This window comes from Sphingobacterium sp. 40-24 (genome assembly GCF_001899705.1).
GTDB lineage: Bacteria > Bacteroidota > Bacteroidia > Sphingobacteriales > Sphingobacteriaceae > Sphingobacterium > Sphingobacterium multivorum.
The window spans coordinates 230687-288357 of the sequence record NZ_MKWH01000034.1 but is presented as its reverse complement, the minus strand read 5'-3'; the positions used below and the strand labels follow the sequence as shown (position 1 = coordinate 288357).

At 41.5% G+C, this 57671-nt stretch carries 56 protein-coding genes (2 of these 56 running past the window's edge); 34 read left to right on the top strand and 22 right to left on the bottom strand.

The genetic code is table 11. The features are described from left to right. The 5 genes from BGP15_RS13130 to BGP15_RS13110 form a co-directional block, all read left to right on the top strand. Positions 1-658: the end of a RagB/SusD family nutrient uptake outer membrane protein gene (locus tag BGP15_RS13130; RefSeq protein WP_046675762.1), read on the top strand. Its footprint begins 1175 nt before the window's first position; 658 of the gene's 1833 nt are visible here — the last part of the coding sequence; its start codon lies off the left edge, out of view; the stop codon is at positions 656-658. Positions 659-683: 25 nt separating this feature from the next. Further along, entirely contained in the window at positions 684-1079 is a 396-nt protein-coding gene (locus tag BGP15_RS13125; RefSeq protein WP_046676362.1) for an SGBP N-terminal domain-containing protein, read from the top strand. Positions 1080-1087: 8 nt separating this feature from the next. Further along, the gene (locus tag BGP15_RS13120) at positions 1088-2080 is read left to right on the top strand and encodes a DUF4466 family protein (RefSeq protein WP_286769761.1); all 993 of its coding nucleotides are present in this window, start codon (positions 1088-1090) and stop codon (positions 2078-2080) included. Positions 2081-2084: 4 nt separating this feature from the next. Continuing rightward, the gene (locus BGP15_RS13115; protein ID WP_286769760.1) at positions 2085-4733 is read left to right on the top strand and encodes a hypothetical protein; all 2649 of its coding nucleotides are present in this window, start codon (positions 2085-2087) and stop codon (positions 4731-4733) included. Between the two features lie 66 nt (positions 4734-4799). Beyond that, on the top strand, positions 4800-5438 hold the full coding sequence (locus tag BGP15_RS13110; protein ID WP_046675764.1) for a GntR family transcriptional regulator: 639 nt from the start codon (positions 4800-4802) through the stop codon (positions 5436-5438). Between the two features lie 32 nt (positions 5439-5470). On the opposite strand, the gene BGP15_RS13105 is transcribed toward BGP15_RS13110, so the two are convergent. Then, complete coding sequence (locus BGP15_RS13105) at positions 5471-6268, bottom strand: SMP-30/gluconolactonase/LRE family protein (RefSeq protein ID WP_286769759.1); 798 nt, start codon at positions 6266-6268, stop codon at positions 5471-5473. A gap of 160 nt (positions 6269-6428) precedes the next feature. Here BGP15_RS13105 and BGP15_RS13100 point away from each other — a divergent pair, with 160 nt between their 5' ends. From BGP15_RS13100 to BGP15_RS13070, 7 genes are read left to right on the top strand one after another with little or no spacing between them, the layout of a single operon-like run. Further along, positions 6429-7751: an aspartate aminotransferase family protein gene (locus BGP15_RS13100; RefSeq protein ID WP_046675766.1), complete on the top strand. Its 1323-nt coding sequence runs from the start codon at positions 6429-6431 to the stop codon at positions 7749-7751. Positions 7752-7760: 9 nt separating this feature from the next. Next, entirely contained in the window at positions 7761-8939 is a 1179-nt protein-coding gene (dgoD, locus tag BGP15_RS13095) for a galactonate dehydratase (RefSeq protein ID WP_286769758.1), read from the top strand. A gap of 16 nt (positions 8940-8955) precedes the next feature. After that, positions 8956-9723 (top strand): SDR family NAD(P)-dependent oxidoreductase, encoded by a 768-nt coding sequence (locus tag BGP15_RS13090; protein ID WP_286754378.1) that lies wholly within the window; start codon positions 8956-8958, stop codon positions 9721-9723. 3 nt (positions 9724-9726) lie between these two features. Further along, positions 9727-11118, top strand: coding sequence for a hypothetical protein (locus tag BGP15_RS13085; RefSeq protein ID WP_286769757.1), 1392 nt, complete (start codon positions 9727-9729; stop codon positions 11116-11118). Further along, positions 11099-12664, top strand: coding sequence for an SLC5 family protein (locus tag BGP15_RS13080; RefSeq protein ID WP_286754380.1), 1566 nt, complete (start codon positions 11099-11101; stop codon positions 12662-12664). Before BGP15_RS13085 ends, BGP15_RS13080 begins: the two co-directional genes overlap by 20 nt. 40 nt (positions 12665-12704) lie before the next feature. Further along, on the top strand, positions 12705-13916 hold the full coding sequence (locus BGP15_RS13075) for a M20 metallopeptidase family protein (RefSeq protein ID WP_286769756.1): 1212 nt from the start codon (positions 12705-12707) through the stop codon (positions 13914-13916). Next, positions 13909-14880, top strand: a complete 972-nt coding sequence (locus BGP15_RS13070; RefSeq protein ID WP_286769755.1) for a Gfo/Idh/MocA family protein — start codon at positions 13909-13911, stop codon at positions 14878-14880. Before BGP15_RS13075 ends, BGP15_RS13070 begins: the two co-directional genes overlap by 8 nt. Positions 14881-14898: 18 nt before the next feature. On the opposite strand, the gene BGP15_RS13065 is transcribed toward BGP15_RS13070, so the two are convergent. From BGP15_RS13065 to BGP15_RS13055, 3 genes are read right to left on the bottom strand one after another with little or no spacing between them, the layout of a single operon-like run. Then, positions 14899-15576, bottom strand: a complete 678-nt coding sequence (locus BGP15_RS13065) for a YiiX family permuted papain-like enzyme (protein ID WP_070569578.1) — start codon at positions 15574-15576, stop codon at positions 14899-14901. Positions 15577-15591: 15 nt separating this feature from the next. Continuing rightward, entirely contained in the window at positions 15592-16497 is a 906-nt protein-coding gene (locus tag BGP15_RS13060) for a hypothetical protein (RefSeq protein ID WP_286769754.1), read from the bottom strand. 53 nt (positions 16498-16550) lie between these two features. Next, positions 16551-17042 (bottom strand): hypothetical protein, encoded by a 492-nt coding sequence (locus BGP15_RS13055; protein WP_112374175.1) that lies wholly within the window; start codon positions 17040-17042, stop codon positions 16551-16553. Between the two features lie 678 nt (positions 17043-17720). Between BGP15_RS13055 and BGP15_RS13050 the strand changes: the two genes are divergently transcribed. From BGP15_RS13050 to BGP15_RS13030, 5 genes are all read left to right on the top strand, one after another. Continuing rightward, on the top strand, positions 17721-18533 hold the full coding sequence (locus BGP15_RS13050; protein WP_115048038.1) for a phosphoribosyltransferase family protein: 813 nt from the start codon (positions 17721-17723) through the stop codon (positions 18531-18533). Positions 18534-18537: 4 nt separating this feature from the next. Then, positions 18538-20034 carry a nicotinate phosphoribosyltransferase gene (locus BGP15_RS13045; protein WP_201649465.1) on the top strand — a complete coding sequence of 499 codons (1497 nt, stop codon included), beginning with the start codon at positions 18538-18540 and terminating at the stop codon, positions 20032-20034. Beyond that, positions 20024-20806 carry an NAD(+) synthase gene (gene nadE, locus BGP15_RS13040; protein ID WP_286769753.1) on the top strand — a complete coding sequence of 261 codons (783 nt, stop codon included), beginning with the start codon at positions 20024-20026 and terminating at the stop codon, positions 20804-20806. Before BGP15_RS13045 ends, nadE begins: the two co-directional genes overlap by 11 nt. Positions 20807-20960: 154 nt before the next feature. Then, positions 20961-21887, top strand: coding sequence for a cysteine hydrolase family protein (locus BGP15_RS13035; RefSeq protein ID WP_286769752.1), 927 nt, complete (start codon positions 20961-20963; stop codon positions 21885-21887). Between the two features lie 3 nt (positions 21888-21890). After that, positions 21891-22595, top strand: coding sequence for an NUDIX hydrolase (locus tag BGP15_RS13030; protein ID WP_201639418.1), 705 nt, complete (start codon positions 21891-21893; stop codon positions 22593-22595). A 136-nt stretch (positions 22596-22731) separates the two neighbouring features. On the opposite strand, the gene BGP15_RS13025 is transcribed toward BGP15_RS13030, so the two are convergent. Then, positions 22732-23292 carry a hypothetical protein gene (locus BGP15_RS13025; RefSeq protein ID WP_201639417.1) on the bottom strand — a complete coding sequence of 187 codons (561 nt, stop codon included), beginning with the start codon at positions 23290-23292 and terminating at the stop codon, positions 22732-22734. A gap of 60 nt (positions 23293-23352) precedes the next feature. Then, positions 23353-23910, bottom strand: a complete 558-nt coding sequence (locus BGP15_RS13020; protein ID WP_112374427.1) for a hypothetical protein — start codon at positions 23908-23910, stop codon at positions 23353-23355. A gap of 174 nt (positions 23911-24084) precedes the next feature. Between BGP15_RS13020 and BGP15_RS13015 the strand changes: the two genes are divergently transcribed. From BGP15_RS13015 to BGP15_RS13000, 4 genes are read left to right on the top strand one after another with little or no spacing between them, the layout of a single operon-like run. Further along, entirely contained in the window at positions 24085-25785 is a 1701-nt protein-coding gene (locus BGP15_RS13015; RefSeq protein ID WP_286769751.1) for a WG repeat-containing protein, read from the top strand. Continuing rightward, entirely contained in the window at positions 25709-26551 is an 843-nt protein-coding gene (locus tag BGP15_RS13010) for a tetratricopeptide repeat protein (protein WP_286769750.1), read from the top strand. The genes BGP15_RS13015 and BGP15_RS13010 overlap by 77 nt, the downstream gene beginning before the upstream one ends. A gap of 19 nt (positions 26552-26570) precedes the next feature. After that, positions 26571-29120 (top strand): SEL1-like repeat protein, encoded by a 2550-nt coding sequence (locus BGP15_RS13005; protein ID WP_286769749.1) that lies wholly within the window; start codon positions 26571-26573, stop codon positions 29118-29120. Between the two features lie 3 nt (positions 29121-29123). Next, positions 29124-29351, top strand: a complete 228-nt coding sequence (locus tag BGP15_RS13000; RefSeq protein WP_286754391.1) for a hypothetical protein — start codon at positions 29124-29126, stop codon at positions 29349-29351. A 78-nt stretch (positions 29352-29429) separates the two neighbouring features. Here BGP15_RS13000 and BGP15_RS12995 read toward each other — a convergent pair whose 3' ends face one another. After that, positions 29430-29960, bottom strand: a complete 531-nt coding sequence (locus BGP15_RS12995) for a YfiT family bacillithiol transferase (RefSeq protein WP_112374430.1) — start codon at positions 29958-29960, stop codon at positions 29430-29432. Positions 29961-30161: 201 nt separating this feature from the next. Here BGP15_RS12995 and BGP15_RS12990 point away from each other — a divergent pair, with 201 nt between their 5' ends. Then, positions 30162-30827: a DUF2625 domain-containing protein gene (locus tag BGP15_RS12990; protein WP_286769748.1), complete on the top strand. Its 666-nt coding sequence runs from the start codon at positions 30162-30164 to the stop codon at positions 30825-30827. 110 nt (positions 30828-30937) lie between these two features. Here BGP15_RS12990 and BGP15_RS12985 read toward each other — a convergent pair whose 3' ends face one another. The 3 genes from BGP15_RS12985 to BGP15_RS12975 all read right to left on the bottom strand — a co-directional run bounded on the left by BGP15_RS12985 (position 30938) and on the right by BGP15_RS12975 (position 33473). After that, entirely contained in the window at positions 30938-32260 is a 1323-nt protein-coding gene (locus BGP15_RS12985) for an NYN domain-containing protein (RefSeq protein WP_070569629.1), read from the bottom strand. Between the two features lie 418 nt (positions 32261-32678). Beyond that, a complete protein-coding gene (locus BGP15_RS12980; protein WP_286769822.1) occupies positions 32679-33005 on the bottom strand; it encodes a helix-turn-helix domain-containing protein in 327 nt (108 codons plus the stop codon). Positions 33006-33071: 66 nt separating this feature from the next. Next, positions 33072-33473, bottom strand: a complete 402-nt coding sequence (locus tag BGP15_RS12975) for an AraC family ligand binding domain-containing protein (protein WP_286769747.1) — start codon at positions 33471-33473, stop codon at positions 33072-33074. Positions 33474-33577: 104 nt separating this feature from the next. Between BGP15_RS12975 and BGP15_RS12970 the strand changes: the two genes are divergently transcribed. Then, positions 33578-34789, top strand: a complete 1212-nt coding sequence (locus BGP15_RS12970; RefSeq protein WP_286769746.1) for a CynX/NimT family MFS transporter — start codon at positions 33578-33580, stop codon at positions 34787-34789. 84 nt (positions 34790-34873) lie between these two features. Here BGP15_RS12970 and BGP15_RS12965 read toward each other — a convergent pair whose 3' ends face one another. After that, positions 34874-36733: a CocE/NonD family hydrolase gene (locus tag BGP15_RS12965; protein WP_286769745.1), complete on the bottom strand. Its 1860-nt coding sequence runs from the start codon at positions 36731-36733 to the stop codon at positions 34874-34876. A 637-nt stretch (positions 36734-37370) separates the two neighbouring features. On the opposite strand from BGP15_RS12965, the gene BGP15_RS12960 reads away from it, so the two are divergent. The 6 genes from BGP15_RS12960 to BGP15_RS12935 all read left to right on the top strand — a co-directional run bounded on the left by BGP15_RS12960 (position 37371) and on the right by BGP15_RS12935 (position 43112). After that, positions 37371-38699: an inositol-3-phosphate synthase gene (locus BGP15_RS12960; protein ID WP_070569637.1), complete on the top strand. Its 1329-nt coding sequence runs from the start codon at positions 37371-37373 to the stop codon at positions 38697-38699. 167 nt (positions 38700-38866) lie between these two features. Continuing rightward, the gene (locus BGP15_RS12955; RefSeq protein WP_286769744.1) at positions 38867-39592 is read left to right on the top strand and encodes a nucleotidyltransferase family protein; all 726 of its coding nucleotides are present in this window, start codon (positions 38867-38869) and stop codon (positions 39590-39592) included. A gap of 13 nt (positions 39593-39605) precedes the next feature. After that, a complete protein-coding gene (locus tag BGP15_RS12950; protein WP_231585333.1) occupies positions 39606-40490 on the top strand; it encodes an ATP-grasp domain-containing protein in 885 nt (294 codons plus the stop codon). Next, a complete protein-coding gene (locus BGP15_RS12945; RefSeq protein WP_286769743.1) occupies positions 40471-41421 on the top strand; it encodes a CDP-alcohol phosphatidyltransferase family protein in 951 nt (316 codons plus the stop codon). The genes BGP15_RS12950 and BGP15_RS12945 overlap by 20 nt, the downstream gene beginning before the upstream one ends. After that, a complete protein-coding gene (locus BGP15_RS12940) occupies positions 41414-42403 on the top strand; it encodes a lysylphosphatidylglycerol synthase transmembrane domain-containing protein (RefSeq protein ID WP_204990742.1) in 990 nt (329 codons plus the stop codon). Before BGP15_RS12945 ends, BGP15_RS12940 begins: the two co-directional genes overlap by 8 nt. Before the next feature lies 1 nt (position 42404). Then, positions 42405-43112: an HAD family hydrolase gene (locus BGP15_RS12935; protein ID WP_070569646.1), complete on the top strand. Its 708-nt coding sequence runs from the start codon at positions 42405-42407 to the stop codon at positions 43110-43112. Here the strand turns inward: BGP15_RS12935 and BGP15_RS12930 are convergent. The 7 genes from BGP15_RS12930 to BGP15_RS12900 all read right to left on the bottom strand — a co-directional run bounded on the left by BGP15_RS12930 (position 43095) and on the right by BGP15_RS12900 (position 49850). Continuing rightward, entirely contained in the window at positions 43095-43985 is an 891-nt protein-coding gene (locus BGP15_RS12930; protein WP_286769741.1) for a helix-turn-helix domain-containing protein, read from the bottom strand. The genes BGP15_RS12935 and BGP15_RS12930 overlap by 18 nt on opposite strands. A gap of 2 nt (positions 43986-43987) precedes the next feature. Then, complete coding sequence (locus BGP15_RS12925; protein ID WP_286754395.1) at positions 43988-44668, bottom strand: M15 family metallopeptidase; 681 nt, start codon at positions 44666-44668, stop codon at positions 43988-43990. 124 nt (positions 44669-44792) lie between these two features. After that, complete coding sequence (gene ppk1, locus BGP15_RS12920; protein ID WP_046675796.1) at positions 44793-46862, bottom strand: polyphosphate kinase 1; 2070 nt, start codon at positions 46860-46862, stop codon at positions 44793-44795. A 243-nt stretch (positions 46863-47105) separates the two neighbouring features. Beyond that, entirely contained in the window at positions 47106-47483 is a 378-nt protein-coding gene (locus tag BGP15_RS12915) for a hypothetical protein (RefSeq protein WP_046675797.1), read from the bottom strand. A gap of 10 nt (positions 47484-47493) precedes the next feature. After that, entirely contained in the window at positions 47494-48072 is a 579-nt protein-coding gene (locus tag BGP15_RS12910) for a DJ-1/PfpI family protein (protein WP_070569652.1), read from the bottom strand. Positions 48073-48150: 78 nt separating this feature from the next. Next, positions 48151-48714, bottom strand: a complete 564-nt coding sequence (locus tag BGP15_RS12905) for an NADPH-dependent FMN reductase (RefSeq protein ID WP_046675799.1) — start codon at positions 48712-48714, stop codon at positions 48151-48153. 188 nt (positions 48715-48902) lie between these two features. After that, positions 48903-49850 carry a 1-aminocyclopropane-1-carboxylate deaminase/D-cysteine desulfhydrase gene (locus BGP15_RS12900; protein WP_239468705.1) on the bottom strand — a complete coding sequence of 316 codons (948 nt, stop codon included), beginning with the start codon at positions 49848-49850 and terminating at the stop codon, positions 48903-48905. A gap of 18 nt (positions 49851-49868) precedes the next feature. Here BGP15_RS12900 and BGP15_RS12895 point away from each other — a divergent pair, with 18 nt between their 5' ends. Next, positions 49869-50915: an RluA family pseudouridine synthase gene (locus BGP15_RS12895; protein ID WP_046675800.1), complete on the top strand. Its 1047-nt coding sequence runs from the start codon at positions 49869-49871 to the stop codon at positions 50913-50915. A 19-nt stretch (positions 50916-50934) separates the two neighbouring features. After that, a complete protein-coding gene (locus BGP15_RS12890; RefSeq protein ID WP_046675801.1) occupies positions 50935-51801 on the top strand; it encodes an aminotransferase class IV in 867 nt (288 codons plus the stop codon). A gap of 33 nt (positions 51802-51834) precedes the next feature. Here BGP15_RS12890 and BGP15_RS12885 read toward each other — a convergent pair whose 3' ends face one another. Then, entirely contained in the window at positions 51835-52410 is a 576-nt protein-coding gene (locus tag BGP15_RS12885; protein ID WP_286769740.1) for an NADPH-dependent FMN reductase, read from the bottom strand. Positions 52411-52619: 209 nt separating this feature from the next. Here BGP15_RS12885 and BGP15_RS12880 point away from each other — a divergent pair, with 209 nt between their 5' ends. Next, positions 52620-53183 carry a hypothetical protein gene (locus BGP15_RS12880; RefSeq protein ID WP_115048048.1) on the top strand — a complete coding sequence of 188 codons (564 nt, stop codon included), beginning with the start codon at positions 52620-52622 and terminating at the stop codon, positions 53181-53183. 268 nt (positions 53184-53451) lie between these two features. Continuing rightward, positions 53452-54378 carry a polysaccharide deacetylase family protein gene (locus BGP15_RS12875; protein WP_070569659.1) on the top strand — a complete coding sequence of 309 codons (927 nt, stop codon included), beginning with the start codon at positions 53452-53454 and terminating at the stop codon, positions 54376-54378. Between the two features lie 85 nt (positions 54379-54463). Here the strand turns inward: BGP15_RS12875 and BGP15_RS12870 are convergent, their stop codons facing one another. After that, positions 54464-55045, bottom strand: a complete 582-nt coding sequence (locus BGP15_RS12870) for a PhnA domain-containing protein (RefSeq protein ID WP_046675805.1) — start codon at positions 55043-55045, stop codon at positions 54464-54466. A 279-nt stretch (positions 55046-55324) separates the two neighbouring features. On the opposite strand from BGP15_RS12870, the gene ypfJ reads away from it, so the two are divergent. Further along, on the top strand, positions 55325-56194 hold the full coding sequence (gene ypfJ / locus BGP15_RS12865; protein WP_070569662.1) for a KPN_02809 family neutral zinc metallopeptidase: 870 nt from the start codon (positions 55325-55327) through the stop codon (positions 56192-56194). 149 nt (positions 56195-56343) lie between these two features. Here ypfJ and BGP15_RS12860 read toward each other — a convergent pair whose 3' ends face one another. Both BGP15_RS12860 and fabG read right to left on the bottom strand, forming a co-directional pair. After that, entirely contained in the window at positions 56344-57324 is a 981-nt protein-coding gene (locus tag BGP15_RS12860) for a LuxE/PaaK family acyltransferase (protein WP_201639401.1), read from the bottom strand. A gap of 274 nt (positions 57325-57598) precedes the next feature. Further along, positions 57599-57671, bottom strand: the 3' portion of a protein-coding gene (gene fabG / locus BGP15_RS12855) for a 3-oxoacyl-[acyl-carrier-protein] reductase (protein ID WP_046675808.1). It continues 671 nt past the right edge of the window; 73 of the gene's 744 nt are visible here — the last part of the coding sequence; the start codon falls outside the window, past its right edge; it ends in the stop codon at positions 57599-57601.

The following is a 57671-nucleotide window of genomic DNA, read 5'->3' as shown; positions in this document are numbered from 1 at the left end:
CATGAAAGCGACTTTGTTGTGGGATTATGAACTGATTATGGGTATGAGCCCTACGGAGACGACAGGTTATATTCCTTTTGTCTACAAAACTTGGGGTGCTGCGGTGACGGTTAACGGTGTCTCTTACAAAACTTCCTTCACCGATAATACCACAAATCTCTCGGGATTACAATCGCGTAAATTTGTGCGCAATTATGGTGGTGTGGCACGTAGTGACGGAAATTACAATTGGCCTTTGATGCGCATTGCAGACGTGTATCTGATGTATGCTGAAGCGACCAATGAGATTGGTGGTCCACAGGCGGATGCGATTGATTTGGTTAATAAGGTCAGGCGCCGTGGTAACTTGCCCGCGCTTGCTGGTGCTAAAACCGCTTCTCGTGATGCTTTTTTTGATGCTATAGAACAGGAAAGGATTGTAGAGTTGTTTGGTGAAGGACAGCGTGCCTTTGATCTGCGGAGATGGCGTAAACTGGAAACCGTATTTGGTAAGCCTTATGGTGATGGGAAATGGTTCCAGGATAGTTTTGGGAATAATTGGGAGCGCTTTTTCTTCAATGAGTCTGAGTTGACTTATCAAAAGTGTTATATCTATCAAATCCCGGAAACAGAACGTTCGCGGAATCCGAATTTAACACAAAATATACCTTGGAAATAAGATGGTAACACTTGACTGTAATAAGATGAAATATACATTATTTTTAATCGGCATGCTGTTCGTTAGCTTGTCCGGTTGTAAGGATGATTATCCAATGGATGAGGATGGTTTGTTGATCACGACCAGGTCGGAATGTTATGTCAGTAGTTTTGAACTGTTGGGCGCCGATTTTCAGACGGTACGGACCAAAGCTGCCTTGGTAGATACCGTTGAGCAAACCATAAAAGTGGAGGTGCTCTTTGGTACGGATTTGAAAAATCTATACCCACAGTTTTCACTGGTCACCGATGCGGTATTAGATCCTAAGATTTTAGGAAAACAAGATTTTTCTAATTTGGATACGCCACGTGAATGGACTGTCGTGTCTGGAAATAGAAAGGTTCGTAAGACGTATAAAGTTTATTTGACAGTACAAAAATAAGTAAGCTGATGAAAACAAATTATTTAAAAATAGAGCTACTGTCCATTGGATTTGGGCTCTTGCTGTTAGGTTCTTGTAAAGAAGAAGCTTATGAAATTCCAAAAGCAAAAGATGGTTTGCAAAACGATATCATTAAGCGCTCTTTAGGGCCAAATGTGGTTGGTGCTACCATAGACTTTGCTTATGCGGCGGCGATATTACCAGATCAGGGGAAGCTCACATCGATAGCTGTGGAAGCTAGCATTGCGGGTGATGAGGGTACTGTGCTTGAAAACAAATCGTACTACACCAGTAGTACGGGGGCAGATGTAGGTGTGGTCGTTGGCGACCCCGCGACAGTAAATGGGAATAGCACGGAGGTGAAATTTACAAAAGACACCTCGGCTTCAACGCTGCGTTATAGCTACAAAATACCGGCAGCAGCAAAAGGCAAATCGGTTACGTTTACATTCAGGGCGAGGTCCAGTAATGGGCAGGAAATTGCGTTGAAGACCGAAGCGTATGCGATTCGTAATATGGATATGGCCTTAGATTTGATCGGGAAAGATGGGGCAGCCTGCTTTTTTTCTGTAGCAGATCTAAAATGGTATACAGCAACGGAAGCTGCAGCAAACCCGGATAAAATTGATTTGATCTATTTGTACCGGCCATTGCCAACGGTGACTTATGCACATTCATTGGTTGCTCCCACGACGGATGCCAGTTATTTGCCGAGCTTCACCTTACCTGTCGGGCTGACAAATAAAACGAAGATCGTGAAGGCTTGGACCGTGCGCGATCAACAATTGGCGCGATTGCAATACAGTGTATTTGTGGACGATGTGGATTTGAAAGACAAATCGTTTATTGATGCGCCAGATTTTGCCATTAATTTGAAGGCTGAATCAGGGATATGGCTGCAAACGGCTGATGGTAAATACAATGCTTATGTATTTGTCAATAGTGTAAATAATACCACGAAAGAAATGAAGATCAGTGTAAAAAGGTTGCAAGTAAAATAAGGATATGGGTGCGAGGATATGGCTAAAAGTTAAAGGTACTATGCTAGGGGTCGCTTTTATGGCGATCCTTGGAACGTCCTATGGGCAGCAGGCAAAGGTTACTTCGATAAAGGGAAATGGACAGAGGTTGCAGGTGCAGGTGGATGTTCCGACGGCAGGTGTCTATAGCTTGGTTTCAGAAGGTGAGGTTACCGATTTGGATAAAATTAAGGCTGCGGATAAAACAGGTATGATGACGTTGTACGCGGTGATTGATGTTCGCGCTGCGCGATCGACCAAACGGATCGTATTTGACAGCTTTAAAGGTGCGATACAAGATCTTGGTAAATTTTATTTTGAGAAAGGGAAGCAGACAGTCGGTATGCAGTTGCCCGCTTATTTTAAGGTCAAAGCTATTTCGATCGATGCCTTTGTACCTCCAGTTGCGCCGGTTGCAGCGGAAAATTATAAACCAAAGATTGTTCCACCTGCAGGTCATCCCAGATTATGGGTTAATAAAGAATCTTTGCTGCTTGTTAAAGGGCGGCTGGAAGAGGTGGAGCATCTGGAAGCTTGGGGAAAAGTGAAAACACTTGCGCAGCAACCTGTTCAATTTATTTTTGATCCGAATAAGGAAATGTTTTACGATGAAAAGCTCGAGCGTGCTATTGAATCAAAAGCGTTTTATTACCTCATGTCCGGTGACGAAAAAATAGGTCAAGAGGCGGTCAGGCTGGCGGATCAATACTTGACGATGTTGGAGTTCGGGAATGTATCCTATGGTGATATTACACGCGAGTTGGGACGTGCAATTTATACGGGTGCACTGGTGTACGACTGGTGCTACTCGTTGTTGGATGTGCGCGTTAAGACCAATCTGCATAAAAATATGATGCGTCTGGCGCAAGATATGGAAATCGGCTGGCCTCCCTTTTTTGGTATCGAAAGTATTATCAATGGGCATGGGAATGAGGCGCAGGTGTCGCGCGATCTGCTGGCAATGAGTATTGCTTTATATGATGAGGATCCTGTACCTTACAAATATACTTCATATTCGATATTGGAAGAGTTGGTGCCTATGCGCAAGTTTGAGTATCAGTCTCCGCGCCATAATCAAGGTGTTGATTACGGTGGCTATCGTTTTGGGTGGGAAATGCACGGAGCCTGGTTGTATTATCGCATGCTTGGCTATCCGGTTTTTGACGATAACATCAAGGATATGCCGTATTACTGGCTGTATATGCGAACGCCTGACGGAAAAATGTTACGCGACGGGGATATGTTTAATGTAAAGTACAACAGCAGTGCCGATTTTTATTGGAAAAATCCGCAGACCATGTTGCTTTGTTATGCCTATTCAGGTAATCCGGTAATCAAGGCCGAGTTTGTCAAGCAGGGCGGTTTGCCCGACAATCCAATCTTGTTCCTCCTCTTGGATGATCCAAAATTGAAGCCGGATTTTGACCGTGAGAAAATGCCGTTGACAAAGGATTTTGGACCCATCTTAGGGTCTATGGTTGCCCGGACAGGCTGGAGCGAAGAGAACGGAAGTTCCGATGTGGTTGCAGAAATTAAGGGTGGTGGTTATCATTTCGGCAATCATCAGCATGCCGATGCAGGTGCGCTGCAGATCTATCATCATGGTATTCAGGTTGGTGATCTTGGCCTGTATCTTTCCTATGGCTCCCCTTATGATTTTAACTTTAATAAGCGGTCGGTTGCGCATAGTATGCTTTTGGTGCGTGATCCTGCTGAGCCGCTGTTGTTCAGGACCAAAACAAACGATGGTGGTACTCGGTTTAGCCAGCGTTTTCCACGTACGGTTGAGGAGGTATTAAGTGACTCCTGGTACCATACCGGAGAGATCAGGGCATCGGCATTTGGTAAGGATCCCATTCAGCCGAGCTATAGCTATTTCAATGTGGATCTAACGGCTGCATATACCGCTAAAGTGAAATCCTATACTAAAAGTTTCCTGTTTTTGAATTTGAAGCGGAAGGATGTGCCTGCGGTCATTGTCCTATTGGACGAGCTTAAGACCAATGATCAGAAATTTGAGCCCTACTGGCAGATCAATACGCTTGAAAAGCCGTTACAAAGTGAAACAGGTTTTGTATTGCATAGTCAATTTAAAAATGTCGCTGGTGCTACCTATGTTGATTTGCTGAAGCCGCAATTAAGAGACTGTGCGGTGAAATTGTATTCAGGCGATTCGACTGCTTTTGTCTTTGGTGATCTTTATCAGGTCAAGTCTCCTTGGCCAGAGGCTAGAGGAACACGGATTATGGTCTCGCCCAAACAGGAAAGTGATCAGGCGAGTTATGCTTCGGTTTTTCAGATGACGGAGAGTGGTTCTTCAAAATTACCGGTGTATGCTGAGGAAAAAGCAAACTATTACCTCATAAGGGTGGCTGATCGTTTACTGGTGGTGGCCAAACCAAATCAATATCTTAATGAAGCCATTGAATTTGCGGTACCGGGAGATCAGCAGTATGAGGTTGTTGTGGTTGGTTTGAAAGATGGTTTCTGGAATATGAAAAGTTCATTAAAAAATAGTAGCTTTAATATAAATGTCCTGAAAGGGAATCATACAACCAGTTGGAAATCTAAAGCCGAAACTATTTATTTGTCGCCGGGGAGACAGTATGGTGCCCAAGAGGGGAAGATTAATTAAAGAATACGTTGTTTAAATTTTTTTAATGATTTTGTATTCTTATTTTTGCATAAAATTGTATACAATATGAAAGAGGATTCGCTTGCCTATAAAGTTTATTTAGAAGTACGTAAGAAAATTTTGTCCAGTCAGCTGGCTGGAGGGGCGAGATTGGTGGAGAGTGCTTGGGCGGATAAGTTGACGGTGAGTCGAGTGGCTGTTCGTGAGGCTTTTATGCGGTTAGCAGGCGAGAGTCTGGTAGAGTTTGGTGAAAAAGGCGGCTGCTTTGTGAAAAAAATGACAGTCGAAGATGTGAAGGATATTCGTGAGCTGCGTGAGTTGTTGGAAATAGGTGCATTAAAGATTCTGTTTTCAAAGAAAAGTAAAGAGCTTATCGAAGATTTGGAACTGATCTGTAACGATTTTTCTGAGATGGTCAGCAAGGGGTATTATGGTGGTGCTTGCGAGGCGGATGTTCGTTTTCATGAGCGGATTATTGAGGGAACTTGCAATTCAAGGTTGATTTCTATTTACAAGAACAGTAACATTCCCTTATTTCATATGAAGCTCGGGGCTATTATGGGGCAGATGGAAGATTACCTGGATACGGAGAAGGAGCATCGCGCTATTGTTGATGCGTTGAAAGCGGATGACTGGAATAAAGCTTATACCACTTTGGTCCATCATTTGGATCGGGGCGAGCAAGAAGCCTTGGAATTGGTTTAATATTTTTTGGATTTTTATAGGGGGTCTATTGTTTACAATAGACCCTTTTTTGTGCTGTTCCACTGCAACAATTGCCCTTTTTCAGCTTCTGTAATCATAAGTCCCTGAATGCCTTTTGGGTCTAAAGCACAATTTGTCGGATTCTTTCCCGGCGTAGGTATTTTCTCGGTCGTCTTGTTTTTGGTATCAATGGATAGGATATGTTGCGATCCATAGATAGCGGCATAAAGCTGGTTATCCTGATCGAAGGCAATTCCATCTGGGCCAATAAGACCACCTGTTTCGATGAATTTTTCGATGTTCTCCACCTGTTGTGTCAAGCTGTTCCAGTGCATTTTCCAGATCCATTTTGTACCCGTTTCAGCGACAAAAAGTGTGCAGTTGTCTGCTGCAAAGGCTAATCCGTTTGGGTAAAAAAGACCTGTGTGGATCTTCGTAAGCGCACCATGTTTATGTAGACAGCAGATGTAGCCTGTACCATCTTCCAGGTCATTTCCCGGGCAGGAGAATAATAGGTTCCCTTCGGTATCAAAACATAAGTCGTTGGGCATTTTTAATGGCTTTCCTGCGATTTTCGTAGCTATTGTTGTGCAGGTTTTGTCGAAGGGATCATAGCAACGGATGCTGTTTTGTTGTGAGTCGCAAAACCATATTATGCCGTTTTTATCGATTGCAATGCCGTTGGGATGTCCATTCACAGCTATTCTGCTATACTGATTGTCTTTGTAATAGATCAAGTTTCCTGCTTCTTTCTCCACAAGCCATATACCACCCTCCCGGTCGAAAGCGGGGCCTTCTGGAAAAAGAAGTCCTTCAATGAGAATATTCATTTTTAAAAATTTTAAAATTTATTTTAAATGTATACAAAAATATTGTAATTTGGTATACATAAAATAAGGTGTATTTAAATACAAATTATTGATGACTGCAACATGTGTGGCGGTGATCGTCCAATTATAACAATAACAAATAGCAAAACTTTTAATAGGCATGCAAGAAAATGAAAAATCAGCCGCGATACTGCGGGAGAATGCAAGATGGATACCGGGTGGAGTGGTGTCCTTAAATCGGAAGTCAGATCCGAATATCTGCTTCGTCAAAGGGAATGGTAGTTTGGTCGAAGATATTGACGGGAACAGCTACATAGATTATCAGGCTGGATTTGCAGCATCCTTTCTGGGGCATAATGATCCTGACGTGAACGCTGCAGTGTTACAGACCTTGCAGGAACAGCAGGTATTGATGGGGGCTGGGCCAACCTTACTCGAAGGAGAGTTTGCGGAGCTTTTTTGTCAGTCTGTTCCTTCGGTGGAGAGTGTTCAGATTACAACGACAGGATCGGAAGCGACTTACCATGCCATCCGTATTGCTCGTGCGGTAACAGGCCGTGATCATGTGATTGTTATGCAGGGGGGCTACAATGGCTGGCATAACGATGTGGCCTGCAATGTGATCAGTCAACGTGCAGATGTGGGTTCATATCAAAGTCCGGGGGAATATCCATTCGATTCATTGAGTGCTGGCGTTCCCAAAAATCACAGCGATTTAGTACACATTGTCAACTACAACGATTTGGAAAGTGTGCTGTATGTGGTTCAAAAATATGATGTTGCCTGTATTCTGTTGGAACCGATTCTTCAGAATATCGGGATTGTGAAGCCAAAGGAAGGTTATTTGGAAGGCTTACGCAACATGGCCGACGCGCATGGATTTCTGTTGATCTTTGATGAAGTGAAAACCGGATTCAGACATGCGCTGGGTGGCTATCAGTCCATCTGTGGTATTCAGCCCGATCTTTCAACCTTCGGAAAGGCGGTTGCAAACGGCTACCCATTGGGGGTTATTGCAGGGAAGAAAAAATATATGGATTACTTTGTGGATCCTGATAAGTCGAAGCGCGTTATGATTGCCGGTACCTTTAATGCTTTTCCGCTAACGACGGCGGCGGCGATTGCGACTTTGAAAAAATTAGGAAGCGCTGAGCACCGCGTTTATGAGCACGTAGAGGCGCTTGGTGCGCGTTTGGAGCAAGGATATAAGGAAATATTTCCTAAATTAGGCGTACCGTTTTATGTCGCACGCCAAGGATCTGCCTTCTGTACATATTTTATGGACCATGCGCCAGTCAATTTTCATGATATTTTGGATAACCACAATTTTGAGCTGGATACCCAATATCGAAAAAAGCTCATAAAAGAGGGGATTTTCAATTTCCCGGCACCAATTAAACAAGGAAGTATCTCCTTTGCGCATACGGAGGATGATATCGACAGAACGTTGGAGGCAACTGAACGCGTAATAAAAAGTTTGTAAACCCTAACTATGAAAATAACCGCTATTGAAACCTTTGTATGCCATGCGCGCATGCGAAATTGGATTTTTGTCAAAATTATGACCGACCAGCCCGGGCTTTGGGGATGGGGCGAAGCCACATTGGAATGGCATACGCAAAGTGTGGTCGGAGCTATCAAGGATATTTCTCAATTGTTGATCGGCGAAGATCCGCGTCGTATTGAATACCTGTGGCAGATGATGTATAGACAACATTTCTGGCATGGAAACGGTATCGTTCGCGGTACGGCCATCAGTGGTATCGATATCGCCTTATGGGATATCTTAGGTAAAATTCACAATGTCCCTTGTCATGAGCTGTGGGGAGGTCGTGTACGTGACTATATCCGTTTGTATTGTCATTTAGGTGGAGGTCGCATGGAGGATTTTTATGAGACTGCTCCGGACGATGCCAAGCGATTTGGGGATCTGGCGCTAAAAGCTGTTGAGGAGGGTTTTACTGCTTTTAAATCGATGGCTGTTCCAGAGACGATGTCGTTGGAAGGTCTTCGTCCCATTAAATATGCTGAAGCTTGTGTGAAGGCCATGCGTGATGCTGTCGGCGACGATATTGATATTATGGTGGATTGCCACGCGCGGCCAAGCCCACGTATGGGGATGCAATTTGCGAAAGCCTTGGAGCCCTATGGCCTGTATTTCTTTGAAGAGCCATGCTGGCCAGAGACCATGGAAGATATTGCTTTGATTCAACGGGCGGTGACGACACCTATTGCTTCAGGCGAACGTTTGATCGGAGTGCATGCCTTTCGGGATATGCTCGAAAAGCGCGCCGTAAGTGTTATACAGCCTGATATTACACATTGTGGCGGTCTGACTGAAGCGCGTAAAATTGGAGCTTTGGCCGATGCTTACCGTGTATCTATGGCACCACATAATCCACAGGGCCCCGTGAGTACGGCTGCTTCCATTGAGCTGGGATTTGCAACACCATCTTATATTATTTGTGAAAGTGTGCATAAGGACGTCGAATGGCGTCAGGACGTCGTTACCGAAGGGTTTACGGTTCAAGAGAAAGGGCGGATTGTCCTTCCGAATAAGCGCGCCGGTTTGGGTATTGAAATCAATGAAGAAGAGGTAAAGAAACACCCTTTTCAACAGGAAATATTGCAGCGAACCTTTTATAAAGACGGTAGTGTAGGGGATTGGTAGTCTAAAAATAGCGATAATGGAGGAATATAAGAATAAGGTCGTCTTGATCAGTGGGGGACTTGGCGATATCGGAAGGGCTATGGCTGAAGCATTTTTGACCCAGCAGGCCATTGTATGCATCTCGGATCGGTTTGAACCACAGGTGGCTAGCGAGCGATGGCCCTTGTTGGATGCCCCTGGAGCGCGTCTATTTTATGATCAGGTCGATGTAGCGGATGCCGGGCAGGTGGACGCCTGGGTGACACGGATAAGACAGGAGCTGGGGGCAATTTCCATCTGTATCGCGAATGCAGCATGCGTTACGATTAAAGATTTCAGCACGTTAAGCAATGCGGAATGGAAGAATGAAATGGCCGTTAATCTCGACGGTTCATTCTTCTTGGCGAATGCCTGTGCAAAGTCATTTGTGGAGAATGAGATCGCAGGTTCGATCGTTTTTATGGGCAGCTGGGCGGCACACGCCGTACATCAAAATTTACCGGCATATAGTGTCTCTAAGGCTGGCCTGCGTATGCTTTGCCAGGCCATGGCTCTTGAATATGCAGCATACGGAATTCGTGTCAACGAGATTGCACCAGGCTATGTCAATGCGGGCTTGAGCAAAGTGGTCTGGTCATCAAATGCCGAACTTCAAATGAAAGCAAAGGCTGTGGTGCCACTTGGTCAGATTATAGAAGCTGAAGAGGTTGCAAAACAGGTACTTTGGATCTGTTCGGACAATTGTAAACATATGACTGGTACCGCAATTGTGATGGATGGTGGACTGTCCTTGATTAGACCCTAATGTATGAAACAGAAAGACCTCTTGAAAGAAACGACCGGTAGCTTGTACGCACGATTTGGACTTAGCCAGTGTGATATTACTCCACCGGTCGGCATCTATTCCCGTAATTGGGGTGCAGCTGCATTTGACCAGGCAACCGCTGTTCACCAACCTCTGTTGATGCATTGTTTAGCTATGCAATCCTGCGATGGCTTGCCCGCAATTCTGCTAACCGCCGATTTGGGCTGGTGGAAAAATGCAGCTGATGAACAAAATTTGCGATTAGCACTGCTCAGTCATTTTAATCTGGCTGAATCGCAGCTGATTTTTGCGCTGTCGCATACCCATGCCGGGCCAAGCATCTGTTCGACAGATGCAGCACAACCTGGAGGTGAACTGATTTCGCCCTACCTTGAATTCCTCAAACAACAGGCGATATATTGCATCGAAACGGCACTAAGTGGGCTGTTTAACGGCAGCCTAACCTGGAATTATGGTGTATGCGATTTGGCCAGCAACCGCGATCTGAAAGTCGATGATCATTATCTGATTGGCTACAATCCATTGAAAGAAGCGGATACAACCTTGTTGGTCGGGCGGTTGTATGATGAAACTGAAAGCTTAAAAGCAGTTATTTGTAATTATGCCTGCCACCCAACCAGCTTTGCCCACGAGAATGATTTGCTCTCGCCCGATTTTGTTGGCGAGATGCGGAATACAGTAGAGCGCTCTTTATCCGTGCCTTGTCTTTTTTTACAGGGTGCATCCGGTGATTTGGCTCCGCGGAGACAGTATGTAAAAGATCCGGCACTGGTTGAAGCCAACGGGAAGCAGTTGGGCTATGCGGTGCTCGCGACGCTGGCCCAGGAACAGCGTAGTCATAAAAATTGGATTTTTAAGGAATCTTTGATCTCGGGGGCGCCACTGGCCTGTTGGGGATTTCGGGAACAGCGCGCTTCAACCGATTTTAAGCAAAGGGTATTATCGATCAAAGTACCTTACAAAAAGCTACCGAGTCCCGAAGCAATTTTGAGTGAATACGAAGGCTGTACGGACCGTGTTATGAAAGATCGCCTTTGGCGAAAATATAATACCCGCAAATCCATCGGCGATCAAGAGGATGCTGTTATTCCGGTGTGGATCTGGAAAATGGGAGATGCTGTGTTGGTGGCGCAGGCCAACGAAGCTTATTCCTGTTATCAAATCGAAGTAAGAGCCGAATTTCCAGATCATACGATCGTTTTTATCAATATCGCGAATGGGTATGTGGGGTACCTTGCACCGAAAGAGCTTTATGATAAGGATATTTATGCCGTGTGGCAAAGCCCCTATGCCAGCGGCGGTCTTGAAATACTTATTGAACAAACTAAATTAGGAATTCAAACATTATTGACCGATGAAACTCGATTGGATTGACGTCATTATTTTTGCCGTGTATATTATTGGTATAGTGGTATTGGGCTTATACGCTTCGAAAAAAAACTCCGCCTCGAAGCGGGACTATTTTCTTGCGGGCGATAAGCTGCCCTGGTGGATGATCGGGGGTAGTATCATCGCAGCAAATATCAGCAGTCATCATCTCGTTGGCGCTATGGGCGCCGCTTATAGTCGTGGTTTTGTAGCCATTACCCTGGAGTGGGGCGCGATTCTAATCGGTTTTAATGCATTATTGTGGATATTTCTTCCCTTTTATATCCGCAACGGTTTCTATACGATACCTGAATACCTCGAAAAGAGATACGGCAACGCTACCCGTGTACTTTATGCAATTTTGATCTTGTTTACTTATGTGTTTGTGGAGATTGGGGCAGTTCTTTATTTGGGCGGTCTGTCGCTGCACGCTTTATTCGGCATTCCTATTTTATACAGCATTTTTGGAATGGCAATTCTGACCGGTTTATATACCGTATTAGGTGGGCTAAAAGCGGTGATATGGACAGAGATGGTGCAGCTTGTCATTTTGGTGTTGGGGGGAATTGTACTAACTTTTGCCACCATTGATGCAGCAGGGGGATTTCAGTCGGTCATAGACTCATCGAAAGATTGGAAAATGTTTTATCCTGCTTCTGATCCTGATTTTCCCTGGACCATGTACTTAGGCGGATTGTTGTGTATCAGTGTGTTTTATTGTGCGACAAACCAGTTTATTGTGCAGCGCGTATTAGCGGCAAAAAATGAATGGCATGGGCGTATGGGAGTTATCTTTGGTGACTATCTTAAATTTTTGGTTCCATTGATTATTACTATTCCGGCATTGGTGGCTCCAAAATTCCTACCTCATCTCGATCAGCCCGATTTGCTGTTTGCAACACTCGTGGAAACCTTACTGCCCAAAGGTCTGGTAGGGTTGGTGATGGCCGGATTAATTTCGGCGATCATGTCCCACATTTCAGGAGCGATCAATTCCTGTACAACAATTCTGACCGTGGATATCTATAGCCAGTATATTAATAAAAATGCAAGCGACTACGAAGCGGTCCGTTTTGGTAAGCGCGCCGGCGTTGCTATTATCGTACTCGGGATCATGAGTGCGGTTGTACTGATCAGTTATTCGGATAAGCCGGTTTTCCTTTATTTGATGAATCTGTATGGTCTTTTCACGCCAGGCATCGCAACAATGTTTTTAATGGGGGTATTTTGGAAAAGAACCACATCGCAGGGTGCTTTAACAGCAGGTTTACTGACAATTCCCCTTTCTTTACTTTTGGAATACACCTTACCTGAAATGCCGTTTTTTAATAGAACAGGCATTGTATTCTGGACTTGTATGCTTGCTTGTGCTGTGGTCAGTTTGTTGACACCAGCGGTCGCCGAAGCAAGATTAAAAAATCTGGTGTTGACGGGCGATTCTTTTCAGGTACCGGATCAGGATAAAGCCGCTTACCGTGGTTTTCGAAATCCGACCTTATGGTGGATTATTATAACGGTGTTGGTGCTTTATTTTTATGTACGTTATTTTTAGCTTAACTTGTTGACCTGTTATACTCTTAAAACTTATCCAGATGATCGACCCAATATTGAAAGAATTAAATGCCAAGATAGCGACTGTTTTTCCAAAAATCGTTGCAATGCGCCGACATATCCATCAGCATCCTGAATTGTCTTTTCAAGAATACGAGACAAGTGCCTATATTCAGCAACAACTTCGCGAACTGGGTATACCATTCGAGCTTGTCGCTCAGACAGGTGTTGTGGCTGTACTGACCGGACAAAAATCGGCGAGCGATGATATTGTGGTATTACGGGCTGATATTGATGCTTTGCCGATACATGAGCAAAATGATGTGGACTATAAATCGAGGAATAGCGGTGTCATGCATGCTTGTGGCCATGATTTTCATACGGCTAATCTCTTGGGGGCGGCGTCCATATTAAATGATTATAAAACGGAGTTTTCTGGTAAAATTATACTACTATTTCAGCCTGCTGAGGAAAAGATTCCGGGCGGAGCGATTCAGGTTTTGGAATCCGGTATGCTGGAATCTTTTGGTGGAACGATTAAAGCTGTGCTGGGGTTACATGTAAGTCCCCGTGTTTCTGTAGGAAAAGTCGGTTTACGTTCGGGCCGCTTTATGGCCTCGAGCGACGAATTCTATTTCACCATTAAGGGACGTGGTGGCCATGCCGCGGAGCCACATCGGGCTGTTGATTCCATTATGATCGGCGCGCAGTTACTCACCACCTTACAGCAAGTTGTCAGCCGGAAAGCCAACCCCGATGTGCCGTCTGTATTGACCTTTGGTCGTTTCATTGGGGATGGTGCTGCCAATGTTATTCCCGAGGAAGTCAAATTAGCCGGAACATTTCGTACCATGGATGAGGTATGGCGCAAGGAGGCGCTGGAAATGGTTGCTGAAATAGCGGCAACGCTTCCCGTATCGCTGGGTGCAAAGGTGGAAGTTGAAGTCCGGCATGGTTACCCCGCACTTTATAACGATCCCGCATTAACGCAAAAAGTCAAAACAATTATTGCGGAAACGATGGGGAATAGTGTGCCACAAGATCTCGAAATCTGGATGGCGGCCGAGGATTTTGCTTATTATTCTTATCGTTATCCGGCGTTGTTCATGTTGATTGGGACAAATAACGACGATTCCACCACGCAATATGGCCTTCATAATCCACAGTTCAATCTGGATGAAAAGGCTTTCGAAACATCCATGGCTGTTTTGGTCAATGCAGCTATTTCTCTTTTGAATGAATCAAATGAATAGAAAGAAATTCTTGATGTCCTCTTTTGCATTTGGACTATCCTATGCCGTTAATGCGAATAACAAGCTGTCCTCGAGGCAAGAGAAGGTAAAAAAAATAGGGATCATTGGACTGGATATTACGCACGCTGCTGCTTTTACAAGAGCGATTAATACGGCTGCCAGCAATCATCCCTATGGAAAATTCAGGGTGGTTGCGGCTTACCCCTATGGAAGCAAAACGATCCCTTTAAGTATCAAGCGTATTCCGAAAATTACAGCGGAAGTGCAACAGCTCGGGGTTTCGATCGTATCAAGTATTGCCGAACTATTGAAGAAAGTAGATTATGTACTTTTGGAGACAAATGATGGAAATCTCCATTTGGAACAGGCACTTCAAGTGATTAAAGCAAAGAAACCTTTATTTATTGACAAACCAATAGCGAATTCCTATGCGGACGCTTTCAAAATTTTTGAAGCTGCAAGAAAGTATGGTTGCCCTATTTTTTCGTCAAGCTCCTTGCGTTATATTACCGGTCTTCAGGAATTGGATAGGACTAAGGTTATCGGAGCAGATGTCTATTGTCCGGCAGTAACGGAACCTTCACATAAGGATTTATATTGGTACGGCATTCATGGCGTTGAAATGTTATTTGCGTTGATGGGATCGGGGTGTCTTTCGGTAAAGACTGTTCAGGAACAGGGTACCTCGTTTTATGTTGGGAACTGGGCGGATGGAAGAATTGCCTCACTTCGGGGCATTCGTGAGGGGAAGGATGATTTTGGTGGAACGGTTTTTTTGAAAGATCAGATTGTCCATTTGGGGCAATTTATGGGATACGGTCCCTTGTTGGATAAGATCCTTCCATTTTTCGAAACGGGTGTAAGTCCGGTTGACGAAAAGGAAACCCTGGCAATATGCGCCTTTATAGACGCCGCCGAAGAAAGTAAATTAAACGGCGGCAAGACGGTTCTGCTTCAAAAATAAAAAACTATGTAGGTATGCTTAATACGTATTCGCAATCGTGATCAATAACGCACTATTAAAAATCGAAGCTGGTGATATGACCGTTTCATTTAGCGGGACGCTGTTGCCGTAACGCTCTTTCAATTTGGTTTTTACTTCGGGGCTGCTTAGGTCAAAATCTTTCAGCTTTTCCAGCTTCCCAACTTCGATGCCTGCTCCACGTTGGTATATTTTCCAGATCAATTCCGAACAATATATTTTATCGTCCGACCATTCGAATGTAGCATCGTAATTTTTTCCGAGAAAATTTTTGCCGATTGATTTCATTTTGGCCAGCGTCGAATTGGTCAGTACCTGATCTGCATTTTTGAGGCGCTTGACCGCGTAATGCTGCTTTTCCCCTCGCGCAATCCAGTGTTCTAACTTAGTTACAGTTACGGGCTGTACGGCTTCCAGTACATAAGGATTACCGTTCTCATAAAAAATAATCCCACAATGGGAATACGGAGAACGCGTCGCTAATTGGATCGCTTTACATTGCGGTGAAATGGAAGACTGAAAGATCATATCACCATCTTTGAGTGGGGGCAATTTCGCATTATCTTTTGCGTGTTTGGGGGCCACTTTTTTTGGTTGAGCATGTATTGGCTCAGCAAAGATCAGTGTGACTAACATCAAGCTAATCAGCGATAGCAGGTATATAAATGTCTTTTTCATTGTTTTATTGATGACTTATTGAAATAGTTTCATGATTTTCTTTGACTTGGTCCTTTCGGCAAGTTGAAAAGCAGATAATACGTCGGATTCATATTGGTATACTTTCTCCGTGTTTGCACCGTTCTGCAAAAGATAATCTACGATTATTTTGTTTTTTATTAAGATAGCTTTTCCAAGTAATGTGCATTGTGTAAAGCTATAATCAGCTTTAATTTCATCAATACCCAGTCGGTTCAGGCTATTTAAACAAGTTTTACGGATAAAATCCATGTCGTTTTTTTCTATTGCTATCTTCAGGATTTCGAAATCATTGAATTGTCTGTTTTTAGCTAGAAATAAATGGTGAAACTGTTTGGCGATAGCGTACTGTCCCTTTTCTAAAATCCGATGAATGGCATTGCTGCTAAATTCCTCTACTGTGGAAAATCCATGCAGCTGACTAAAAAATAAAAGTATATTTTCAAAAGGGAGCTTGGCTACCTCCAGTTGCATGAGGCCGCTCAGATCGTTCGTGTCGAATAAATTCTCCATGTGTCTGAGGCTGTCCAAAGCGATAAATTGAAATTCGGGTTGATAGTCCGCGAGCCAATTGGAGGATTTGGCTATTACAAAGGTGTTGTTAGCAATCCTATAGTTGATAGAGATAGCTGGTTCAGCATAGTTGATTATTGTTATTGTACTGTCTGATAATTCATAATGTTTTGAACGAAGATGCGCTGTCGTTGCGGTGGGAAAGAGCCTGTTGAGATTGATCTGTATGGCGTATACGCCCAACTTGTCTGCATGCAAATTATAACAAAGTGTTCCTTGCTCTGTGATGTAAAAGGGTATTCTGCTCCCCGGCTGCTGCTGTGACTGAAAAACGATCTTGTTTTGGTAGGCAAATAACGATGTTGCCAGACCGGCTAGTAAGCAAAGCATGCAAAGACCTATTTTTAACCCTAAGCGATTTATGGTATAAAATGATCGCATGACTAATCGTGGTATAGCTCTAAAAACTGATTGATCTGATTGGTTAACCCAAACGATTCGGATTCCAATAAATTGATTTCAGCTTGTATCTCCATTGTAGTCGGCGACAAGGTAAGCTTTCGATAGACCTGAATATCTAGTTCCAAAACGGCTAATTGTAGTGCGAGCAGCTGTTTGCCTTCTGTAGTATGGAGTTGTAGTTCATTAAAGGCATGTTTTAATCGTTCCAATTCAGCGATTGATTTTTGGACGTCATTTTCATCGGCCTTGCCAAAGTTCGGATAGGCCTCTCCCAACGTGCGAAAAGCATCGAGGTATTCTTCCTCGGACATTTCATAAATATTCGAATAGAGCATATTGTACGCATCAATGGCGTCATAGGTTTCCGAATCCATTAAGTCTTCGCGATAGTCCTCGACCAACTGTTTGATGTCTTGAGATTCAATCTGTAAGATTGACTCAATATCCTGTTTGATAAGATTGGCTATTTCCATGCTTTATGCTTAAAGTAATCTAAAGTCCCCCGCCGGCTCACAAATTTGCTGACAAAGAATTTTTTGACTTTGGTATAGACAAAGATCTTGTTTTATCGCAAAATTTCAATCCCTATAATCAGCTAATTTTTATGGAGACTGTCGCTCAGCAGTTTTTTATCACCTGAGCATCTCCTATAGGACCTGTGCAGTCCATATTTCCATCGCATTTTTCTGTCTTGTCGCACGTATTTTTCTTTCTGCCCGTCAATCAAACGGAGAGCGGGATGCCGTGTAGCCAAACGGGGATGAGCGAGCTATCAAATTCTACCTTTTAACATTGTTTGTTCAGTGCTTGTTCAGTGCTCGTTCAGTGATGACTCAGTGTGGACTGTATAATTAATGAATGATCACTGTCTAAATAGTGACTAAAAATTGTTATGAGATACGACTTGGTATAGGTATGCTTGGTTTAATATAGGTGAATCAGGAGATCAGCTTTAGGACCAATAGTTAGAAATGGGGGATGAATTTTAAGTAAACTAATTTTCTCTAAATTATTTGATTGATTGATAGTGTTTTATGGTGTTTTTGTGATTTTATGAGTAAAAAGTACTCAATATATTTTGCGCGCTTAAATTTAATCCTCATATTTGTTGAGTAAAAAATACTCAATAGTACAAAGTAAAATTAAAAGCTATGATCGTATTAAATAAGCAACAGGTAGTCACAGAACAATTTCCAAACGGGGAAACAAAAGTGAAAGATTTTGATCAGTTGATCTTAAAAGACAACCTTGTCGAATTTACATATCAAGAAGATGGAGACTTAATCCGCTTGCTTTTTGTCAAGAAGCGGTTGGATGAAACCGAAGCTGAAACTTGTCGGTTATTGATCCATTATATGCCCTATAGCCGTATGGATCGCAAAATAGAAGGTGATTTATTCACATTGAACTATGTGGCGGAGTTTATCAACAGTTTGCAATTTGATCAGGTGTTTGTGGTCGAACCGCATTCCCACGTTACCCTGGAACTTTTAGTGAACAGTGTTGGGGTTTATCCGGCATTGGACTGGTTGCCACAGTTGATGGAAAAGCTTGATTTTTCGGACAATGATCGGATTGTTTTCCCGGATAAAGGAGCGGCGGCACGTTACATCAACAGCGGCTATGAAAATAGCTGTGTTTTTGAGAAAAAGCGAAATCCACAAACAGGCCGGATAGAAGGGATGGAACTTAAGGCTGGAGATATTCCGCTTGGCGCAAAATGTATTATTGTCGATGACCTCTGTTCTGCAGGTGGCACATTTCTTTGGGCCGGGAAAATATTGAAAGAAATGGGAGCCAGTGCAGTTTATCTTTTGGTCACACATTGTGAAGCCCGAATTTTTAAAGGGACCCTGTTGGATGATGATTCACCAATAACCAGTGTCTTTACCACCAATTCCATGATGGATACCGAGCACCCAAAAATAAATTATATCAACTTAACGACTGAAAGTTATGTTTAAATCAATGAGCAAGAATCCAATACTTTGGACAGATGGTTATAAATTGTGTCATAAGGATCAATATCCAACACATACGGAATGGGTTTATGAGACTTGGACGCCACGCATGTCTCGCATAGAAGGTATTAGTCATGTTGTATTTTTTGGATTACAGGGAGCCTTGGCCGAAATCACCAATTCATTTGATGCAAACTTTTTTGCTCAACCGGAAGAAGAGGTCGTGGCGGCTTACGAAGAGGCAATTGCAACTGTTTTTGAAAATACAAACGCGAAGTTTGCGGCGACGCATGATTCGAAACATATTCGCGACTTACATCGGCTGGGGTATCTTCCAATCAAGGTAAATGCGTTGCAGGAAGGAAGCTTGGTTCCTGTCGGCGTACCAATGTTTACGATTGAAAATACACATCCCGATTTTTTCTGGCTTCCGGGTTACCTGGAAACACAATTATCGGCTTTTATCTGGTCACCGATGACTGCAGCGACAATCGCAGATCGCTATAAAAGGTTATTGACGGGGTTTGCCGAGAGAACGGGCGACGTCAATAAAGTCTTTACGCAGGCCGGAGATTTTTCCATGCGTGGTATGGGTTCCCCTGAAACGGCTTATCGTACGGCTGGGGGACATCTGTTGAGCTTCGGTGTCTCTGCTACATTGTCTGTTCGGGAGTATCTGAAATCCTACTATCATGCAAAAAGTGATGTAATGATGTACACCCCATCGACGGAGCACAGTGTAATGTGTTCGTACGGAGAGGACGAGGTAGAAGCATTTCGACATTTAATCACAACGGTGTATCCAAGTGGAAATATCTCCATCGTATCGGATACCTACGACCTCTGGAATGTAGTTGACAATGTATTGCCGCAATTGAAAGATCTTATTATGGCTAGGGAGGGGAAGGTTGTTATTCGTCCCGATAGTGGCGATCCTGTGAAGATTATCTGTGGCGATGCTGCATCTGATCGCAGTACTGTGCAGAAAGGTATCGTCGAACGTTTGTTTGAACTTTTTGGTGGTACGACCAACAGCAAAGGCTTTAAGGAGCTGGATCCCCATATTGGCGTAGTGTACGGTGATTCCATTACAGTCGATCGAGCGGATAAGATCTGTCAAGGTTTGCTGGATAAGGGTTTTGCCTCGACGAATACCATATTGGGCATAGGTTCGTATACCTATCAGTATGTGACACGGGATACCTTTGGCTTTGCGTTAAAAGGGACGGCTGAGATTGTCAATGGTGAGTTTAAAGCGATACAGAAACGTCCCGCTACAGATACTGGCAACTTTAAAAAGTCGCAAAAGGGGATGGTCGCTGTGGTCTTTGAAAATGACGATTTTCGTTTGATAGACGATCTTACACCGCAAACGGTCGCCGATCTGGGTGAACGAAATCTGCTGGAAACATGTTATCTGAATGGCGAATTTATACGCACAACGCGTTTTGAAGAAATAAGGAATAGATTAAGAACTGAAACAATTCGAGTATATGGAAAATAGCGTAAACAAACCGTTTTTCATCCAGGATGAAAACGTTGCACAGTATGCACAATTGATGGCATCCTGGATTGCCCAACAGGTGAAATCGGCCGACCGCAAAGGACTTGTATTGGGTATGAGTGGTGGAATAGACTGCAGTGTTGTCGCTTGCCTATGCCGGCTGGCACAGGTGGATGTCCACTTGGTGTTGATGCCGTATGGCAGTGATATGAACAAAAGTAAAAGCCATCAACATGCCATGGAGCTTATTCAGAAATTTGATTTTCCATTTCATGTATTTGACATTCAACCCGCGGTGGATGCGTTGGCCATTCATCAAGAAAAGTTTTTCGCAGAAGCTACCGCCACTAACCGCGCTTTGAGCCTTGCTAATATTCGTCCACGTGTTCGTATGACGTATTTGTATCAATTAGCACAATTGGGTAGTAGATTTGTTATTGGTACGGGGAATATGGCCGAAGCTACTGTAGGTTATTTTACGAAGTGGGGCGATGGTGCCTATGATCTGAACCCGCTGGCAATGGTTACCAAACAGGAAGTATATACCTTAGCCAAATATTTGGGGGTGCCCGAATCTATTCAGTATAAAAGTCCATCTGCTGGTCTTTGGGAGGGGCAGACCGATGAAGAGGAATTGGGTATGACCTATGCGCAAATCGATGGGTTTATTTTAAAAGGTACATCGGGCGATCCGGTTATAGACGAAATTATTCGTAAACGTATACAACAATCTGCCCACAAGTTTGCAGCGGTGCCTATATTCAAAGGTTAATTTTAAATGGTTCGAGAAGTCGACGCAAGCACTTCATAACAGGCAACAAGGGACAAAAAAGTACTATAGTGAAGATGATTTTTCACTGGAAGAAGGCTTTAATGGCTTCATCGTTCTGCGAAATGAAGGCTGCGTTGAAATAAATATAGATGTTATGAAACTGAATAACATAAAAACACAATTTGATCAGATTGTAGATGTCCAACAGATTGCCAGCGGCAAAAAGGATAATATTCCAAACATGTTGATGTTGGCACAGGAAGAAAATATACAGCCAGCAGCCTTGGATAAAAAACGAACCTTGCTATTGGCGATCGATGTCCAAAATGATTTTATGGAATCCATCGGTAGTCTTGCCGTCAACGGTTCAAAGGCCGATGTACAACGTCTGACGCAGTGGATGTACCGTAATATTGAGGCCTTAACGCAAGTCATGTGTAGTCTCGATTGCCACTCGATAAGGCAGATTTTCCATGCCGATTGGTGGCTTGACAGTGCGGGAAATCATCCGGAGCCATTCACCATTATTCGCCATGCCGATGTCTGCGATGGTATCTGGCGTGCTGCGAATGACCATACGGCCTTAGCGCTGGATTATCTCCAGCATTTGGAAGCTGAGGGAAAAAAACAATTGTGTATCTGGCCATACCATTGTCTGGAAGGGACTTCGGGGGCGCAGCTGGAGAGTCAATTTACCAATATGCTTTATTTTCACAGTGCAGCGCGTCAGGTCAAACCGATATTGGTTTATAAGGGGCAAGATCCAAATACGGAAATGTACGGTATTATCAAAGCGGAATATGACGATAATAAATTCGTAAATCATGCTGTGCTCGATGCAATTCGCGATTACGATGCGATATACATCGCCGGTGAAGCTTCCAGTCATTGTGTTTTAGCATCAACCGTGCAGATTTTGGAATATTTTGAACAAGATCGAGCGATTACGTCACGAATCACCTTATTGATCGACTGTATGTCGCCCATCGCTGGATTTGAAGCGCAGACTTTACAGCAGTTTGAGGCTTTAAAGGAGAAGTATGGAATCCAGATCAAATTGTCAACCGAAGTAACTTTGTAGCAGATGACAGCCTCCGAAAAAAAATACACATATGATTACCCAAGACCTGCTGTTACGGTTGACTGTGTAATCTTCGGCTTTGATAAAAACCAGCTTAAGGTATTATTGACCAAACGGGCAATAGAGCCTTTCTTGGGAAAATGGGCATTTCCTGGCGGTTTTATTCAGGAAGATGAGAACGCCGACGACTGTGCGCTTCGTAAACTGCAGGAGGAGGCCGGTCTCAAAGATATTTTCCTCGAACAGCTTTATACATTTTCAAACTTAGCTCGTGATCCGCGCGGAAGAGTCATTAGTATTGCCTATTATGCACTTGTCAGGCCCGATGCTTATACGTTGGAAGCAGGGGTTGATATCGATGCGGTGCAATGGTTTGGTATTGACGAAAAGTTGGATCTCGCTTTTGACCATAAACAGATCTTGAACACCGCCATACAACGGCTCAGGGGTAAAATTCGTTATCAACCAATCGGTTTTGAGCTCTTGCCCAAACAGTTTACGTTGCCCGATTTACACAATTTGTATGAAACCGTTCTGCAGCGGTCAATTGACCGTGGGAATTTTCGAAAAAAAATTCTCAGCATGGGTTTATTGATCGACCACAGCGATAAGCAAAAAGACCGGCGTGCCAGGGCTGCAAAGATCTATAGTTTTGACAGGGTAAAATATAAAGAACTTACTGAATCGGGCTTTTATTTTGAAGTATAGGTCTAACGAACGGAGCAGGCAACCATGAAATTGGCTTCTGCCTGCTTTCATTGCTGTCTGGTCTTTTTAAGATCTTACGTTAATGTCCGGTGCAGCGCTGTCTTAATGCACTAATTCAAGCTGAGTCGCGTTTGGGCTAACCCTGAAAATCACCACAATCATGGACTTCGAACTGATCGACTAAAGCTTTCTGCGTGTAGTATTTTGCGACACGTTTATTTTTTAACAAAAGAGAATCCCCCTTGATTTTTAATTCGAAAATGGGCTCTTTTTCTATTTTCTTGAAGTAAAACTCATTATTTTTAGTCTTAATCGTGAGGCCGCTGTCACGAAAATTATAGGTGAAATCTTTGATTTGATAGATTTCATTGGAATCACAGACATTGACCAAAAGCAGTTGTTTTTTATTCATTTTGATTTCTGCAAGATCGCATGCATAACATATTCCTGAGAATTCGATGCCATACTTCTTAAAACTATCGTTGCTTTCCGGTCGAAGAATAGCAATAGGATACAGCTGTTTAAAGAGCGAAAGGTTATCATCGGATATGGATGTTAGCTCTTTTTGTTTCTTTATGGAGTCTATGCTGGCGGTGCTGCTGAATGCGGCAGCTGATTTTTTGGCTCCATTCTTTTGCTGGCAGCTGAAAAACAATACCATGCAGGACAGAAACATAGTCTTTAAGATTACCTTCATCGTTATTTTTCGCAATTATTGTTGTTACTCATAAACATATAGATTGAGAAACGGTTTTTGTTATTCAATCTCAACCCATTTTCTTTCGAAGTAGACGGTGCCTACCGGTGTATCGGTGGCGTCTATGATTTTCGCTGCTACAAAGTCGCCCTTTAGGCCAGCATATTTTAGTTTTAAACCTTTACTTTCTAAGTCGGAGGTATCATAGTATGCACCCAATTTGAGTTGAAATGGATTGTGTTCCACATCATTTGTAAAGATGGAAAACAAAAGCAACTTCGTAGCCTGTTTATCTGCCTCTTCGTATCCAAAGAAGCGATGATCGATACGTATATTGGCATGTAAGCGGATCATACTGTCTCGAGCACTTAAGTTTACATAAGCTTTGGTGATTTCGTCAGATTCCAGTACGCTTTGTGCATTTGCTTGGTCAATGCTATCCAGTTTGGAAGTTTTTAACGAGATACTTTTTTTTGGGGCAGTATCCTCGACAGCTTTTTCCATGGCCTTGCTTGAACTTACAGGTGCTTCAGCTTGTTTTGGTTTTTCCTGACAAGCGATTTGTAACGCGAGGAGTGCTAATGCACTGCTATAATAACTGTATTTGAAATGATTCATTGTTCTTTCTGTTACAAAATCCAATCCAAAGTTGCCGAAAATAGGGGGAGAAAAAAATCCCTGTTTTCCGCTAATCGAAAAAATCGATAAATACGGTATTTTTACGGCATTCGCATGATTCTTGTCGTATGGAACGGATCAATGTGATACAACAAAAAACAGAAGAAATAAAGTATGGCACATCGTATTTATATTTATAATGTAAATCTCAGGACCAAAGAAATATATCCCACTTACCTGGCTGAATGGAATTATGAAATTCCCATCCTCATGCGGCCATTATTTTCCGCCAATATCCGTTCCAAAGGTTCTCAGCTTTATGCCAACAAGGAAGATGGGATCGCAAGACTTCGCTATTTTTATGCGTTGTTGGCTGATAGGTATCAATTGCATTATAAAAAAAGCTATTATGAGCCTGTCAACAACATGTTTGAATTTTTGGAAGCGCTACCTTTTGATACCTTGCAGATCGATGGACGCGATGTTTTTACCATGAATGCGGAAAAAGATGTGGAGCAAGCCAAAGATTGGGTGGAAGAAATTAAAATGCAAGCCTTATTGTTTGAACAAGCTGTCGAAGAACAGTCCTTAGATCCGCTGGACCCGCTTGTGAAAGCGTCTGGTTATACTTCTTTTTTAGATGCCCTTCAAACCGATTGGATTGATTATGGATTGGGTTTATGGGAAGAAGACGTTCTGAAAGAGCCAGACCCTGAGGTTTTTGAGGCAGTAGGAAAGCAGGGAATAAAGAATGCCAAGGGGGATATTTTGGTTGAGGCGATTTACGATGAAATATTCGAATTCAATGAACAGGGGATCGCCGTTGTTGAACGCGATGGCCTTTTTGGTTATATTGATACGAGTGGCACTATATTAATTCCATGTCAATATGTGGAGGCCTTTGATGCCCGGCATATCAACGGGAACAATTACGCTGAAGTGGAAGTGGCAGGAAAACGTGGGGTACTGCATATTGATACCAAACAGCTGAGCATACCTGCATTATATGATGAACTCGACTGGATCGCCTATGGCTTTTTAAATGCAAGACAGGGGGATAGCCACATGCTCCTTTCGGCCGAAGGACGATTGATTATTTCAGATCCCGCAGCCGAGTCGTTTATGTTTGACTATAACAAGTTGTTCTATAGCCGGCAAAAAGGAACGATAAAAAGGAACTATTACCTAATGGATGGTCAGTTTTTAGGGACTTTTTTGGAAGGTAGCCTGGAGCCGCTAGCCAATCGCTATTTTTGGATTAAACCCAATAAGCTACAGTCAAAAATTGCCGTCATTCAACCCGATGGTAATATTTTGGATGAAGGAATTGACCGGATTATAGTGTTGGACGACTATCGAAGTATTGCGTATCTCAAAAATAAAAGATGGCAGATCTATTCGCTTGAACTAGGCTTATTCCGATTGGCTGATTTAACGATTGATCAGGTTCTAGTCGATCATATACAGCAGTACCGTAAAGATATCTTTGTCGTTGGTTGTGCCCAAGGACAGGGGATTTATGACGCTCATCGAGGGGAATGGTTACTTGAACCTGCTATTGCCTATCAGAAAATCGAACATTGCTTTTTGGATTTTATGCGCATACACTGTGCACATGGAATGCGTTATTTCGATACGAAGCTTAACGTCTGGAGTGAGCTGTATGATTATATCTGTTCGCCCTTTCATTACCCAAAACCAGAAGCGGCCGAAGGTGAACTGTTGCTTTTATTCAAAGGGGATAAGTTGTTTAATTTGGATTTAAATCGAAATGTTGTCGAGATTCCCGAAACAGCATATGGCTATTTATATTCCGAGCGATACCAGCTCCGGGGGCGTGATCAAAGTTATTTTGTTCAGTTCTATCAGGCGTAAGGGCGACGGCTACGAACAGTATTTTGACAATGAAACGCTGTTGGAAAATGGTAAGACGCTGGAAGCGGAGGGAAAGATTTCAGATGCCATTCGACTGCTCAGCATTGGGGCAGATCGGGGTAGTGCAGACTGTCAATATCTGCTTGGAAATATCTTTACGGATGATGACTATGAGGGGATGGATATCGAAAAAGGAAAGTCTTTTTATGAAAAGGCCATGGCTCAGGATCATGCGCAGGCATGGAACAATTGGGGATTTTTATATGCCACAGGCCATGGTGTAGCCTTTGATGTATCCAAAGCCTTAAAGGCCTATCAAAAGTCTGCTGCGCTGGGTGAAGCGCAGGCCATGAGCAACCTGGGTAACTGGTATTACGAGGGTGAATATGTGGAACAAGATTATGCCTTGGCCCTAGATTATTTTAAACAAGCAGAGAAAGCGGGGATTTATAATGATGCTCAAATCGCAGAAATCTACTATCAAGGGCAAGATTATGCGAACTTATTGCGTTATTTGAAAAAGGATACAACCAATCAATTTTCTGCTATTTATTATGGGATTCTTTATGAGGAAGGCTTTGGTGTAAAGCAAAACTTACAAAAAGCGATCCGCAACTATGAAAAAGCCAATGAAAATAGCGTGTACGCCTATGCCGTTAATCGTTTGCTACAACTCTATGGAGCGCATGGAGCGGCTTCAGACGCGGATAAATACGGATTTTGGTTCAATTTTGCTAAGGAAAATGCTGTTGAAATTGATCAATAGTAAGGAAATTGCATAGAAAATGGCTCATCGCATATATATTTACAATACAGATAAGAAGGATCAAGATTACTTCCCTCATTATTTAGGAGAATGGAACTATGTGATTCCACCCCTTTTTTTACCCCTATTTGCTGCTAATCCGAAAGCAAAAGGTACCTTAGTTTACTCCGAAAAGGAACCGGGAGTCAGAAAGCTTCGTGCGTTGTATGATTTGCTCATTCATGAATATGGGTTAAATTCAGATGCGCTGGCCATGGCAGCTATCGGGAAACTGTTCGATTTTTTGGACGGTTTATCCTTCGATTATTTCCAGCTGAACGCAAGTGATGTATTTAACATGAGCGATGTTAAACATAGCCAACAGGCCAAAGATTTTGCAATTGAAATCCTTGAGAAGAATTTGCTCTATGAAAAAGCAATCGAAAAACAATCCTTAGCTGAGCTTGAGTTTATTTTGGTGTCCGCTGGTTATACTTCTTTTTTAGCGATGCTCGAACTGGAATGGAGCAACTATGGCTTAGGCTGGTGGAATAGAGACGCGATTGATAGTCTGGATAATCAATTTTTTGAAGATCAGGGGCTTTGGGGGATACGCAATGCAAAAGGGGAGGTGAAGGTCGAAGCTAGCTATCAGGAAATTGGTACTTTTGAGTGTGAAGGTATCGCAGTCATACAGAAGAATGAGTTGTTCGGTTATTTGAATAGGGGTGGAGAAGAAACTATTTCCTGTGTTTATTCATCGGCGGCGCCAGCCCAATATGGAACCGGATCAACGGTTGGTAAGGTGAGCTTAGCTAAAAAATATGGATTAGTCAACGTCGGGAACGGAGAAATAATCATACCACTTGAATATGATGAACTCGAAGATTTTGCTTACGGTTATTATCAGGGGAAGAAAGATCAGCAATATTATATCATCGATGCTCAAGGCCAGCTGTTCAATGCTGCCGGTGCGGACAAACCGTTTGAAATTGATTATGATGGATTTATCTATCAAGAGATTGGGGGAAATAAACTGCGTCATTATTATTCCAATAGCGGTATTTTGCTTGGCGCTTTTGCCAGTAGTGCACTGAGCGAATTACTGTTTGATTTTTATGCAGTCAATTTGAATAATAAAAAGAAAAAATCAGTTTTGTCTCCCGATGGAACTATCTTGGTCAAAGATGTTGCTGTACTCAATGCCGGAAATGGCCGAAGCGCATTATTTTTTGCTGATTCCGGCGGCATCCGTTTGTATGACCTGGAAGCCCGCGCCTTTGTACTGCAAGATTTGGCAATTCGGTCCATTCAAGGGGGGGCTGATTTTGGTAATGGCGCCTGGGATTGCTATATTATCGAAACAGCAACCGGGAGGGGAATTTATCAGGCTGCTGAAAAGGTGTGGCTGGTCCCGCTCTCAACGCACTATGTGAAAATTGTATATGCTGCTGTGATGGATTATTTTATTCTGAAAGACCATGCGGGAAGATATTACTATTTTGACGCAGTGGAAAGGACGCTCAGTTCCGCCTACGATTATGTATGCGCAAGCGTTAATCACTATCAGGATCTGATGTTGTTGCAAGGTGACCTGTTGTATAAAAAGGGCTACGATGGTGTGGAAGTAATTCAGGAAGATCAATATGGTCAGTTTCTGAAGAAGCTGGATCAATTGTCTGGGGAAGATTTTGAAGTATGTAATCGTTTTTTTGAAGGGTGGAAGGCTGCGAAGGGCGATAATTTTGAATCCAGTTATGATAGTTATACGCTATATCATATGGCCTTGGACTGTTGCCGACAAGGCGATGTCGAAATGGCGATACGCTATTTTACCTTTTCTGCTGACCAGAATAATGAAAGCAGCATGCATGAATTGGGGAATATCTATACGGATACTGATAGCGAAGACAATCCTTTTTTAGATTTGGACAAAGGAATTCAATATTATGAACAAGCGGCCCAAAAAGATTATTCCGCTGCATGGAATGCAATTGGCTACCTCTTTCAGTATGGCATCGGCTATAAAAAGGACCTGGAAAAGTCATTTAATGCCTACATGAAAGGAGCAGAGTTGGGTAATGGCTATGCTTTGTCCAATTTAGGCTACTTTTATTCAAGTGGAACCTATGTCGAAGAAGATCTGGAAAAAGCCCTCAGCTATTATCAGAAAGCTGAATTAAAATTAGTTGAGAACAATAGCAATATAGCTTCTATCTATTACAGTTTGGAGGATTACGATCGTCTATTGGTTTATTTGAAAAGGGATAAAGAAAATAGTTATTCCAATATTTATTATGGATTACTCTATGATCAGGGACTTAAATTTAAAAAGGACAGTAAAAAGGCGATCCACTATTTTGAACGAGCCAACGACTATGGTGTTTACGAAAGTGCCACTGCTCGCTTATTGGATTATTACAAGAATGATCCTACATTTAGAAATCAGGAAAAATATGTCCATTGGCTTGATTTTGCAAAAAACAATGAACTGGATATCGAACTGGATTTATTGCAATGGGATAATCAGTCTGAAGACTTAGGTGCTAGCTCGTCCTTTTTTGGCAAACTGTTTAAAAAGAAAAAGTAAATTATGTTATCATCAGCAAATATAGATTTTAGTGGCATTCTGATCGACTTGATCCTGATTGTTTTTTTTGGATTTGGAACACTTTATACGTTATCTGCAGGCATTGTTCATCGTTTAAAGAAGCAAACACGGACGGTAGGATATTATTTCCTATCCTTTGTGGTATCGGGTGTTATTGGACTGGTTGCCGCCGGATTGCTGGCCTTTATATGGGCGATGTCATTATCGTAAGGTGACGGCAATAAAGTAAATTTATCGCAATGATCTATTGACTGTAAGTGAAATGATCATTGCGATATGTGATGCCCATCAATGGTTTTTAGCATTGACAATGTGCATCAGGTGGTGATTGCAATGCCAGGCATAGAGGCCAATATTGATCTTTAAAGAAATCAACCTTTTGGTCGCAGGATGAATAAAACCTCTTTCAAGCTGTTCGCCAGTTAAACTTTTCAACAAAATAACCCAGCGTTCATGTAGACCTTCGAGCAATTTGATTGAGCTTTCTATTGGAATATTTTTTGCGTCGGGAAGCTCGGCCCACAATTTCTCCTCATATAATTTGATGGTTGGGTCTTCTTCTGTGAGGGCTAATTTAAAACGGACAAAGCTGTTCATGTGGCTGTCGGCGCAGTGATGAACGACCTGACGAATCGTCCAGCCTTCGGGACGGTAGCGTTTTTCCAGTACGTCGTCTGTTAGATCGCCGACTTCGGATTTTAACCGGGCCGGAAAGTCGGCAATTGTTTTGATCCAGTCATTCAACAGGGATTTGTCGATGACATCGGGTATCGCAAAGCGACCTATAGGGTATCTGAGTTTTTCTAATTCATGTTGCATGACTTAAAATTAGTTAAAATAGACACAAGGTTCCTAATCTTTAGGTGTATGTTTTCGAAGAATATTTTCTTCGATTTGCTCTTGGGTCTGCTGTAATTTGGATGCGATAAAGAATTATGGTAATTTCGGCACAATGAATAGCTGGATAGCGTTCGAATTCGACCGGTAGACTAGCTGGTCGCTGCATAAAACACATAGGAAATGAAAAGTCTAAAAGAACTGATTGATACAAGTAATTCGGGATGGAAGTTGGTAGAAAGTTGGATGAAAGAAGCGACGAATGCTTATGAAGTGCTTCCTCGAAACCCTAAGCGGGCTGATGAGGAACTTTTAAGGGCCCAAATTACCACAAAATCGCCTATGGGAGCCATTATTCATCAAACTGGTGGTATTTTAATCGATGGGGGCTGGTTGCGGATTTTAGGCTCAGGCTCGTCGCAGTTGGACCGAGGGATTATGGAATGGAATAAAGGGAAAAGTTTTGACAAGGAAGGCGAAAAAGGTGGTTTTTTGCTGATTGCAGACGATGTTCTAGGTGGTTATTTCGCTATTAATGCCGGTGCGCTGGGAGATGCTATTGGACAGGTCTATTATTTCGCACAAGATACCTTACAATGGGAGAGTTTGGAATGTGGCTATTCGGACTTTATTTTTTGGGCATTGAAAGGGGATATTAGACAGTTTTACGAAACATTTAAATGGAAAGACTGGAGCGAAGAGGTCAAACTCCTGAGCGGCAATCAAGTTTTTTCATTTTACCCTTTCCTGTGGACTGAAGAAGCACGCGATTTTCGTAAAGTGGATCGTAAGCCAATGGCCATCGATGAGAACTACCATTTTACGATGGAATTTGCTGGTGGACGCTAGTTGTTATTTCAATACGACAAACCTCCTGCATAAGGCTTTAATACGATAATAGGACAATGTATTGTTGTCCTATTATCGTATGATACAGAAGATAATTCCCCTGAATGATATTAAACTGATTTATTTTGAAGGCTAAAGCTAACTTCGTTCAGTCTGACTATTTGTATTTGTATCCCCTCGGAAAGGCCAAGTTTGGTCGCCGCATCTTTTCCTAATTTAAGCACATGAAACCCTCTGCCGCGATAGGTAAAATTACATTCATATTCTCCAGCGTTGATCATAATCCTTAATTTTTGGGATTTGGTTGGGAATAGGGGTTTAAATTCTTTCGTGATCCGTATTTGCGATTTTTTTACGTCATCTGTAGTGATCTTGTTACCTTCAGAAGGAAACAACATGTTCGTGGGCGGAGTGTCAGCTGTAGGGGGGGGCGTTTCTGTTTTTTGCTCCTGAATTTCCTGAACTTTTGGAGCCTCGTTTTGTATCGGCTCAGAGTTTGTTTTATCCTGACGTTTCTTATCTTGCCGCCCTTTCTTTCTGGTGTTTTGATTTGCAGTTTTTTCCGTAGTTTCTGTAGAGGGTACGGAAGGAGTAGGAGTAGCAGGAGTTTTGTGCTCGGTGTCCACTGCTGTAGCTGGGCTGGCCATTGCTAAAGGCCGTTTAATAATATTACGGATGTAATAGTGTTTTATGCGCGATTTGTCGGTGTTTCGTTCCTCAATTTCAAAATCTTCTTTGTAAGCTTTGAAAAGATGAGACATCTTGTCGTATCCATAGTTGCGCGCATCAAAATCAGGCTTTCTTTTGTTGAAAAGACTTCCGATCTCACCCAGGAATGCCCAGCCATTTTCATCTGCAGTATCATCCACCGTGTCCTTTAAAAGTTCCAAAGTCTCCTCGTCCAATACGGCAATACTTGTTGGATTGTCAACGGGAGCAGGTTTGGGCTGATTTTGTTGCTTTTTCTTTGCGACCGTTTCTTTCTTTTGATTTTTCTCAAAAATTTCGACGTAGATGAACTTGTCGCAGGAGGCAATAAAGGGTTTGGGGGTCTTTTTCTCGCCGATACCGATGACCAGTTTACCGGATTCTCGAAGACGTGTAGCCAGTCGGGTGAAATCGCTGTCGCTGGATACAATACAAAACCCATCAACTCGGTCTGAATGCAGAATATCCATGGCATCAATAATTAATGCCGAGTCAGTAGAATTTTTGCCTTGTGTATAACTGTATTGTTGTATGGGGGTAATTGCATGGGTAAGGAGTTTATCCTTCCATTTTTCAACATATGGGTTGGTCCAGTCTCCGTAGATGCGTTTGATGGTCGGAATTCCATATCTTTTGACTTCATTCAAAATCTCTTCGATCTTTCGATAAGATACATTGTCCGCATCGATTAGTATTGCGATTTGCAAATCCCCATGTTCTGCCATATATGTTTAGATTATTTTTTCAATATAATATTTGAACTCTTTTCTATTCGCGTGACCTTTCTCATCCGAATATATTCGTTAAAAATACAGTATTGTTAAAGAATATCTTGAATTTTTTGAGAATTAATTTGAACGCTATTTTTTGAGAACATGCGATCAGCTGCTTTTGTTTGGGTCTAAAAGGGAAATTATTACGTTTGCGGAGTAGCGAAATGATTTGAGGGACGGTGAAAATAAATAAAAAAAGGTTTTCAAACGGGGAGAATGAAAACCTTAAATAACCAATTATAAACCTAAATTATGATGATACAAAGATAGTGTAAATATTACACCTGTGCAAATATTCGTTACTATTTTTTTTAAACGTCCTGAATTTTGTAGCTGAACAGCTACAAAATTACCTGTGGATACGCCAAAACTAGCCCGCCATGAAGTTTGAAGGCCTATATTTCATCACGGCATAAAAGCTATTGGTAAATGCTTGGACGCTTTTATAACCGACTTTATACGCAATTTGAGAGATGGTGAATTGTTTTGTGCTCAAAAGCTCCAAACTCTTGATAATGCGAAGGAGCTGCTGATATTTTGCAAGCGTCATTCCGGTTTCTTTTTTAAAAAGGCGTTCAATAGTTCGGAGCGAAAGATTGGACAGCATGGCAATCTCGTCTAACGTGATGGCTTCTGTGTAATGGTCATGTAGGTGATTTAAGACCGTTTGAAGCCTGCTTTCATGCGGAAGGGTAATTTCTAAGTGGAGTAATTGTGAGCAGAAATAGGGGAGTTCATGGAGTAAAGCACCGAGGAAAACTCTTTACTGTTCATTTTCTTCTCTCAATTTTGACCATTTTTCGGTATATAAAATCATTTCCCGTAATACTTTAGGAGCCGAAAATAGCTGTACCTGATTGAAAAACAAATGCTCTTGTGAGCTGTCAAATTGTGGGGGATCAAAAAAAAGGACCATAAGCTTAATGCGTTCCGAGTGGGAGTTGGTCTTATGTAATGCACCTGAAGGAATCCAAGCAACGTGATTTTGGGGGAGTAGGTACATTTTTCCTGCAACGGTAAGGTATTGAAAACCCTGCTCAACATAAATCAATTGACCTTTCCGATGACTGTGTAACTCGTCGTCGTGTATCCAGTTTTCTTCAAACCAGACATAGGTTGATTTCTGGATGCCTTCAATTATCAACGTATGATTTGTCTGATCCATGTCGTTTTAAATTAAATTAATGGCAAATTTAATTAAAATTCCAAACATACCTTTGCAAGCATTCATTACGTGTATAGTTTGGTTTACATGTATAGTGTGGTTTTATGATGAAAGAAAATATAAAAATATCCGCAGCTGTGTCTTGGACCTGGTTACCCATATTGGTTGTTGTTTTAGTCTCCACCAATCTGCGGTCGCCAATCACAGCCGTTGGCCCTGTACTGGGGCAAATCAGTGAAGATTTGCAATTAAATAGTTTTCAAAGCAGTCTATTGACGGCAATACCTCTTTTTATGTTTGCGAGCTGTTCTGTAGCAGTGAGCCGATATTCACATAAACTGGGCATGCACCGTTTTTTATTACTCGGTTTAATGGCGTTGAGTGTAGGAATTGTGCTTCGGGTTTGGGGCAATATGCCAACGCTGTTTGTGGGGTCTTTTTTAATCGGACTTGGGATCTGTGTGGGCAATGTCGTTACGCCCGGTTATATAAAAACAAATTTTCCAAAGCAGATTGGACTGATGACAGGCATTTTTGCCGTAGCAATGAATCTGACCGCAGCTTTTGCTTCGGGGTTTAGTTTACGATTGGGCGAATGGACTGGTCTCGGGTGGCAGGGTTCCTTGGGGGTTTGGGTGATTTTAGCCTTGTTATCCCTTATCGTTGTTTCCTTTGATGCTTTAAGCCGAAAGAAAGCACAGGGTATCACTGAAAATAGACCGGCGACAAGTGGAATCGGACATATCTTTAGGTCAAGATTAGCTTGGTATATCAGCTTATTTATGGGTATTCAGTCCTTAATTTACTACAGTTTGATTTCTTGGTTACCTAAAGTATTGGTCGATTATGGTATGCCAGCGGAGGATACGGGCTGGTTGCTTTTTTTGATCCAAATTGCCATGATTCCCATAATGTTTATTGGGCCTATTTTGGCACATCGGATGAAGGATCAGCGTCTAATGGCAGCGGCTGTTGCGATAGGCATGTTTGGAAGTATCTTTATATTTTGGCATTACAAACTTCAGGGAATTTATGTTGCCGCCATATTGTTGGGACTTTCCAATGGACTTTCTTTCAGTTTGTCTATTCTTTTCTTTACCCTGCGGGCGAGGTCAACGGCGAATGCGATTAAAATATCGGGCATGGCCCAGTCTGTTAGTTATCTGATTGCAGCTTTTGGCCCGCCGGTATTCGGTAAGCTGCACGAAATAGATGCTACCTGGAATTACTCCTTCTATTTTTTAGCGGGCAGTATCGTACTTTTATTGTTTGCAGGATGGAAGGCCGGGGAAGATAAGTATGTAGCGGAAGATTAAAGATAAGGCTACATCAGGCACAGCTGTTTAGCTGATGTAGCCTTATTCAATTCGCTCTTAAACGCTATTATTCAAATTTAACCGTTAATCTTTGAGGACAGAAAATTCGATGTACGTGGCATTGTTCACATCGTGAAAAATACGTTGTGTGGCTTTACGGAAGTCAGCTTTGGTAGCTGTATAAGGCGCTAAAAACACCTGTGGATTTCGTTCTGCCAGCGGAAACCAGGAGTTTTGTACCTGAACCATAATGCGATGTCCTTTTTTGAACGTATGCGCAACATCTGGCATTTCAAAATTCACCTTTTCGACCATTCCTGGAGTCAGGGCCTGCGCTTTTTCAAAACCATTTCGGTATTTCCCGGCCATGATCTCACCACGTACCATCATCTGGTATCCAGCCATTGTTTTTCCTTGATAACTTGCTGCATCGTTCGGGTAGACATCAATCAGTTTGACAACATAATCTGCATCTGTACCTGTTGAAGAAACCTTAAGGAAATTTTTGATGGGGCCAACTATAGTCAGGTCTTCTGTCAACGGTTCCGTTTGATAAACCATGACATCAGGGCGACTAGCGGCGAAACGCTGATCATCTACCATATACTCCCGCGTTCGGTTTTGGATTAGCCCACCCTGGTGCGGAACCGGTTTATTGGGGTCAGTGACATATTCATCCCAAGAATCTGTACGTTGAACTTTGTCAAATCCAAGTTTCCCCTGAGGTTGGAAGTATAGTTTTTTTGTTTCTACATTTTTGGGTGGCCATTGTTCGAAATGTTTCCATTCATTGCTTCCAGAGACAAAAATGTTCGCTTCCGATGGTGCGAAGTTCCCTTCATCTTTTAGATAATATTTGAAAAAAGGCTGTTCAAATTGTTCCTGATAGGTAACGCTGGTTTTTTTCTCAAATTGGATATCACCTAAATAGTTTCCTTCTGCACGAACCCAGCCGCCATGATACCAAGGTCCCGCGACTAAAATCGAGTTGTTTTTTTTACTTTTATCCTCAATCGATTGATAGGTCTTAAATGTTCCATAAGCATCTTCCGCGTCAAAGAAACCACCGACGACCATCACCGCTGGTTTTACCTCCTGTAAAGAATTGGTGATCACACGCGACTTCCAAAAATTATCATAGTCGGGATGTTTAAACAGGTCATTCCAAAACTGTACGGAGTCACCAAAATACTTTTCCTTCAGTTCCCATGCTGTTCCGGCTTCTAAAAAGAAGTTGTATTTATCGGCTTCTTTAATCTGAATTTTGCTCTTGAATTGATCTGGGGTGATGGGTTTTGGACGCGGGACACCAAAGGTTGACATGAAGGTGAATGCATCCTGAAGAAACAGTACGCCATTATGGTGGAAGTCATCGCCGATATACCAGTCTGTTACCGGAGCTTGTGGGGAGACCGCTTTCAAGCTCGGGTGCGTTTTGACCAATCCAACGGTAGAATAGAAGCCTGGATAGGAGATCCCATAGAGTCCGGCTTTGCCATTATAGTTTTTGAGATTTTTCTGTAGCCATTCAAGCGCATCATAGGTATCTGTACTTTCATCGATGGCATTTTTGTCTTTGCTGTAGGTGGTCGGACGTACATCTTCAAATTCACCTTCGCTCATCCACTTGCCCCGCACATCTTGGTAGACGAAAATATAGCCTTCACGCATCATCGTCGGAAAGTTGCCCAGGCTTTTTTTGTATTCGTTTTGTCCATAAGGAGAAACCGTGTAGGGCGTTCTATTGAGCAAAACTGGATATTTCTTCGATTTGTCTTTTGGACTGTAGATCGCAGTAAATAATTTTTTCCCATCTCGCATGGGGATTGCTACTTCGGTCTTTTCATAATGATCTCTAACATAAGCCGAGTCGGCAGCGGTTTGAGCATGTAACTGGCTTGCGCTTAAAAGCGCCAAAGTTAGGCACGAAATTGTATTTTTCATTCAGATAATTATTTGTTCAGTACATTCTTTGGTGTAAAACTCTACTTTACACTTGGTTTCGTTCGTTGCAATGTTATGGATACTCTTATGCACCTTAGGCTATAGGGGATACCGTTAAATTTGTCATCGCGCTACCGATTGGCAGACCATTTATCCAATAACAATGCGCAGGTCAAATGCTGTTGGTTTATAAATTGAACGATAGACTCATTGCCTGTATTTAGATTTTAGGCTAAAGTTAGTGCTACTAAAACCATTTTCCAATTTTATTGTCATATTTATGGGAAATAGAAAAAGAAAAATTGACCAATTTTTAAGAAAGAAAAACTTTTTTTGGATTGAATTTGGATTAGTTTTCGAATCTTGATATATTGAGTAAAATTAAGGACAATTGTTTTTTGGGTTAACAACTTTAGCTAAAAACGTTAAATTCCAGTTAGATGGACTAGTAGAATACTAAATAATAATTCATTTTCGGATTATTTCTTAAGGTTTCGAATGGGCTTCGTATCGCTATTTGTCACGATTTTATAAATTAAGTGCGGGGTGGTATGAAATATGTTTTTTTAAGCTAATTTTAAGAATTATTTTATCATAATACATCAATTAAATAACAATTTAAGTATATAGAATTAATATGGGACAACAAGTGAAAGATGCCAATGGAAAATTGGGTATTCTTATTCCGGGATTAGGTGCTGTGGCTACAACATTAATCGCTGGTGTGGCATCTATAAACAAAGGTTTTTCAAAACCAATCGGATCTGTTTCTCAATTGAGCAGAATCCGTCTGGGTAAACGCACTGAGAACAGAAATCCATTAATTAAAGATTTCGTCCCTTTAGCAAAACTGGAAGATGTTGTTTTTGGTGGCTGGGACGTATACGAAGATAACGTATATGAGGCTGCATCAAAAGCACAGGTATTGGAGCAAGGTCAATTGGATGCTGTTAAGGCTGAATTGGAGGCTATCCAACCGATGAAAGCTGTGTTTGACCGTAATTTTGTGAAAAATTTGGACGGAACGCACATCAAATCTGAAAAAACTCGCCGTGAATTGGCAGATGCTGTACAACGTGATATTCGTGAATTCAAAGAGAAAAACGGATTAGACCGTATTGTCTTGGTATGGTGTGGATCTACAGAGCGTTATATTGAGACAAACGAAGCTTTTTCAACCTTAGCTAAATTAGAGGAAGCGTTAGATAATGATGATCAACGTATTCCACCGAGTATGATCTATTGTTATGCGGCATTGAAAGAGGGCGCTCCGTATGTCAATGGTGCACCAAATTTAACATGTGACGTTCCAGCGATTGTTGAGTTGGCGCATGAAAATGGTGTAGCAATTGCAGGTAAAGATTTTAAAACAGGTCAAACATTGATGAAAACAATTGTGGCACCTGGTCTTCAAGCGAGAGCTTTGGGTGTTGAAGGTTGGTTTTCGACGAATATCTTAGGTAACCGTGACGGATTAGTATTGGATGATCCTGAAAATTTCAAAACAAAAGAAGTGTCTAAATTATCGGTATTGGAAGAAATTCTAGATGCGAAAAAGAACCCTGAGTTATACGGTGACCTTTACCATAAAGTACGTATCAACTATTATCCTCCACACGGTGATAATAAAGAATCTTGGGACAACATCGATATTTTCGGTTGGTTGGGCTACAAAATGCAGATTAAAATCAATTTCTTATGCCGCGATTCAATTTTAGCAGCACCGGTTGCCTTGGATTTGGCTTTGTTTATTGACTTGGCGCAACGTGCAGGCATGTCGGGTATTCAAGAGTGGTTGTCATTCTACTTGAAGTCGCCTCAAACAGCTCCAGGATTGCCTCCTGAACACGATATCTTCAAACAATTGATGAAATTGCAAAATACATTGCGTCACATTATGGGTGAAGATTTAATCACACATTTAGGACTGGATTATTACCAGGAGCTAGTCGATAGTATTCAATAAGCTAACTTAATAAGAGCGGGGAAACAATTGTCTAAAAACAGTTTTTCCCCTTTTTCTTCAACATCTTTACGGTATTGAAGATTTGTGATATAACCCTCTGTAGACTTTTGCGCTTACGAACGCTGAGATAGTGACGGGGGTTTTGCTTTTTTATAAATGATTTTATTTTGCAATTAGAAGAAATGGAATTTGCAATTATAGCGGCGGGAGAAGGTTCTCGATTGCGAAAAGAGGGGTTCAATTTACCGAAACCCTTGCTACCATTACATGGAGTTCCATTAATTGAACGATTGATTCGCGTGTTTGTTAAAGAAGGAGCGCAAAGAGTTCATGTTATTATCAATAAACAATCTCCGGAGCTGAAATTGTTTTTGGAAAAAACGACGTTTGAATTACCTATCCTGCTTATAGAGGAAGATACTGCAAGTTCATTGCATAGTTTTGCCTTGCTTGTCAAAAACAACCCCGATTGGTCGTCCTGTTGTCTGACCACAACAGATACGGTTTTTAGGCCACATGAATTTCATGCCTATTTAGAAGCATTTCAGCAACATCAACAGGCCGATGCTTTTATGGCTGTAACTCCTTTTGTTGACGATGAGAGTCCGCTCTATGTGAACACCAATTCGCAGCTTCGGGTGGAAGCTTTTTTGGATACGGCAACCGCCAAAACGAAGTACGTTTCTGGGGGAATTTACTGCTTTCGTCAGGCGGCGATGGACTGTGCGTTGAGCTCCGTCGAAGCAGGTAATTCCAGAATGCGTAATTTTCAGCGTGCTCTATTGGAAAACGATTTACAAGTAGAAGCATTTGTATTTGAAAAGGTGGTCGATATTGATCATTTAAAAGATCGTGTTGTCGCAGAACAATTTTTGAGTGAGGAGGTTAGTTAGTAAAATGAGCGATATGATTTCTATTTTAGGCGTAACTCGAAAAAATCGCTTTTCACCCAACCATGTGGGGAATGATGCCGCCATATTCAATGAAGTAGTTTTAAAACTGACTGAAAAAGGTGCCTCGGTAGAGCTTTGTAACGAGGATGAATTTTTGTCTTCAGCATCCGTGAAGCAGGATAATATTCTGACTATGGGGAGAACAAAGACTTTAGTGAAAAAGTTGCAATCTCTTCAAAATAATGGGGTCAATGTTTTGAATTCTGGATTTGGAATTGAAAATTGCTTTCGGAAAAATATGACCCTTAAGCTTTTGGAAGGTGGAGTTCCTTATCCGAAAAGTATCGTGATCTCTACGGTTGCCGATATTCAATCTATTTTTGAGAAACTGAAAGGAAAGGGTGTGTGGATCAAACGTGGCGACTTTCACGCCATTCATAAAGAAGATGTTACTTTTGCCGCTAGTCTGAAAGAAGCGCAACATATCTTGAATGAATATGCGCTCCGCGGGATTAAAGAGGCGGTGATTTCTGAACATCTTGCCGGAGACCTACTAAAATTTTATGCGGTGCGGGGAACGGATTTCTTTTTTTATTTTTACCCCTATGAACACAATCATCACAAATATGATTTGTATGAACAAATTAATGATGAGGTCGTACACTTTCCTTTTGATCTCGACAAGCTAAAAGAAGTCGCTAATCGTGCGGCAGAAGTCCTGGATGTACATATCTACGGCGGCGACGTGATTATTGATGCAAATGGAGACTTCCATATTATTGACTTAAATGACTGGCCAAGTTTTGCGCCTTGTCGGGCAGAGGCTGCAGAGGCCATTGCTCAAATGGTTTACCATAAATTTACTGAAAAGAACCACAATGCAGAAAGAACAAGTTAATGTAATCGAAGAAGATAATTTGAGTGCATTCGAACAATCTTTAAAATCTAATGATACTGAGGAACGAATTGATATTTGGTTTTATCGACCTATAGGTTATCGCATTGCGCAAGTCTGTGCAAAAATTGGTATTACACCCAACGCTGTAACCATTATTAGTATTTTCTTTGGCGTTGCGGCGGGTATTTTATTCTATTACCCGGCGTTATGGATTAATGTGATCGGCATGCTTTTATTGGTTTTTGCCAATTCTCTAGATAGTGCCGATGGACAGCTGGCCAGAATGACGGACAATAAAAGTCGCTTTGGTCGTATCTTGGATGGTTTTGCTGGCGATTTTTGGTTTGCTTCTATTCATATTGCGATCTGTTTACGCAGTATTAACGAGGGGTGGCCACAATGGCTATGGGTATTTTGTGTGCTTGCAGGTGTATCGCATATGCTTCAGTCAGCAATGGCTGATTATTATCGTAACGTGCATTTGTATTTTATAAAAGGTAAAGCTGGAAGTGAGCTGGACAATACACGTGATTTGAAAGTTGACTACGATGCCTTGTCCTGGAGCAAGAATTTTTTCAGCAAATTTGTGTTAAATGGCTATATGGGCTATACACGAAACCAGGAAAAGCTTTCGCCAAAACTGCAAAAGCTACTGCGCCTAGTGAAAAGTCGCTATAAAGACGAATTGCCAAAACAATTAATGGTCGACTTTAGAACTCAAAATAAACCATTGATGAAGTATACAAATATTGTACAGTTCAATACAAGGGTGATTTTCCTATTTGTTTGGTTGTTTATCGGCCAACCTTGGATTTACTTTTTCTTTGACATGTTTGTCCTAAATCCGATATTGATCTATATGTGTAACCGACAAGAAAAGGTAAGTGGCTATTTTGTTGATAAATTAACAAATGATCCAACCTATGGGTAGCAAAATCTATAAAGTGCTCTTTATGCTGATCGGTATAGGTACACTGGCCTATATGATTCATGCAATGGGAATTGATGAGATTTGGAACAACCTTGAAAATATTGGCTGGTGGTTTCTGCCTGTACTTGGTAGCTGGGCAGTACTCTACTGGATGAATGCTATGGCATTTAAGGCAATTATTCAGGAACCGGAATTGCCACAGACAAACGTCCCTTTTTGGAAGGTCTTACAATTGACAATATCGGGGTATGCCATCAATTATATAACACCATTTGTTGCGTTAGGAGGGGAGCCTTATCGTATTATGGAGCTTAAAAACTATGTCGGTGGTTCGAAGGCAGGTTCATCTGTGCTGTTATACGGTGTCATGCACATCCTATCGCATATTTTATTTTGGGTCGCTTCTGTTTTTCTAATTCTTTGGTTTGTGCCTGCTAGCACGATGGTCAATGTGGCCTGTGCTGCGATTTTTGTAATGGCTATCATCTGTACTTGGCTATTTACAAAATTTTATAAGAAGGGAATTACCGTTTCACTATTGAAAGCCTTGTCTAAACTGCCTTTGGTAGGCAAGAAAGTGGGTGATGTACTGGATACGAAATATGAAACTTTGAATGACGTCGATCAACAGGTGAAAAACCTCTTTCAAAATCGTCGTGATCGTTTCTATACGGCGCTTTTTTGGGAATTTGTAGCACGCGTTGTAGGCTGTTTTGAGATTTATTTTATTGGTTTGGCTTTAGATATCAATATTGATTTTATTGATGCTATGATCATTAGCTCAGGATCTTCCCTATTTGCCAATCTTGTTTTTTTCTTTCCAATGCAGTTGGGAACCCGGGAAGGTGGATTGGCAATGGCCGTAATGAGTATAGGATTGCCTGCGAAAGTCGGTATTTTTATGGGTGTTGTGACACGAATTAGGGAAATTGTGTGGATTATGATCGGTTTGGGGTGGATGAGTTTAGTAAAAAAGAAATAACATGGATAAGTTTAATATTAAAGGAATTATTTTTGATTATGGTGGAACCTTAGACACCAATGGCGGCCACTGGGGAGCTGTTATCTGGTCGGGTTATGAAAAATATCAGGTTCCCGTAAATTTGAACGCTTTTCAGGAGGCCTATACCTACGCGGAACGTCAGATGGCTTTACAACCTATTATTAAACCGCAGTTTAATTTTTTGGAAGTGCTTGAAGCAAAGCTCAATGTGCAATTTGATTATCTTATTGCTGCAGGGTACGACTTAGACCGATCATTAGCGCATAGAATAGCCTTTGACGGTTATTCATTGGCGAAGAATACGGTTGAAGAGGTAAAACCACTGTTAAATTCACTCCATGAAAAATATCCGATTGTCATGGTTTCCAATTTTTATGGTAATTTAAAATCGGTCCTTGATGATTTTGGGATTCTGTCTTATTTTCAGGAAGTTGTGGAGTCGGCTGTCGTCGGTGTGCGCAAACCTGATCCTGCCATTTATGCCTTAGGTGTAACTAAAATAGGACTTCCTGCACAAGAGGTATTGGTGGTGGGTGATTCCTATAGTAAAGATATGGTACCTGCCAAAGCGGTTGGCTGCCAAACCTTATGGTTGAAAGGGCAGACTTGGGGCGAGGATAAATTGCAGGATACTGGAGCTGCAGACCAGCAATTTACAAGCATCTTCGATTTAATCGACTTTGTTTAAGTAGAGATTCTGACGAAATTCTTTAGGCGAGATTCCAACATTTCGCTTAAAGAATTTACCAAAAAAAGATTGATCCGAGAAATGTAATTTCACTGCAATTTCTCCGATAGGAAGCCCCTGGCAAAGTAATGATTTTGCTTCCTCCACTAAAACGTTCTGAATAAGTTCTATTGCTGATTTTCCAGTTAGTTCCTTGGTAATCACCGATAGGTGTTTCGCTGTGATGCCAAGTTCCATCGCATAAAATTGCACCATGTGTTCTTTATGAAACGACTTTTTTAATAGCAAATGGAAATTGGCCAGAATCTCTCTTTTCCGGGAGGGAATAGCGGGTGTATTTCGCATATTTTGGCTTCCTAGACGGGCTATTTCACAAAATAATATTTCTGTTAATGACTTAATAATCTGATGTTGGAAAAGGTAGCTAGAGTCTTGTCGGTCGTAATGAATAAACTGTTTAAATAAGTTAGATAAGTTGATCGAATCTTGGTTCGATAGCGACCAGATGTAACTGTCACTTAAGGCAAGAGATTTTTTGGTGACCTCGAAGAAATCTTCTTGAAAATCCAGTTTGAAGCTAAAATCCAGCGTAAAGAAAATCAAATATACCTCACAATCCCAAGATTTGACGACCGAAGAGCCATTCACTCGGGAGGATGGATTGGTTAACAATAGGTGATTTTGAGCAACTTGTACCCGTTCATTATTAATCATGAAGGAAGTCTCACCTTTTTTTATTAAACAGAGCGAATAGAGGTCACCTTTTGTTAAAATCTGCTGCTGCTCGGAACTAAAGACAGGTTTCGATTTGTTGCCCTTAAAATGAAAGACATAAAAACCCTTGTTTTTGATGGGAGTTTCCTTTACAGACATGTTTATTTTACGATAAAATCAAAATAGGTTTTACGATAAGGTTCATCTTGCAAAGTGTAATGCCACCATTCCTTATCATAAGCTTTGAAGCCAAATTTAGCCATCGCTTCTTTTAAAATCTTCCGGTTTTCTTTCTGTTGGACGGTCAGATGCGCATAGTGATGATGGGAGACTGCGCCGAAAAAATCAAAAGGTCCACCCATATCAATCTCCTTATGATCTTTTAAGCTAATGAGCGTTAGATCGACTGTACTGCCACGGCTGTGGCCTGATTTGGAGGCAATAAAGCCTAGATTGAACAAGTTCTTCTTATTGATAAGCGGGTAGAATTCCCTTTTTGCGATGGTATCTTTGGTGTTTAAGGACCATGTTTTAAAGTTGTCAACAGCACGTTGCGGACGGTAGGCATCGAATATTTTCAGGCCAAGACCTTTTTTATTTAAATGGTTCTCGACCTGCTGCAGTGCTAGCGCTGCGCGCTTCGTTAAAATAGCGACTGGTTTTTCATAACCTTGAATTGGCCTTCCGGTGAAGTTGTGGCTACCAAAATAACGCATTTCTAAACTTATTGTTGGAATAATGTCCTTGACGTATACAAAATCTGAAGGCATGGTCTTTTCCTGCGCACTGAGAGAAAGCGTGGAAAGGCTTAAGGCAAATATAAGACACAAGTTAAATTTCATGGAATGAAGATACAACTTGTGTCTTAATTAATATAATATAAAACGTTATTCTCGTTCGTAATGACAAGAATGATCTTGAATTCAGCTTATTGACCAATTTGTGCTCGTATTGATCAACAGCCCACTAATGATCCGCTAATTTTTTTCTCAGATAATTGTATATTTCAATCTGCGAACGGCATGGCGCCTTTTTATTCTCAACGTAATGATTGCTCAGTGAATTGTTGAGTATACGGGCCTTGACATTATCATTGAGCTGGATCTGAAGCATTTCTTTTAAATCTTCCTTGATTTTTTTACTTGTTATTTTGACCGCTGCTTCGATGCGATGATCCAAGTTTCTTGTCATCCAATCTGCCGAGGAAATAAATAGCTGCTCTCGGCCAGCGTTGTAGAAATACATCACACGTGCATGTTCCAAATACTCATCGACGATTGAAATGGCATTCATTTGCAATTTAAAGGTTTTTTGATTTGTTGCACAGTAGATTCCCCGGATGATAAGGTCTATTTTGACACCAGCTGTTGCGGCATCATAGAGCTTTTTAATCATTTCTTTATCGCTCAGTGAGTTTACCTTGACAATAATATATGCTTTTCGACCAGCCTTGGCTTCGGTAATCTCCTGATCGATGTAGTGTAGAAGTTCCCTGCGCATATCCGTTGGGCATATCAACAGACTTTTGCAATTTTTGATAATTTCAGCCGGATTTGACTTAGGACGTCTCAGGTAATTGAAAACCTTATTTATATCGGCAATAACATCCCTATTACTCGTTAATAGGCAGTAATCTCCGTATAATTTAGCCGTTTTTTCATTGATATTTCCTGTGCTGACAAAACCATACTGGATCGTTTTCATTCCAATACGTTTTTTGATGACGCATAGTTTTGCATGGACCTTTTTATTTGGGATACCGGTCAATACCTTGATGCCTTCCAGTTCAAGTTTCTCTTTCCAGTCCAAATTGTTTTCTTCATCAAATCTTGCCCGAAGTTCAAGCATCACGGTGACTTCCTTTCCATTGCGGGCCGCGTTAATCAGGGCATTTGCAATTTTTGAATTCGAGGCTAAGCGGTATGCCGTAATCTGGATGGTTTTCACATCTGGATCCATCGCTGCTTCACGAAGTAGATCAATGATCGGTCTAAACTCATGATAGGGGAAGGAGAGCAGCACATCTTTTTTCAATACAGTATCCGTTACACGTTCGTAGTTCTTGAAATAGGGGTGTGGAAAGGACGTCCGTTCCAAGGGCTGATTATAGGATTTAAACACATTGGGAAAATCCATGAAGTGTTTGAAGTTGTGTATTTTTTGTCCTGGAATGATGCTGTCTTTTTTTGAAAGGTTAAGTTTCTTGATCAGGAATTCTACCAATTTATGGTCCATCTCTTGATCAAAAATAAATCGGGTAGGTTTACCTTTTCTTCTGTTTTTTACCCCTTTGCTTATCTTTTCGACCAGCGTCGTGTTGATGTCATTGTCAATGTCAAATTCGGCGTCTTTTGTGACTTTAAATACATGTGCATTGAATACATCAAAACCGAAATAGGAGAATATCAGAGGAAGATTAAACTTGATAACATCCTCCAAAAGTATGATGTGTTTTTCATCTTTTGGCGATGGCAACTGGACGAAGCGTCCATTTTGACTGGTCGGGATTTCGATGAGTGCAAATTTGGTTTCGTACTGCCATTCCTGTTTTCCCATCGCAATGCCCAAATAAAGGCTCTTATCCCGAATATAAGGCATAGGCCGCACATCGTCCAATATCAGCGGAATGACGTTCGATTCTACGTCATCCTGATAATAGTCACTCACAAACTTCTGTTGTTCGGGGTTGAGTTCCTCACTGGTCTTAATATAGACATTTTGTTTGGCCATATCTTTTTGGATACGATTCCAGGTACTGTCAAATTTCTTTTGCTGCTTGATGACCCGGATATTGAGCTCTTCTAGGATAAGCTGAGGATCTTCATAGAAGGATTGATTGGCACTTTTATCTTTGAGGTCTATAGCCCGTTTTAGACCTGCAACACGCACGCGGAAAAATTCATCGAGGTTATTGGAAAATATACCTAAAAATTTGATTCTTAAGGGTAAAGGGACAGTCTCATCCGCAGCTTCCTGAAGTACTCTGCCATTAAAGCTCAACCAACTAACGTCTCTAGGAATAAATTTTTTCGCCATAGCTAAATATACGTAAATTTAAAAAGCAAAACTATAGCTCTGCAGGGGATAATCGAACTTTTTTGTGTTAAAGAATTATTAAGTTATTTTTTGTTGATGTATTTCGAGCGTCGTTTTAAGGTGCATTTTTGCCATCATTCTTCTTCCCTAGAAATAACCGCTACAAGGTCGTGCACTGCATGGAAAAAAAATCCCCCAAAGTCTTGCAGACTTTGAGGGACATGTCATTATGTTTGATTTCGTCTATTTCTTCTTTCCGTACTTTTTGGAAATTTGAATAGCTTTGTATTTTGTCGTGTCAAAATGGGGTGTGTCAATTGATAAGCTTGTCGGATAAGGAGCGCTTCGATCAAAGAAATACACCGTTGTTGTGCTTCCGTAATCATTGACAGGCATCAAGTCAAGACAGCCTGTATAATCTGCGTTCAACAGGTCACCTACTGTAACGGCATAGATGCGTATGATACCGCCTTTATTTTGTTCATTTCTGACGAAAGCGACTTCCTTAAAACCTCCCGGTAAATCTTCAATACTTTTCTGATTGAAGCTATCTTTTAAAATAAAACCCAGCAGCACTAAAATCGGTATGACCAAAAGCCATAACCTTTTATTCTTCTTCATTAAAAAACACTTAAATTGTAATAGTAATACCTAATAACTTATAAAACTCTTTTAAAATTGCCTGATGTCCTGGCCAAGCAGGAGAGGTGACCAAATTTCCGTCTACGACCGCTTGATCGGCAGGGATATTTTTCCATGTGCCGCCCGCTAGTTCGATGTCTGGACCTACAGCAACATAGGCTGTCAATGTACGACCTGCGAGTACTTTTGCAGCTGTTAACACCTGGATACCATGACATATTGCCGCCACAGGTTTGTTGTGCTCAAAGAAGTGTTTCGTAATCTCCAAAACACGTTTGTTGAGTCGAATATATTCTGCCGATCGTCCGCCAGCAATATATAGACCGTCATAGTCTTCAACATTTACCTGGTCGAAATCTTTATTGATTGCGAAATTATGCCCGCGCAATTCTTTGTAGGTCTGATCACCAGTGAAATCATGTACTGCTGTGGGAACTACATCCCCGCTTTTGCGGTCTGGAGCAATTGCATCTACCGTTATCCCTATAGAACCCATTGCTTGAAATGGAACCATTGCTTCGTAGTCTTCTACAAAGTCTCCTACAAGTAGTAATATTTTTTTTGCCATATCAAAAAACCTCTTTTAATAGGTTTTCAATTTACATATTAAAAGAGGTTTTTACAATGATTATTTGTTAATCTTTTGTTAACCCTGAACGGATAATTTTTCGGCAAGTGCACGTTTTGTTTTACGTACTTTAGCTTCTAATTGACTTCTTAAAGTCGGGTCGATAATACCTTTACCTTCTTCAAAGTTTTTGTGGAATTCGGGAAGAGAAAAGGAATCTAATATATCGGCACCGTCCCAAGTGATTCGATTGACAGCAGTGTTCAAAACTGTGGCACCTCCCATTGGACCAGGGGCAGTTGCCAATAAGAAAACAGGTTTGCCGTTGAATAATTTACGGTTAGGAATCCGTGAAACCCAGTCAACGATATTTTTGTAAGCTGTGGTATAGGATCCATTATGTTCGGCCAAAGAAATCAACAGGAAATCTGCGGCATCCATTTTAGCTGCAAAGTCATGCGCTAATTGAGGAATGCCCAACTCGACTTCTTTGTCGTAAGAATAGATCGGCATTTCAAAATGGTTTAAGTCTAGCAATTCGATGGTATCGTCGGCTTCCTTGTAGTATTTTGAAGTACTTGTGACAAATGTTTTGTTGATTGAGTTTTTGTTGCTTGTGCCTGCAAATGCTAATATTTTCATCTTTATATCATTAATTTATGAGGTGCTGCATAGGGTTAAAAATACCCCATACTGGCCTCGCTGTTACCTTTGGAAAATCATGGTTTTCGCATGTTTTCGATTTGATTTATTTTTAAATCGGGTCAAACTTACAATATAATTGCTGAATAAATGTCAATCAAATGTCTCTGTGGGGTGTTCTGCTTTATTTATTGATGTAGATCAAGAAAATTAAAACGTTCGTACATGCCAAGTAGGCCTGTAAGTCCGCCGGTATGTATTACGAGTACCTGATCGGCGGGGGTAAAGTAGTCCTTTTTGATCAGGTCATCCACGGCATAGAGCAATTTGCCGGTATAAGTAGGTTCAATCATTATTCCTGTGGATGCTATAAAATGTTGAACGAAGACGAGCAAGTCGGCGTTGGATTTGGCATAACCACCAAAATGATAATCAAGGTGTAAAATAGGCGGGGGGATGTTGGGGTAAAGTTGATCGACTTCCGTTTGAATAAAGCCACCATTTTTTAAAACAGGAACGCCATGTACATGGGTAAATAGATCTCGTTTTTCGACAGCATTGCCTATTCCCGCTAATGTTGTTCCTGTACCACAGGCTGTAAAAATATGCTGATATTCATGTTGGAGTTCGTCAACGATTTCGGCGCAACCTTTCGCTCCGAGCATACCGTAACCGCCTTCATGTATATAGAATGTCGTCGGATCCTGACCAAAATAACGCTCGTATAAATTTTCTTTATTTCGGTAAGATTCGCGGTCGACGTAAATAAGCTGCATCCCAAAAAGACGACACATCGTTAAAACAGGGTTGTTAACCCCTTCTTCACCTCTAACAAAAGCAGTTGTTTTAAACTTGAAGGTAGCGCCGGCGCAAGCAGTAGCCAAAAGATGGTTGCTCCATGCCCCGCCAAATGTAACCAGATGGCTTTTCCCTAGCTGCACTGCTTCTTCCAGATTATATTTTAATTTTCGCCATTTATTGCCCGAAATAAACGGATGTATGAGGTCATCCCGCTTAAGCGTTACTTTAATATGCTTCTTCTCCCAGGCCGGAAGGCACAATTCAGTTTCGGGACTATGGATTTTGAACGGCAACATAACATTAAATGAAAACAAATTTAACGAAAATTGTTTCATTTGGTTTATTTTTGTAGCATGACAGAACAAATTGGATCGCAAGATCAGGAAGAACAGGAATTATTTGAGCATCTACGTATTGAGGTGGATAAGGGGCAAGCATTACTCCGCATTGATAAATATCTGATGAACAGGGTGGAAAATGCTACGCGGAGCAAAATTCAGCATGCTATTGAAGCTGGTTCTGTCATGGTTAACGGTAAGGAGATCAAGGCGAGCTATAAGGTTAGACCTGATGATGTGATTACATTAGTGCTACCTGATCCGCCACGGGATAACGAAGTTTATCCTGAAAACATTCCATTAGATATCAAATACGAGGATGACGATGTGTTGATCGTGAATAAGGAGGCGGGAATGGTCGTGCATCCAGGATATAATAATTATACAGGAACCTTGGTCAATGCATTAACGTATCATATACAGCAGCTGCCACAGCTACCTGGAAACTCCGATCGCCCGGGTTTAGTGCATCGAATCGATAAAGACACCTCCGGATTATTGGTCATTGCTAAAAATGAAAAATCAATGGCCTTTTTGGCAAAGCAGTTTTTCGATCACAGCATTACCCGTAAATATATTGCATTAGTTTGGGGAGATTTAAAAGAGGACGGAACAATCACAGGTTATATTGGACGTCATCTAAAAGACAGACGTATCATGGCGATGTATGATAGTGAAGACAAGGGGCGTTGGTCAGTGACACATTACCGAGTTTTGGAGCGACTGGGCTATGTTACCCTAATAGAATGTCAATTAGAAACGGGACGTACACATCAAATTCGTACGCATATGCAATCTATTGGTCATCCGCTATTTAATGATGCCATGTATGGCGGCGATAAGATTTTAAAAGGTACCGTGTTTTCAAAGTACAAGCAGTTTGTGGATAACTGTTTTTCATTGCTGCCGCGACAAGCACTTCATGCGCAAGTATTGGGATTTATTCATCCTTCTACAAAAGAAAATATGTATTTTGAGGTACCATATCCGGAAGATTTTCGTTTAGCTTTAGAAAAGTGGCGCGGATATGCGGCAAATTCAATGGCTATAGAACATGATTAAAATTTAGAACAAAATTAAGATGCCAACAAACTATATCAATTTCAATGGCAATGTAGTGCCGGAAGATCAGGAAATATTTAGCATTGAGAATAGAGGTTTTCGTTATGGGGACGGACTGTTCGAAACGATGTTGTATAAGGATGGTGATATCCGCTTTCTAAATTTTCATGTCGAGCGTTTACAAAAAGGAATGGAGTTGATTCATTTGGATGATGCAAACCTTTTCGATGCATTTTTTATTCGTTCGAGATCCGAAGAATTAATCCGTAAAAACAATATGTTGGGACAGCAGGTTCGTATCCGGTTGATCGTATTTAGATCTGGTGGCGGATTGTATAGTCCGACGAGTAATAAACCTGGTTTTGTTTTGCAGGTGCAGCGCATAGAACCTAATCTTCGCGATAAGAAGGTCGGTTTGATTGTAGGGCTGTACAATGAATTCAAAAAACCTTATAGCGATCTTTCAAAGATTAAATCTTTAAATGCGCAGATTTATGTGTTAGCTGGCATCTATAAAAAGAAAATGGCTTTTGATGATGTGTTAATTCTAAATCAGGAAGGTTACCTATGTGAATCCTTAATTTCAAATATCTTTGTCTATTATGAAAAGGTGCTTTATACACCAGCATTATCCGAAGGATGTATTGAAGGGGTGATGCGTCGGGTAGTCATGGACATGGCACAGGATGAAGGTATAGAAGTGGTGGAAGCACAGATAAGCCCCGAAATCATGAAACGGGCAGATGAGATTTTCTGTACCAATGCTGTACAGGGGGTACAATGGGTAATGGGCTATAAGCAAAAGCGCTATTTCAATAAGATATCGCGGATCTTACAGGAAAAATTACAGCATTGGAACTATGACCTCAGTGATGAACAAGACTAGTTTAATTTGATCATTCATACAAAAGGGCAGAACTTAATTCTGCCTTTTTGTATGAATGATTCGCTCAGCCCATTGCTCAAATGCTGTTTTAAAGCTGCGGAGAAAATCTTTGGTTTTTGCTAATTCCACTGTTCCACTTGGACCGATACAGCTGCCGATATCGCCCAGATAAGCTTCAGGTTGCTGCATCGTTGGGATATTGACGAAGACAAGTAATTGACGCAAATGATGGTTGGCCCCAAAGCCCCCATAAACTCCCGTTGATGAGGAAATTATTGCGCCAGGTTTACCATCCCATTTATTTTTTCCATAGGGTCTCGAACCCACGTCAATCGCATTCTTTAATACCGCCGGAATCGAACGGTTATACTCTGCGGTAACAAAAAGCACAGCATCCAAGGACGCGACCTCTTGACGGAAACGGGTATAGCTAGCCGGTGGGTTACCAGCATCGTCAAAATCCTGATTATATAAGGGGAGATCGCCGATATCAATCATGCGATAGCTAAATTTCGATTCCTCCTGGTCGAGGATAAACTGTGCGATCTTTTTATTGAAAGATTCCTTTCTCAAGCTGCCGACAAATATGCCTACGTTATATATACTCATGGTAATTATTCATTAAAGTCCTATCAATCTGAACAACGGATCCTTCAAAAAGGTTTGGGGTATTTTGTGAATTACACTATTTTCAACCTGTTCAAAATGAGGTTTTTATTGTTGCGTTAACAAAAATTAACATTTGAACATTAATCTTTTGCATACTGTTTGTTGTCGTATTGTAAAGAAGAAATTACAAACTAAGGGAGGAGCTACTTATGAAAAAATTGTTTTATGCGGCGGCGATCATTGCAGGCCTTTTTACGGCGGGAGCTGCACAGGCGCAAGTGAGTATCAGTGTCAATATTGGAAGTCAGCCTAGTTGGGGACCAGCGGGTTATGATTACGCGCGTTATTATTATATGCCAGAATACAATATGTATTACGATGTACCCGCGAGATGTTACGTTTATTATGATAACGGCGGCTGGATAAGAAGAGCAAGTTTACCGAGACGATATAGACATTACGATTTTTATCGGGTGCATAAAGTAGTAATCAACGATCGCACACCTTGGCATCATCACGATCGCTACAGAAGCCGTTATGGCGGTTATCGGGGAAGGCAGGTCGCCATTCGAGACAGTCATCATGGTGGTGGATATTCATTTGCAAGCGAGCGTCGGGTAAGCCGCGAACATTCATGGGGTGAGCGTCGGGGATACGATAGAGGAAACGACCGCGGTTATGGACGAGGTCGCGAAGGTGGTCACGGGCGTGGCAATGATCAGGGACATGGACACGGGCGAGGTAACGGTCATGGCGGAAGACATCGGGATTAATTGAGTAGCTGAATAACAGAATAAAAAAGGAATCTATATCAACATAGGTTCCTTTTTTTTGGCCGGAAATAACAGCTGGTCTGCTTTCGTAGCGCTGGAGGCATGCGAAATCATGACGCTTTGAGTGCCATGCACAATAAATTAAATAACATAACAGCTTTATTAATGAAAAATATATTAATTTTGCGCAACACGGGACTGAAATCAGCTTATTTTAGATGATTTTGAGTATTTGTGAAATAATTGTGATGGTAAGTTAATTTTTGTAATGAGAAAAGTAGTTAATTCGGGTGTTGTATGGGTAGGGTTAAGTATATCTATTTTGGGATTTTACTCCTGCAATCAAAGTGGGACAAATAAGGTTCAAAATGTGGGGGCTGTTGACTCTATGCCACCAAAAAAGGATAGTTTACTTGCCGTGCAGGATTCAATAAGTAAAGTAGATTCGCTACGGAAAGACACCATTACAAAAATGGAAGAAGATGTGGACTACAAAGGAGCTAAAGATACAACGGTATTGTTGACTGATACTGTTTCTCCACGTTACATTTATCTCACTTTTGACGATGGACCCTTAAATGGAAGTCAGCACCTTGATTCCATTGCGACAGCAAAAGGCATTAAAATCAATGCTTTTCTGATTGGCAATCATGACAAGATGAGTAAGAAGTTACACGGCTTTACAGAACGTTATAAAAATAATCCATTAGTAGATTGTTACAACCACAGTTACTGGCATGCACATAATAAGTACAGTACGTTCTATTCGAATGCGCAGACGGCCTTTGAAGATTTTGAACTTGCTGAGCAATCGCTGGGCTTAACACATAAGATAGTGCGGCTGCCGGGGCGAAATATCTGGTATATCGGAGACCGCAAAAAGGTTGATTTGAAAAGCGGGGCTTCGACGGCCGAGCTACTACACCAGAATGGTTATAAAGTAATTGGTTGGGATTGTGAGTGGAAGATTAATGGTGTTACGGGGAAACCGGACCTATCGGTGAATCAATTGTATACCCAAATGAAGAATTTACTCCGCAAAGGTACGTCTTATACAAAGAACAATGTTGTGCTATTGACTCATGACAATATGTACCAAACGAAAAAAGGGCAGCGGCTATTATCGGACTTGATCGATAGTCTCAAACAACATCCAAACTATCGTTTCGAATTTGTGCGGAATTATCCGCAATAGTGGCAACTAGTATCTATTTAAATAATTAAGGCTTAAACGGGAGTTCTCCAGTTTAAGCCTTAATTATTTAGACGAAAAGTCTATTTTAATTTTGTTTACGGAGATATTTGGTCAGTATCACGATGGTTTGGCCCTCAATCTTTCCCTCAATTTGCTCGATATTGTCTGCTACCAGTCTAATATTCTTAACCACGGTACCTAAAGTCGCTTTTAAAGAGGAACCTTTCACATCAAGCGTTTTTGTCAGAACAACAGTGTCGCCCTCCAATAGTCGTTGCCCGATGCTATCTTCATGAAATGAAACATAGCCGTCATTTTCATGGTCTCCAGTTTTCTTAGCTTCAGCTAGTGTCTCATCGTCTAAATATAGAATATCCAATGCTTCAGACGCCCAACCTTCATTTTTTAGTCGGTTTAACATACGCCAGCATACAATTTGTACCGATGGGTTCTCGGACCACATTGCATTTGGAAGGAATTTCCAATCGTCCGGATTTAATTGCTCCGTTTTGTTGAGCTGATTGACCAATGTTTCTGAAATCAGTAAAGTATTGTCCAAATTTGATGTTATTTCCGGTGGTAATGTATAAGCAATTAAAGTGGCATCTTCGCCTGTCAGCTCACATTTTCCGCCAGCTCTCGCTTGTAATTGTTCTTCTAATTTCATGTCAGTTTTTTTGAAAGCCCAAACTTAGCCAAATTTGTTTTGATGTACAATGACGAATATCACGACTTAGAGAAATAACTCCTGTTTTTGTCCCTTTAAAGCATTGTTTTTGCTAATGACTATCTTTTCTTACCGGTAAATTTATGATATGAGCGAGCTATGATGTAAATTGTAGCATGAGTTTTTTCTTCAAATAAATCTACTTCATGTAGAACATTGGTACCGAATTTGTGTTTATCCAACATTAGAAAAGATTATTAACTGTAATATAGAAATACTATGAAATGGCAAGGAGGTAAACAAAGTGGTAATTTTGAAGACCGCAGAGGAATGTCGGGGGGAGGAAAAATTGCTTTAGGAGGAATTGGTGGAATTATTGTTTTGGTCATTGGATTTTTGATGGGTGGAGATCCGAGTCAACTCTTACAGCAGGCTCAAAATATGGGGGCGCAAACCGAACAGTCCGGGCAGCCACGTGAGTTAAATCCTGAAGAAAAAAGGCTAACCGAATTCTCCTTGACTGTACTCCAAAGTACAGAGGATGTTTGGGCAAAGCTGTTTAAAGAGCAGATGCAGAAGAGTTATACGCCTACTACCCTTGTTTTTTATGATGGTGGTACACAAACGGATGGTTGTGGCATGGGACAGGCCTCTTACGGACCTTTTTATTGTCCTGGCGATCAAAAGATTTACCTGGATCTGAGCTTTAGTAAAGAACTGTCGGATAAATTCGGGGCGAAGGGAGAGTTCGCCATGGCGTATGTAATTGCCCATGAGGTTGGACACCATATCCAACAGTTGGTGGGTTTATTACCAAAGACCAATCAGGCCCGTGGGCAAATGAGTGAACGCGAAAATAACCGGATCTCTGTGATGACCGAACTGCAAGCTGATTTTTATGCTGGAGTATGGGCGCATTATCTCAATGAATATACCGATATAAAAATCGATTATAATGATATTATGGACGGTATGAAAGCTGCCGAAGCAGTGGGAGATGATAAATTACAGACAGAAGCACAGGGCTATGCTGTTCCTGAATCATTTACGCATGGTACGTCCGCTCAACGTATGGAATGGTTTAAAAAGGGATATGATTCGGGGGATATGCGATCGGGCAACACCTTTGAAGATCCGAGTCTGAAATAAAGATCATATTTCGAATGAAAAACCACCTGTTCACACATCATGAACAGGTGGTTTAATTAAATTGCCCTATGTGTTTCACCACCTACGCTTTCATTTATTTGGGAATATAAAGGGTCATCACAAAACCCGTGCTGAATCATGTTGGATCATTATTGAACCAACAAATTACATCCCCTGATATCACTTTGGTCAAAACGTCCTAATATTTCAAAAGATCCATCTGGATATACTTTACCCAAATCCTGCGTGGCTATAAATGAACACGAGTAACGATTCGCAAGGTCGATGACGTTGATACCACCAGTTTTATTCATGGGAATTAGGCTCAATGGATCATTGGTGTCGCGAATCAAGATTTTCATCCATTTGGGAAGATGGAAAATTCCCTGACCTGAAGAATAACCTTGTGAGAGTAATTCTGTCATGCCATATTCCGAATGGATTCCATGGACGGAAAAGGCTTCTTCCAGGAGTTTATGGATTTCCTGTTTGACCATTTCCTTGCGTTTACCTTTCATTCCGCCAGTTTCCATAATAATCAGTTCAGGAAATTCAAAGGCGTATTGTTCAATGAAGTCGAGTAGGGCGTACGTTACGCCGAAAAGGATTGTTTTTGTGCCTTTATTTTTGAGCGCCACAAGTGTATCGTAAAGCTCTTGGTGGTTATAGAGAAAATAATTGCTTTCAGGCTGCTCACTTTGCTTCATGAGATCATCAATCATGTAGATTAAAGATGAACCGCTTCTTTCAAGGTATGAGGGTAGAAGGGCCAGTACGGCGATATGGCTTAGTGGACCATAGAAGTCTTCAAAAATCCGACGGAAAGTGCGTTCGTAAATACGGAGGTCAGCGACTAAATGTTTTGAGGTGACCATACCCGTTGTACCCGAACTCGAGAATACGATTTCAGCCTCCATTCCTTCAGCAATAACCTGTTGCGTCTTAAAAAATTCAATAGGCATAAAAGGAATATCCGTATAGTGCTGAATAAGGTCTTTTTCTCTGCCGAGGAGGCTGATATAGTCACGATAAACCTTACAATGCTGGCTCTGGAATTGGTAGGTATCTAAACAATGCTGATTAAAATCATCCTCGGTTTTAATTTCAAAAAAATCCTTCCAGTTCGCCATAGCATTTAAATTTGATCGACAAAATTAACGAAAATTTGTAAATATTGGAGGCGATCTATAGATTCCTTCTTATCAGAAGCCTATTGAAGATGTTTGGTATTATTAACAATACAGGTATGCGGAGACAGAAAATTCTGTAAATAGAAGGAGAAGTATAGTGTCTTTGTCCGGTATATCCAGGTTAGAGGGGTAGATAGATCGGGATCGTCGTAAAACATAACTAGAGAACAGGCTTAGGTCAAGGTAAGAAAACTTGACCTAAGCCTGTTATTTTTTATAACATACCACCATCAACAGGAAGAACCTGTCCGGTTACGTATGCCGATAAGTCAGATGCTAAATAAAGA

Excerpts from the sequence above, each read along its gene's own strand:
- BGP15_RS13070 (WP_286769755.1), top strand. The coding sequence starts at position 13,909 with ATGAATAGAAAGAAATTCTTGATGTCCTCTTTTGCATTTGGACTATCC.
- BGP15_RS13025 (WP_201639417.1), bottom strand. The coding sequence starts at position 23,292 with ATGAAGGTAATCTTAAAGACTATGTTTCTGTCCTGCATGGTATTGTTT.
- BGP15_RS12935 (WP_070569646.1), top strand. The coding sequence starts at position 42,405 with ATGGATAAGTTTAATATTAAAGGAATTATTTTTGATTATGGTGGAACC.
- BGP15_RS12950 (WP_231585333.1), top strand. The coding sequence starts at position 39,606 with ATGATTTCTATTTTAGGCGTAACTCGAAAAAATCGCTTTTCACCCAAC.
- BGP15_RS12965 (WP_286769745.1), bottom strand. The coding sequence starts at position 36,733 with ATGAAAAATACAATTTCGTGCCTAACTTTGGCGCTTTTAAGCGCAAGC.
- BGP15_RS12970 (WP_286769746.1), top strand. The coding sequence starts at position 33,578 with ATGATGAAAGAAAATATAAAAATATCCGCAGCTGTGTCTTGGACCTGG.
- BGP15_RS12995 (WP_112374430.1), bottom strand. The coding sequence starts at position 29,960 with ATGCAACATGAATTAGAAAAACTCAGATACCCTATAGGTCGCTTTGCG.
- BGP15_RS13080 (WP_286754380.1), top strand. The coding sequence starts at position 11,099 with ATGAAACTCGATTGGATTGACGTCATTATTTTTGCCGTGTATATTATT.
- BGP15_RS13000 (WP_286754391.1), top strand. The coding sequence starts at position 29,124 with ATGTTATCATCAGCAAATATAGATTTTAGTGGCATTCTGATCGACTTG.
- BGP15_RS12915 (WP_046675797.1), bottom strand. The coding sequence starts at position 47,483 with ATGAAGAAGAATAAAAGGTTATGGCTTTTGGTCATACCGATTTTAGTG.
- BGP15_RS12905 (WP_046675799.1), bottom strand. The coding sequence starts at position 48,714 with ATGAAAATATTAGCATTTGCAGGCACAAGCAACAAAAACTCAATCAAC.
- BGP15_RS13065 (WP_070569578.1), bottom strand. The coding sequence starts at position 15,576 with ATGAAAAAGACATTTATATACCTGCTATCGCTGATTAGCTTGATGTTA.
- BGP15_RS13075 (WP_286769756.1), top strand. The coding sequence starts at position 12,705 with ATGATCGACCCAATATTGAAAGAATTAAATGCCAAGATAGCGACTGTT.
- BGP15_RS13105 (WP_286769759.1), bottom strand. The coding sequence starts at position 6,268 with ATGAATATTCTCATTGAAGGACTTCTTTTTCCAGAAGGCCCCGCTTTC.
- BGP15_RS12860 (WP_201639401.1), bottom strand. The coding sequence starts at position 57,324 with ATGGCGAACTGGAAGGATTTTTTTGAAATTAAAACCGAGGATGATTTT.
- BGP15_RS12875 (WP_070569659.1), top strand. The coding sequence starts at position 53,452 with ATGAGAAAAGTAGTTAATTCGGGTGTTGTATGGGTAGGGTTAAGTATA.
- BGP15_RS13010 (WP_286769750.1), top strand. The coding sequence starts at position 25,709 with ATGGCTATTTATATTCCGAGCGATACCAGCTCCGGGGGCGTGATCAAA.
- BGP15_RS13060 (WP_286769754.1), bottom strand. The coding sequence starts at position 16,497 with ATGCTTTGCTTACTAGCCGGTCTGGCAACATCGTTATTTGCCTACCAA.
- BGP15_RS12900 (WP_239468705.1), bottom strand. The coding sequence starts at position 49,850 with ATGAAACAATTTTCGTTAAATTTGTTTTCATTTAATGTTATGTTGCCG.
- BGP15_RS12975 (WP_286769747.1), bottom strand. The coding sequence starts at position 33,473 with ATGGATCAGACAAATCATACGTTGATAATTGAAGGCATCCAGAAATCA.
- BGP15_RS12960 (WP_070569637.1), top strand. The coding sequence starts at position 37,371 with ATGGGACAACAAGTGAAAGATGCCAATGGAAAATTGGGTATTCTTATT.
- BGP15_RS13125 (WP_046676362.1), top strand. The coding sequence starts at position 684 with ATGAAATATACATTATTTTTAATCGGCATGCTGTTCGTTAGCTTGTCC.
- BGP15_RS13115 (WP_286769760.1), top strand. The coding sequence starts at position 2,085 with ATGGGTGCGAGGATATGGCTAAAAGTTAAAGGTACTATGCTAGGGGTC.
- nadE (WP_286769753.1), top strand. The coding sequence starts at position 20,024 with ATGGAAAATAGCGTAAACAAACCGTTTTTCATCCAGGATGAAAACGTT.
- BGP15_RS12945 (WP_286769743.1), top strand. The coding sequence starts at position 40,471 with ATGCAGAAAGAACAAGTTAATGTAATCGAAGAAGATAATTTGAGTGCA.
- BGP15_RS13090 (WP_286754378.1), top strand. The coding sequence starts at position 8,956 with ATGGAGGAATATAAGAATAAGGTCGTCTTGATCAGTGGGGGACTTGGC.
- BGP15_RS13045 (WP_201649465.1), top strand. The coding sequence starts at position 18,538 with ATGAGCAAGAATCCAATACTTTGGACAGATGGTTATAAATTGTGTCAT.
- BGP15_RS12885 (WP_286769740.1), bottom strand. The coding sequence starts at position 52,410 with ATGAGTATATATAACGTAGGCATATTTGTCGGCAGCTTGAGAAAGGAA.
- BGP15_RS12880 (WP_115048048.1), top strand. The coding sequence starts at position 52,620 with ATGAAAAAATTGTTTTATGCGGCGGCGATCATTGCAGGCCTTTTTACG.
- BGP15_RS12990 (WP_286769748.1), top strand. The coding sequence starts at position 30,162 with ATGAAAAGTCTAAAAGAACTGATTGATACAAGTAATTCGGGATGGAAG.
- BGP15_RS12940 (WP_204990742.1), top strand. The coding sequence starts at position 41,414 with ATGGGTAGCAAAATCTATAAAGTGCTCTTTATGCTGATCGGTATAGGT.
- BGP15_RS13100 (WP_046675766.1), top strand. The coding sequence starts at position 6,429 with ATGCAAGAAAATGAAAAATCAGCCGCGATACTGCGGGAGAATGCAAGA.
- BGP15_RS12870 (WP_046675805.1), bottom strand. The coding sequence starts at position 55,045 with ATGAAATTAGAAGAACAATTACAAGCGAGAGCTGGCGGAAAATGTGAG.
- BGP15_RS13055 (WP_112374175.1), bottom strand. The coding sequence starts at position 17,042 with ATGGAAATAGCCAATCTTATCAAACAGGATATTGAGTCAATCTTACAG.
- BGP15_RS12930 (WP_286769741.1), bottom strand. The coding sequence starts at position 43,985 with ATGTCTGTAAAGGAAACTCCCATCAAAAACAAGGGTTTTTATGTCTTT.
- BGP15_RS13015 (WP_286769751.1), top strand. The coding sequence starts at position 24,085 with ATGGCACATCGTATTTATATTTATAATGTAAATCTCAGGACCAAAGAA.
- BGP15_RS12895 (WP_046675800.1), top strand. The coding sequence starts at position 49,869 with ATGACAGAACAAATTGGATCGCAAGATCAGGAAGAACAGGAATTATTT.
- BGP15_RS13030 (WP_201639418.1), top strand. The coding sequence starts at position 21,891 with ATGACAGCCTCCGAAAAAAAATACACATATGATTACCCAAGACCTGCT.
- BGP15_RS12925 (WP_286754395.1), bottom strand. The coding sequence starts at position 44,668 with ATGAAATTTAACTTGTGTCTTATATTTGCCTTAAGCCTTTCCACGCTT.
- BGP15_RS13110 (WP_046675764.1), top strand. The coding sequence starts at position 4,800 with ATGAAAGAGGATTCGCTTGCCTATAAAGTTTATTTAGAAGTACGTAAG.
- ypfJ (WP_070569662.1), top strand. The coding sequence starts at position 55,325 with ATGAAATGGCAAGGAGGTAAACAAAGTGGTAATTTTGAAGACCGCAGA.
- BGP15_RS12985 (WP_070569629.1), bottom strand. The coding sequence starts at position 32,260 with ATGGCAGAACATGGGGATTTGCAAATCGCAATACTAATCGATGCGGAC.
- BGP15_RS13020 (WP_112374427.1), bottom strand. The coding sequence starts at position 23,910 with ATGAATCATTTCAAATACAGTTATTATAGCAGTGCATTAGCACTCCTC.
- ppk1 (WP_046675796.1), bottom strand. The coding sequence starts at position 46,862 with ATGGCGAAAAAATTTATTCCTAGAGACGTTAGTTGGTTGAGCTTTAAT.
- BGP15_RS13085 (WP_286769757.1), top strand. The coding sequence starts at position 9,727 with ATGAAACAGAAAGACCTCTTGAAAGAAACGACCGGTAGCTTGTACGCA.
- BGP15_RS13035 (WP_286769752.1), top strand. The coding sequence starts at position 20,961 with ATGAAACTGAATAACATAAAAACACAATTTGATCAGATTGTAGATGTC.
- dgoD (WP_286769758.1), top strand. The coding sequence starts at position 7,761 with ATGAAAATAACCGCTATTGAAACCTTTGTATGCCATGCGCGCATGCGA.
- BGP15_RS13050 (WP_115048038.1), top strand. The coding sequence starts at position 17,721 with ATGATCGTATTAAATAAGCAACAGGTAGTCACAGAACAATTTCCAAAC.
- BGP15_RS13120 (WP_286769761.1), top strand. The coding sequence starts at position 1,088 with ATGAAAACAAATTATTTAAAAATAGAGCTACTGTCCATTGGATTTGGG.
- BGP15_RS12910 (WP_070569652.1), bottom strand. The coding sequence starts at position 48,072 with ATGGCAAAAAAAATATTACTACTTGTAGGAGACTTTGTAGAAGACTAC.
- BGP15_RS12890 (WP_046675801.1), top strand. The coding sequence starts at position 50,935 with ATGCCAACAAACTATATCAATTTCAATGGCAATGTAGTGCCGGAAGAT.
- BGP15_RS13005 (WP_286769749.1), top strand. The coding sequence starts at position 26,571 with ATGGCTCATCGCATATATATTTACAATACAGATAAGAAGGATCAAGAT.